Annotated in this window: 51 protein-coding genes, 1 pseudogene and 1 riboswitch (1 of these 53 running past the window's edge); of the genes and pseudogenes, 3 read left to right on the top strand and 49 right to left on the bottom strand. The window is 69.2% G+C overall.

Annotation, left to right across the window (positions count from 1 at the left end; all coding sequences use genetic code 11):
• The 6 genes and pseudogenes from thiD to thiE all read right to left on the bottom strand — a co-directional run.
• Positions 1 to 334 carry the start of a bifunctional hydroxymethylpyrimidine kinase/phosphomethylpyrimidine kinase gene (gene thiD / locus AB0877_RS26135; protein WP_366612159.1) on the bottom strand. It extends 452 nt beyond the left edge of the window, so only the first 334 of its 786 coding nucleotides appear in the window; its start codon is at positions 332 to 334; its stop codon lies beyond the left edge, outside the window.
• 221 nt (positions 335 to 555) lie between these two features.
• Positions 556 to 1,098 (bottom strand): annotated as a pseudogene (locus AB0877_RS26140) (thiamine phosphate synthase); the annotation flags it as partial.
• Positions 1,095 to 1,874 carry a thiazole synthase gene (locus tag AB0877_RS26145; protein ID WP_366612160.1) on the bottom strand — a complete coding sequence of 260 codons (780 nt, stop codon included), beginning with the start codon at positions 1,872 to 1,874 and terminating at the stop codon, positions 1,095 to 1,097. The gene AB0877_RS26145 and the pseudogene AB0877_RS26140, both read right to left, overlap by 4 nt.
• Positions 1,871 to 2,071: a sulfur carrier protein ThiS gene (gene thiS / locus AB0877_RS26150; RefSeq protein WP_366612162.1), complete on the bottom strand. Its 201-nt coding sequence runs from the start codon at positions 2,069 to 2,071 to the stop codon at positions 1,871 to 1,873. Before thiS ends, AB0877_RS26145 begins: the two co-directional genes overlap by 4 nt.
• Positions 2,062 to 3,225, bottom strand: coding sequence for a glycine oxidase ThiO (thiO, locus tag AB0877_RS26155; protein WP_366612202.1), 1,164 nt, complete (start codon positions 3,223 to 3,225; stop codon positions 2,062 to 2,064). The genes thiS and thiO overlap by 10 nt, the downstream gene beginning before the upstream one ends.
• Positions 3,222 to 3,848, bottom strand: a complete 627-nt coding sequence (thiE, locus tag AB0877_RS26160) for a thiamine phosphate synthase (RefSeq protein WP_366612164.1) — start codon at positions 3,846 to 3,848, stop codon at positions 3,222 to 3,224. Before thiE ends, thiO begins: the two co-directional genes overlap by 4 nt.
• Positions 3,843 to 3,952: riboswitch (TPP riboswitch) on the bottom strand. Its footprint overlaps the gene before it by 6 nt.
• 312 nt (positions 3,953 to 4,264) lie before the next feature.
• On the opposite strand from thiE, the gene AB0877_RS26165 reads away from it, so the two are divergent.
• Together AB0877_RS26165 and AB0877_RS26170 are read left to right on the top strand one after the other, a co-directional pair.
• Entirely contained in the window at positions 4,265 to 10,093 is a 5,829-nt protein-coding gene (locus AB0877_RS26165) for a ThuA domain-containing protein (protein WP_366612166.1), read from the top strand.
• 72 nt (positions 10,094 to 10,165) lie between these two features.
• Complete coding sequence (locus tag AB0877_RS26170) at positions 10,166 to 10,738, top strand: hypothetical protein (protein WP_366612168.1); 573 nt, start codon at positions 10,166 to 10,168, stop codon at positions 10,736 to 10,738.
• A gap of 173 nt (positions 10,739 to 10,911) precedes the next feature.
• Here the strand turns inward: AB0877_RS26170 and AB0877_RS26175 are convergent, their stop codons facing one another.
• From AB0877_RS26175 to AB0877_RS26185, 3 genes are read right to left on the bottom strand one after another with little or no spacing between them, the layout of a single operon-like run.
• The gene (locus AB0877_RS26175; RefSeq protein ID WP_366612170.1) at positions 10,912 to 11,874 is read right to left on the bottom strand and encodes an aldo/keto reductase; all 963 of its coding nucleotides are present in this window, start codon (positions 11,872 to 11,874) and stop codon (positions 10,912 to 10,914) included.
• Between the two features lie 36 nt (positions 11,875 to 11,910).
• A complete protein-coding gene (locus AB0877_RS26180; RefSeq protein WP_366612172.1) occupies positions 11,911 to 13,590 on the bottom strand; it encodes an ATP-binding cassette domain-containing protein in 1,680 nt (559 codons plus the stop codon).
• Positions 13,591 to 13,631: 41 nt separating this feature from the next.
• Complete coding sequence (locus tag AB0877_RS26185) at positions 13,632 to 14,237, bottom strand: methyltransferase (protein ID WP_366612174.1); 606 nt, start codon at positions 14,235 to 14,237, stop codon at positions 13,632 to 13,634.
• 102 nt (positions 14,238 to 14,339) lie between these two features.
• On the opposite strand from AB0877_RS26185, the gene AB0877_RS26190 reads away from it, so the two are divergent.
• Positions 14,340 to 15,449 (top strand): hypothetical protein, encoded by a 1,110-nt coding sequence (locus tag AB0877_RS26190; protein WP_366612176.1) that lies wholly within the window; start codon positions 14,340 to 14,342, stop codon positions 15,447 to 15,449.
• 12 nt (positions 15,450 to 15,461) lie between these two features.
• Here the strand turns inward: AB0877_RS26190 and truA are convergent, their stop codons facing one another.
• The 40 genes from truA to AB0877_RS26390 all read right to left on the bottom strand — a co-directional run bounded on the left by truA (position 15,462) and on the right by AB0877_RS26390 (position 44,754).
• Positions 15,462 to 16,292, bottom strand: coding sequence for a tRNA pseudouridine(38-40) synthase TruA (gene truA, locus AB0877_RS26195; protein ID WP_366612177.1), 831 nt, complete (start codon positions 16,290 to 16,292; stop codon positions 15,462 to 15,464).
• 67 nt (positions 16,293 to 16,359) lie between these two features.
• Complete coding sequence (gene rplQ, locus AB0877_RS26200; protein WP_210820368.1) at positions 16,360 to 16,917, bottom strand: 50S ribosomal protein L17; 558 nt, start codon at positions 16,915 to 16,917, stop codon at positions 16,360 to 16,362.
• 34 nt (positions 16,918 to 16,951) lie between these two features.
• A complete protein-coding gene (locus AB0877_RS26205; RefSeq protein ID WP_007465227.1) occupies positions 16,952 to 17,974 on the bottom strand; it encodes a DNA-directed RNA polymerase subunit alpha in 1,023 nt (340 codons plus the stop codon).
• A gap of 98 nt (positions 17,975 to 18,072) precedes the next feature.
• The gene (rpsD, locus tag AB0877_RS26210; protein ID WP_030329921.1) at positions 18,073 to 18,699 is read right to left on the bottom strand and encodes a 30S ribosomal protein S4; all 627 of its coding nucleotides are present in this window, start codon (positions 18,697 to 18,699) and stop codon (positions 18,073 to 18,075) included.
• 13 nt (positions 18,700 to 18,712) lie between these two features.
• The gene (gene rpsK / locus AB0877_RS26215) at positions 18,713 to 19,120 is read right to left on the bottom strand and encodes a 30S ribosomal protein S11 (protein ID WP_030329919.1); all 408 of its coding nucleotides are present in this window, start codon (positions 19,118 to 19,120) and stop codon (positions 18,713 to 18,715) included.
• A gap of 87 nt (positions 19,121 to 19,207) precedes the next feature.
• A complete protein-coding gene (rpsM, locus tag AB0877_RS26220; protein WP_030329917.1) occupies positions 19,208 to 19,588 on the bottom strand; it encodes a 30S ribosomal protein S13 in 381 nt (126 codons plus the stop codon).
• Positions 19,589 to 19,854: 266 nt separating this feature from the next.
• A complete protein-coding gene (rpmJ, locus tag AB0877_RS26225) occupies positions 19,855 to 19,968 on the bottom strand; it encodes a 50S ribosomal protein L36 (protein ID WP_043965539.1) in 114 nt (37 codons plus the stop codon).
• A gap of 91 nt (positions 19,969 to 20,059) precedes the next feature.
• Positions 20,060 to 20,281, bottom strand: a complete 222-nt coding sequence (gene infA / locus AB0877_RS26230; protein WP_007073013.1) for a translation initiation factor IF-1 — start codon at positions 20,279 to 20,281, stop codon at positions 20,060 to 20,062.
• Between the two features lie 338 nt (positions 20,282 to 20,619).
• Positions 20,620 to 21,159, bottom strand: a complete 540-nt coding sequence (locus tag AB0877_RS26235) for a DUF1707 domain-containing protein (protein WP_366612181.1) — start codon at positions 21,157 to 21,159, stop codon at positions 20,620 to 20,622.
• Positions 21,160 to 21,278: 119 nt separating this feature from the next.
• Positions 21,279 to 22,130, bottom strand: coding sequence for a type I methionyl aminopeptidase (gene map / locus AB0877_RS26240; protein ID WP_366612183.1), 852 nt, complete (start codon positions 22,128 to 22,130; stop codon positions 21,279 to 21,281).
• 88 nt (positions 22,131 to 22,218) lie between these two features.
• The gene (locus AB0877_RS26245; RefSeq protein ID WP_088950228.1) at positions 22,219 to 22,872 is read right to left on the bottom strand and encodes an adenylate kinase; all 654 of its coding nucleotides are present in this window, start codon (positions 22,870 to 22,872) and stop codon (positions 22,219 to 22,221) included.
• A complete protein-coding gene (gene secY / locus AB0877_RS26250) occupies positions 22,873 to 24,201 on the bottom strand; it encodes a preprotein translocase subunit SecY (protein WP_366612185.1) in 1,329 nt (442 codons plus the stop codon).
• Between the two features lie 232 nt (positions 24,202 to 24,433).
• Positions 24,434 to 24,877 carry a 50S ribosomal protein L15 gene (gene rplO, locus AB0877_RS26255; protein WP_030329906.1) on the bottom strand — a complete coding sequence of 148 codons (444 nt, stop codon included), beginning with the start codon at positions 24,875 to 24,877 and terminating at the stop codon, positions 24,434 to 24,436.
• The gene (rpmD, locus tag AB0877_RS26260) at positions 24,877 to 25,059 is read right to left on the bottom strand and encodes a 50S ribosomal protein L30 (protein WP_007465262.1); all 183 of its coding nucleotides are present in this window, start codon (positions 25,057 to 25,059) and stop codon (positions 24,877 to 24,879) included. The genes rplO and rpmD overlap by 1 nt, the downstream gene beginning before the upstream one ends.
• Positions 25,059 to 25,673, bottom strand: coding sequence for a 30S ribosomal protein S5 (gene rpsE, locus AB0877_RS26265; RefSeq protein WP_013288621.1), 615 nt, complete (start codon positions 25,671 to 25,673; stop codon positions 25,059 to 25,061). Before rpsE ends, rpmD begins: the two co-directional genes overlap by 1 nt.
• A 33-nt stretch (positions 25,674 to 25,706) precedes the next feature.
• Complete coding sequence (gene rplR / locus AB0877_RS26270; protein ID WP_181518401.1) at positions 25,707 to 26,084, bottom strand: 50S ribosomal protein L18; 378 nt, start codon at positions 26,082 to 26,084, stop codon at positions 25,707 to 25,709.
• A gap of 8 nt (positions 26,085 to 26,092) precedes the next feature.
• Positions 26,093 to 26,635 (bottom strand): 50S ribosomal protein L6, encoded by a 543-nt coding sequence (gene rplF, locus AB0877_RS26275; RefSeq protein ID WP_357355002.1) that lies wholly within the window; start codon positions 26,633 to 26,635, stop codon positions 26,093 to 26,095.
• A gap of 16 nt (positions 26,636 to 26,651) precedes the next feature.
• Positions 26,652 to 27,059: a 30S ribosomal protein S8 gene (gene rpsH, locus AB0877_RS26280; RefSeq protein WP_007465270.1), complete on the bottom strand. Its 408-nt coding sequence runs from the start codon at positions 27,057 to 27,059 to the stop codon at positions 26,652 to 26,654.
• A gap of 116 nt (positions 27,060 to 27,175) precedes the next feature.
• Positions 27,176 to 27,361 carry a type Z 30S ribosomal protein S14 gene (locus tag AB0877_RS26285; protein WP_007465272.1) on the bottom strand — a complete coding sequence of 62 codons (186 nt, stop codon included), beginning with the start codon at positions 27,359 to 27,361 and terminating at the stop codon, positions 27,176 to 27,178.
• Position 27,362: 1 nt separating this feature from the next.
• On the bottom strand, positions 27,363 to 27,929 hold the full coding sequence (rplE, locus tag AB0877_RS26290) for a 50S ribosomal protein L5 (RefSeq protein ID WP_196919809.1): 567 nt from the start codon (positions 27,927 to 27,929) through the stop codon (positions 27,363 to 27,365).
• A complete protein-coding gene (rplX, locus tag AB0877_RS26295) occupies positions 27,929 to 28,249 on the bottom strand; it encodes a 50S ribosomal protein L24 (protein ID WP_172899047.1) in 321 nt (106 codons plus the stop codon). The genes rplE and rplX overlap by 1 nt, the downstream gene beginning before the upstream one ends.
• Positions 28,246 to 28,614: a 50S ribosomal protein L14 gene (gene rplN, locus AB0877_RS26300; protein ID WP_007073026.1), complete on the bottom strand. Its 369-nt coding sequence runs from the start codon at positions 28,612 to 28,614 to the stop codon at positions 28,246 to 28,248. The genes rplX and rplN overlap by 4 nt, the downstream gene beginning before the upstream one ends.
• Before the next feature lie 97 nt (positions 28,615 to 28,711).
• Complete coding sequence (gene rpsQ, locus AB0877_RS26305) at positions 28,712 to 28,990, bottom strand: 30S ribosomal protein S17 (protein WP_112584814.1); 279 nt, start codon at positions 28,988 to 28,990, stop codon at positions 28,712 to 28,714.
• Positions 28,987 to 29,223 (bottom strand): 50S ribosomal protein L29, encoded by a 237-nt coding sequence (rpmC, locus tag AB0877_RS26310; RefSeq protein WP_007465283.1) that lies wholly within the window; start codon positions 29,221 to 29,223, stop codon positions 28,987 to 28,989. Before rpmC ends, rpsQ begins: the two co-directional genes overlap by 4 nt.
• The gene (gene rplP, locus AB0877_RS26315; RefSeq protein ID WP_053653940.1) at positions 29,223 to 29,648 is read right to left on the bottom strand and encodes a 50S ribosomal protein L16; all 426 of its coding nucleotides are present in this window, start codon (positions 29,646 to 29,648) and stop codon (positions 29,223 to 29,225) included. The genes rpmC and rplP overlap by 1 nt, the downstream gene beginning before the upstream one ends.
• Before the next feature lie 3 nt (positions 29,649 to 29,651).
• Positions 29,652 to 30,521: a 30S ribosomal protein S3 gene (rpsC, locus tag AB0877_RS26320; protein WP_366612188.1), complete on the bottom strand. Its 870-nt coding sequence runs from the start codon at positions 30,519 to 30,521 to the stop codon at positions 29,652 to 29,654.
• Complete coding sequence (gene rplV, locus AB0877_RS26325; RefSeq protein WP_007465297.1) at positions 30,521 to 30,979, bottom strand: 50S ribosomal protein L22; 459 nt, start codon at positions 30,977 to 30,979, stop codon at positions 30,521 to 30,523. Before rplV ends, rpsC begins: the two co-directional genes overlap by 1 nt.
• Positions 30,980 to 31,021: 42 nt before the next feature.
• Complete coding sequence (rpsS, locus tag AB0877_RS26330; protein ID WP_007465299.1) at positions 31,022 to 31,303, bottom strand: 30S ribosomal protein S19; 282 nt, start codon at positions 31,301 to 31,303, stop codon at positions 31,022 to 31,024.
• A gap of 12 nt (positions 31,304 to 31,315) precedes the next feature.
• On the bottom strand, positions 31,316 to 32,155 hold the full coding sequence (gene rplB, locus AB0877_RS26335; RefSeq protein ID WP_053653944.1) for a 50S ribosomal protein L2: 840 nt from the start codon (positions 32,153 to 32,155) through the stop codon (positions 31,316 to 31,318).
• Between the two features lie 12 nt (positions 32,156 to 32,167).
• Positions 32,168 to 32,470, bottom strand: coding sequence for a 50S ribosomal protein L23 (gene rplW / locus AB0877_RS26340; RefSeq protein ID WP_007465304.1), 303 nt, complete (start codon positions 32,468 to 32,470; stop codon positions 32,168 to 32,170).
• Positions 32,467 to 33,117 carry a 50S ribosomal protein L4 gene (gene rplD, locus AB0877_RS26345; RefSeq protein WP_030489587.1) on the bottom strand — a complete coding sequence of 217 codons (651 nt, stop codon included), beginning with the start codon at positions 33,115 to 33,117 and terminating at the stop codon, positions 32,467 to 32,469. The genes rplW and rplD overlap by 4 nt, the downstream gene beginning before the upstream one ends.
• Positions 33,114 to 33,779: a 50S ribosomal protein L3 gene (gene rplC / locus AB0877_RS26350; RefSeq protein ID WP_366612191.1), complete on the bottom strand. Its 666-nt coding sequence runs from the start codon at positions 33,777 to 33,779 to the stop codon at positions 33,114 to 33,116. The genes rplD and rplC overlap by 4 nt, the downstream gene beginning before the upstream one ends.
• Before the next feature lie 11 nt (positions 33,780 to 33,790).
• Positions 33,791 to 34,099: a 30S ribosomal protein S10 gene (rpsJ, locus tag AB0877_RS26355; RefSeq protein WP_007073037.1), complete on the bottom strand. Its 309-nt coding sequence runs from the start codon at positions 34,097 to 34,099 to the stop codon at positions 33,791 to 33,793.
• Between the two features lie 350 nt (positions 34,100 to 34,449).
• Positions 34,450 to 35,643: an elongation factor Tu gene (gene tuf, locus AB0877_RS26360; protein ID WP_030489585.1), complete on the bottom strand. Its 1,194-nt coding sequence runs from the start codon at positions 35,641 to 35,643 to the stop codon at positions 34,450 to 34,452.
• Between the two features lie 212 nt (positions 35,644 to 35,855).
• A complete protein-coding gene (fusA, locus tag AB0877_RS26365) occupies positions 35,856 to 37,952 on the bottom strand; it encodes an elongation factor G (protein ID WP_363611581.1) in 2,097 nt (698 codons plus the stop codon).
• A gap of 74 nt (positions 37,953 to 38,026) precedes the next feature.
• The gene (gene rpsG, locus AB0877_RS26370; protein ID WP_007465317.1) at positions 38,027 to 38,497 is read right to left on the bottom strand and encodes a 30S ribosomal protein S7; all 471 of its coding nucleotides are present in this window, start codon (positions 38,495 to 38,497) and stop codon (positions 38,027 to 38,029) included.
• Between the two features lies 1 nt (position 38,498).
• Positions 38,499 to 38,873 (bottom strand): 30S ribosomal protein S12, encoded by a 375-nt coding sequence (gene rpsL / locus AB0877_RS26375; protein WP_007465318.1) that lies wholly within the window; start codon positions 38,871 to 38,873, stop codon positions 38,499 to 38,501.
• Between the two features lie 508 nt (positions 38,874 to 39,381).
• Positions 39,382 to 39,762: a hypothetical protein gene (locus AB0877_RS26380; protein WP_366612194.1), complete on the bottom strand. Its 381-nt coding sequence runs from the start codon at positions 39,760 to 39,762 to the stop codon at positions 39,382 to 39,384.
• A 640-nt stretch (positions 39,763 to 40,402) separates the two neighbouring features.
• A complete protein-coding gene (locus tag AB0877_RS26385; RefSeq protein WP_210784125.1) occupies positions 40,403 to 40,771 on the bottom strand; it encodes a hypothetical protein in 369 nt (122 codons plus the stop codon).
• Positions 40,772 to 40,866: 95 nt separating this feature from the next.
• Positions 40,867 to 44,754 carry a DNA-directed RNA polymerase subunit beta' gene (locus AB0877_RS26390; RefSeq protein WP_366612195.1) on the bottom strand — a complete coding sequence of 1,296 codons (3,888 nt, stop codon included), beginning with the start codon at positions 44,752 to 44,754 and terminating at the stop codon, positions 40,867 to 40,869.
• Between the last annotated feature and the right edge of the window lie 68 nt (positions 44,755 to 44,822).

The raw sequence follows: 44,822 nt of genomic DNA on the forward strand, positions 1-44,822 counted from the left end.
TCGTGGCGACCAGCACCGGGTCGACGACGAGTTGGGGCAGCCGGCCGTCCCGGGCGGCCTCGGCCACCACGTCCGCGATGGCCGGGGTGCCGAGCATTCCCGTCTTCACGGCGCAGACGGTGAAATCGGTGAGCACGCTGTCCAACTGCTCGGTGACGGTGCGCGGCGGCAGCGGCAGCACCGCGTCGACACCCCGGGTGTTCTGTGCGGTGACCGCCGTGAGGACGCTGGTGCCGTACGCGCCCAGCGCGGCGAAGACCTTGAGGTCGGCCTGGATGCCCGCGCCACCGCCGGAGTCGGAGCCGGCGATTGTCAGTAGTGTTCGCGGGGTCATTTTCTTTCCCTGGTTGGGGGCTGGGGCGGGCCGTTTCTGGTTGCGGTTTGGGGCTGCGGCCGACAGTGCCCACTCCGGGCGGTCAGGCTTGATCCCTGCGTGGGCACGGTCGGCCGCAGCCCCCGCCATGCGGACCTGGGTGACCCCGCGGCGGGTTGTGAGAGCTTGGGGGTGACCGCCTCTTGGAAAGCGCTGGTGAGGGTGGCGGCTGTTTCGGTGGTGTTCTCTGCTCGCATGAGGGCCCCTAGTACTGCTACTCCGGTGGCTCCTGATCGGACGCAGGCGGATACTTGGTCTGGTGTTCCGATTCCGCCTAAGGCCAGGACGGGGACCGGGCTGACCTCGACAAGCTTGCGGAGGCCGTCCGGTCCCAGGGGTGGGCCGTAGCCCGGTTTTGTCCTTGTGGGGTTGACCGGGGAGACGGTGGCGTAGTGCTCGGTGGTCAGGCGGTTCAGCTCGGCTCGGTTGTGGCAGGAACGGCCGACCAGGTTGTGGGTTGGCGGGGGGTACGGGCCGGCGGCGGGCAGGTGCACGGCGTCGCCGCCGAGCGGGTCGGGCCCGGCCACGATGAGGGTCCCGCCGACGTCGGCGAGGATCGCGCGCAGCTCGACGGCGAGGGCGGCGCGTTCGGCGCGGGGCAGGTCCTTCTCCCGCAGCACCACCCAGCGCACTCCCCCGGCCACGGCTTTCGCGACGACCCGGTCCAGCCCTTCCCGCGCGACGAGTCGATCGGTCAACACGACAACCCCGGACGGCGGGGTCACAGCTCGGGTCTTCCCTCGTCGGGAGTGGAGGCGAGCGCGTGGAAGCGACGCTCGATCCGGCCGGCCTGGGCCGCCAGCCGGCCCGCGTCGACGGCGTACCGCATCGCGGTGGCCATCGCCACCGGGTCGGCCGCCCGGGTGACGGCGCTCGCCAGCAGCACCCCGTCACAGCCCAGCTCCATGGCCAGCGCCGCGTCGGACGCGGTGCCGATGCCGGCATCGAGGATCACCGGCACGTCCACACCCTGGCGGATGAGTCGAATGTGGTGCGGGTTGCCGACGCCGAGCCCCGAGCCGATCGGGGAGCCGGCCGGCATCACCGCGGCGCAGCCCACGTCGGCGAGGCGACGGGCGAGCACCGGGTCGTCGCTGGTGTACGGCAGCACTGTGAAACCGTCGGCGACCAACTCCTCGGCGGCGCGGAGCAGCTCCACCCCGTCGGGCAGGAGCGTCCGCTCGTCGCCGATCACCTCCAGCTTGACCCAGTCGGTGCCGAACGCGTCCCGGGCCAACCGGGCCACCTTCACCGCCTCGGTCGCGGTGTGGCAGCCGGCGGTGTTCGGCAACAGGCGTACGCCGCACCGGTCCAGCAGCTCCAGCAGCCCACCCGCGGAGCCCGGTGCCGTGCCCACCCGGCGCAGCGCCACTGTGACCAGCTCGGTGCCGGACGCCCGGACCGCCTGCTCCAGCACGTGCAGGTTCGCGGCACCGCCGGTGCCGAGGATCAGCCGTGAGGTGAAGGTCTCCCCACCCAGCTCGAACGGCATGCCGCTCACCCGCCCTGCGCCGCGGTCAGCACCTCGACCCGGTCACCGTCGCGCAGTGTCCGGGCCGGCCAGCCGGCCCGGGGCACCACCTCGCCGTTGACCGCGACCGCCACCCCGCGTGGGTGCGCCACGATGTCGCGGACCAGGTCCGCCACCGACGCGCCGGCGGCGACGCTGCGCCCGGCCCCGTTCACCGTCAACTCCACAGGTCCCCCTCCACACTCGGGTCAGGTCCGACCGACGCGGCCACCGTGGCACCGCCGAAGCGGTCGGCCCGGAAGGGCGCGAGCATCGGGTCGGGTACGCCGCCGAGCACCAGGTCGGCGATCAGGTCGGCGGTGATCGGGGTGAGCACGATGCCGTGCCGGTGGTGCCCGGTGGCGGCCAGGACGCCCGGTCGATCGGGCAGCGGCCCGAGGATCGGCGCGTTGTCCGGGGTGCCCGGGCGCAGCCCGGCGACCGCCTCGACCAGGTCGTACTCGGCCAGCTCGGGCAGCAGGTCGACCCCGGCGCGCAGCAGCCGTTGCACGACACCGGCGGTGACAGTGGTGTCCGAGCGCTCCTCGACCGTCGCGCCGAGCACGACCTCACCGTCGGCGCGGGGCACCAGGTAGACGTGCTCGCCGTCGGCGTACCCCCGGATCACGTGCCGGAAGCCCGGCGCGACGCCGTCGGGCGCGCGGAGCCGGAGGATCTGACCTTTCACCGGCCGTACCGGCAGGCCGGTGAGCGCGGCGGCCCCACAGCCGGCGGCGACCACGGTGACCGGCGCGTCCACATCGGACAGCGATCGGACCGGCTGCGGCACGAGCACCGCGCCGGCCCGCTGCGCGGCCGTGCGCAGCGCCGGCACCAGCAGCCGGGGGTCGACCTGATGGTCGGTGGGCGCGAGCGCGCCGCCGCGTACCCGTGGCGCGAGCGCCGGTTCGCTGTCGCGCAGCTGGCTGGGGCGCAGCGGCGTCACAGGCAGGCCCAACCCCTGCTGGTACGCCCACAGCCGGCGCGCCTCGGCCAGGTCGTCGCCGGTGAGCCCGACCATCAGGGTGCCCTCGGTGCGGTAGCCGATCCCGACCCCGGTCGTCTCGGTCAACTCGGCGGCGAACGCCGGCCAGCGGGCGGCGGATGCCAACAGCAACCCGGTCAGTTGCCGCTCACCGAAGTACGCCTCGGCGACCGGGGAGAGCATGCCGGCGGCCACCGCCGACGCCCCCGAGCCGGGTGCCGGATCGTGCACCACCACCCGCAGCCCGCGCGCGGCGCAACGCCAGGCGATGGCCAGCCCGATCGGCCCCGCACCCACCACTGCCACGTCCGGCCGGACCCGGTCGCTCGACGGCGGTGACGGGGACCGGCCGGTCAGCACGTCAGGGCCTCGATCAGCTCGGCGGTCGCCCGTGCCGGATCGGCGGCGGCGGAGACGGCGCCGACCACCGCCACCCCGTACGCCCCGGCGGCCCGCAGCGCCGGCACCCGGGCCGCGGTCACTCCGCCGATCGCGATCACCGGGACGTCGACGGCATCGACGACGGCGCGTACTCCGGCGGGCCCGATGGGGTCCGGCAGGCCGGTCTTGGTGCTGGTGGCGTGACACGGACCGACGCCCAGGTAACTGGCGCCCGCCGCGACGGCCTCGGCCGCCGGGCCCGGCGCGCGAGCGGTCGCGCCCAGCACACCGGTCGGGCCGAGCACCCGGCGGGCGGCGGCGACCGGCAGGTCGTCGGCACCGACGTGCCCACCTGCCGCACCAACCGCCAGCGCCACGTGCAACCGGTCGTTGACCAGGCAGGTCGCCCGGTACGGCGCGCAGAGCGCCACCACCCGCGCGGTCAGGTCGTACGCCTCGCGGTCAGTGGCGGAATCCTCGACCCGGACCTGCACCACCAGGTCGTCGTGGGCCACGGTGAGGGCGGCGCGGACCACGGCGAGTGGGTCGCGACCGGGTCGGGTGTCGGTGATGAGATGCAATCGCCCCAGGGACGGCACGGCAACGCTCCTCCCTGCGCCGGCATTATCCGGATCAGGTTCGACGGTCGGGGGCTGTCAGCCCCCCTCTCAGCCCGGTACACCGGGCTCCCGTGGGTTACTTGCGTGTCACCGTACGACAGATCCGTCGGCCTGCCAAGGCGCGGGGTCGGCGGGGTCGGCCGGGCCGGCGGCGTCAAAACGACCGAGATCCAATGGGGCACTTCATACAGTCCTGTTCGGAATGTCGCCCCCCGTTGCAGAACCGTTACCCGTCCGCATCTTGCCCGACATCGAGCCAGCCGAATTAATTTGTTCAGCGATTCGACAAAATGTCGGTGGGGGCACCCTGGCACGGTGCGACCACCGGCTCCATCAGGGACGGCCTTCGGCGAGCCGACTCCCGCGAGCTCTGTCACTACGACACAGGAGGCGGCGTGTCCCGTTCTCGTCGTGCCCGCGTACCCATCACCGCAACCCTGATCTCCCTGGCCATGGCCTCGACCACCCTGTTCGGCGCGCCCGCGCAGGCGGCCGCCCAGGTTCCCCCACGGGATGCGCAAGCCGCAGCCCCGGTCAGCCAGGTGGTGCCGAAGGCGCCAAAGGCCGCGGCCGATCCCTTCTCCGTCCTGATCTTCTCCAAGACCGCCGGCTTCCGGCACGACTCGATCCCCACCGGCATCGCGGCCATCCAGCAGCTCGGCGCTGCCAACGGATTCACCGTGGACAACTCGGAGGACGGCGCAGCATTCAACGACGCCAACCTGGCGAAGTACAAGGCGGTGATCTGGCTCTCCACCACCGGTGACGTGCTCAACGCCGACCAGCAGGCGGCATTCGAGCGCTACGTGAAGGCCGGCGGCGGCTACGTCGGCATCCACGCCGCGTCGGACACCGAGTACAGCTGGGCCTGGTACGGCGACCTGGTCGGCGCGTACTTCGCCAACCACCCGCAGAACCAGACGGCCACCGTCAAGGTGGAGGACCACGCCCACCCGTCCACGGCCGGGTTGCCGGACCGGTGGTCCCGGTTCGACGAGTGGTACAACTACCAGAGCAACCCTCGGCCGGACGTGCACGTGCTGGCCAGCCTGGACGAGAAGAGCTACACCCCGGGCGCCGGCGCCATGGGTGCGGACCACCCGGTCGCCTGGTGTCAGGACTACGACGGTGGCCGCTCCTGGTACACCGGCCTCGGGCACACCCGGGAGTCGTACGCCGAGCCCGAGTTCCTGTCCCACCTGCTCGGCGGCATCCGCACCGCGGCCGGCGTCGAGAACGCCGACTGCGGCGCCTCGAAGACCTCGAACTTCGAGAAGGTCACGCTGGACAGCAACACCAGCAACCCGATGGAGCTGGACATCGCCCCCGACGGGCGGGTCTTCTACATCGAGCGTGACGGTCGCGTGCAGATCGTGAAGCCGGACACCGGCAACACCGTCACCGCCGTCGACCTGGACGTCTTCACCGGCAACGAGGACGGTCTCATCGGCATCCGGCTCGACCCGGACTTCGCCACGAACAACTGGGTGTACCTGTACTACGCCCCGAACGACGGGGTCACCCGCAACCTGCTGTCCCGCTTCACGGTCACCGGCGACACCATCAGCCTGGCCAGCGAGAAGCAGGTGCTCCGGGTCGACACCCAACGCAACACCTGTTGCCACGCCGGCGGCAGCATGACCTTCGACGGCGACGGCAACCTCTACCTGGCCACCGGTGACAACACCAACCCGTTCGAGTCGAACTCGTACTCGCCGCTCGACGAGCGGGCGGGCCGCCAGGACTACGACGCGCAGCGCACCTCCGCGAACACCAACGACCTGCGCGGCAAGGTGATCCGGATCCACCCGGAGGACGACGGCACGTACACGGTCCCGTCGGGCAACCTCTTCCCGGCGGGCACCGAGAAGACCCGTCCCGAGATCTACGCGATGGGCTTCCGCAACCCGTTCCGGATCGGCACCGACCCGAAGACCAACACGCTGTACGTCGGCGACTACGGGCCGGACGCCAACACCGACAACCCGAACCGTGGCCCCCGCGGTCTGGTCGAGTGGAACATCGTCACCCCGGGCAACTACGGCTGGCCGTACTGCACGGGCACGAACGAGGCCTACAACGACTACACGTTCCCGTCCGGTCCGAGTGGCCCGAAGTTCGACTGCGCCGCACCGGTGAACAACTCGCCGAACAACACCGGCCTGACCAACCTCCCGCCGGTGGTCCCGGCGACCGTCGACTACGGGTACGCCGGTGACGCGCGCTACCCGGAGATCGGCGGCGGCGGCGCCCCGATGGGTGGCCCGGTCTACCGCTACGACGCCGACCTGAACTCGAACCGCAAGTGGCCGGCGTACTACGACGGCAAGGCTCTGCTCGGTGAGTGGAACCAGAACAAGATGTACACCATGCAGGTGACCCCCGACGGCAAGTCGTTGGTGGACATCAACCAGTTGCTCACCGGCATGAGCATGATCCGGCCGATGGACTTCGAGTTCGGCCCGGACGGCGCGCTGTACCTGATCGAGTGGGGCAGCGGCTTCGGCGGCAACAACGACAACTCCGGCGTCTACCGGATCGACTACACCGCCGGTGACCGTGCGCCGATCGCGGCGGCGTCCGCCAACCCGACCTCGGGTCCGGCGCCGTTGGCTGTCACCTTCTCCAGCGCCGGCTCCCGGGACCCGGACGGTGGCACGCTCACCTACGCGTGGACGTTCGGCGACGGGCAGACCTCGACCGAGGCCAACCCGACCCACACGTACACCACGGCGGGCAACTACACCGCCCAGCTCACCGTCACCAACCCCAAGGGCCGGACCGCGGTGGCGAACGTGCCGGTGACGGTCGGCAACACCGCGCCGACGGTCACCATCGAGTTCCCGCCGGACGGCGGGTTCTTCAACTGGGGTGACCAGGTCCGGTACACCATCAAGGTGACCGACCCCGAGGACGGGGAGATCGACTGCGACCGGGTCGGGCTGCAGGTGCTGCTCGGTCACGACGAGCACGCCCACCCGCTGGAGCAGCACACCGGCTGCACCGGCACCGTCCAGACGTCGCTCGCCTCCGGGCACGGCGCCGAGGCGAACGTGTTCGCGGTCTTCGAGGCCACCTACACCGACGAGGGTGGTGCCGGTGGCTCCGGTGCCCTCACCGGCCGGCAGATCGAGGTCCTGCAGCCGAAGCAGAAGCAGGCCGAGTACTTCACCGCCACCGGGCGTGCCCCGGTGAGCACCGGCGGTGGAGACCCCGGCGTGCAGCGCGAGAACGCCACCGACACCGCCGGTGGCGGCCAGAGCATCGCCTTCATCGAGGACGGTGACTGGTGGTCGGTCGCCCCGGCGAACCTGACCAACATCACCGAGATCCGGTTCCGGGCCGCTTCCGCCGCCGCTGGCGGTCGGATCGAGGTGCGCGCCGGTGCCGTCGACGGACCGGTGGTCGCCACGGCCGTCGTACCGTCGACCGGGGCGTGGCAGACGTACACGGACGTGAGCGCGCCGGTCACCGGTGCCGCGAGCGGCTCGCTGTACTTCGTGGCACGCGATCCGAACGGTGGAAGTGGTTCGCTGTTCAACGTCAACTGGATGGACTTCGTCGGCCGCGGTGTCACCGAGAACGGGCCGCCGGTGGTCAGCGCCACGGCCACCCCGGGCACCGGCACCGCACCGGTCACCGTCGCCTTCGACGGCACGGCCACCGACGCCGAGGGCGACACCCCGCTGACGTACGCCTGGGACTTCGGTGACGGAGGCACGGCGACCACCCTGGACGCCAGCCACACCTACACCACCGCGGGCACCTTCACGGCCACCCTCACGGTGACCGACAGCAAGGGCGCCAAGTCGTACGCCACGGTGCCGGTGCGGGTCGACGCTCCGGACACGTCCTGCTTCGGGGCGCGTTCGGACGACTTCAACGGCAACAGCCTCGACAAGGAGCGCTGGAGCGTCGTCCGGGAGAACCAGCTCTACTCGCTCAGTGGCGGCGCGCTCCAGCTGCCCACCGCGGTGGGTGACCTCTACGGCGCTCGCAACGACGCCACGAACCTGGTGCTCCAGCCTGCGCCGACCGGCGCCTGGGAGATGACCACCAAGGTCACCCTCCCGGTGACGGCCAACTACCAGCAGGCAGGTCTGCTGGTGTACGGCGACGACGACAACTACGCCAAGGTGGACCTGCTGTACAACAGCAGCCGTCGGGTGGAGTTCATCCGAGAGACGGCCGGCACGCCTCGCAACGAGGGCGCCGACGCCACCAACGCACCGGCGGGTGACACCGTGTACCTGCGGGTCACCAGCGACGGGACGAACCTGACCGCGGCCTTCTCGGCCGACGGGCAGACCTTCACCCCGGTCGGCCGTTCGGCCGCGCTCGCCGGCATCACCAACCCGCGCATCGGGGTCTTCGCTCTCAACGGCGGCACCGAGGCGCCGGTCGTCAACGCGGCCTTCGACTCGTTCCAGGTGACGCCGGACGCCCCGGCCGGGCCGGTCGACCCGTCGGACGAGTTCACCGGCAGCACGCTGGACAAGTGCCGCTGGGACGCGATCCTGCGGGAGGACCCGAACGGTTACCGGGTGACCGGTGGCGCGCTGCGCATCGACGTGCCCAACGGTGACATCTACGGCACCGACAACACCGGGCCGAAGAACTTCATCCTCCAGACCGCGCCCTCGGGCGCTTGGACCCTGGAGACGAAGGTCGACGGCAGTCTGCTGAACGAGCAGTACCAGCAGGCCGGTCTGCTCGTGCAGGCCGACGACGACAACTACCTGAAGTTCGACTTCATCGCGGACAACCAGGCCGGCTCGGCGGTGACGCGGCGGATCGAGTTCCGCAGCGAGATCGCCGGGGTGGTCCAGAACCCGCAGCCCGAGGCGGGCAACCTGACCTCGGCGGTGTGGCACCTGCGGCTGGCCCGCACGGGCGACACGTTCACCGCGTCGTACTCGGCCGACGGCACGACCTGGACCGCGTTGACGGCGCTGACCAACAGCGCGGTCGGGGCGACCCCGAAGGTCGGACTGTTCACCCTCGGCGCCAACCAGACGGCGTCGAAGACCGCCTCGTTCGACTACTTCCGGCTCAGCACGAAGGTGGCCGACGAGACGGCACCGGTGACCACCGCGGCGGTTTCCGGCACCCCGACCGACGGGTGGCACACCGGGCCGGTGACGATCACGCTCACCGGTGCGGACGAGGCCGGCGGTAGCGGGCTCGCCAGCACCGAGTACCAGCTGGACGGGTCCACCACCTGGACGGCGTACACCGCTCCGGTGGCGGTCACCGGGGACGGCGAGCACGAGCTGCGGTTCCGCTCGACGGACAAGGCCGGCAACGTGGAGGCGACCAAGACCGTCTCGGTCAAGATCGACGCCACCGCGCCGGTGACCTCGGCGACGTTCGCTCCGGCGAACGACGCCGGTTGGCACAACGGGACCACCCCGGTCGTGCTGGCCGCCACCGACGCCGGTTCCGGCGTCAAGACGGTGGAGTGGTCGCTCGACGGTGGCGCGTGGGCGGCGTACTCGACGCCGATCGAGGTGACCGGCGACGGGGAGCACGAGCTGCTGTTCCGCTCGGCGGACAAGGCGGGCAACGTCGAGACGCTGAAGTCGGCGGTGCTGCGCATCGACGGCACCAAGCCGACGCTGCTGGTGTCGGGGCTGGCCGACGGCCAGCTCTACGGCGACAGCCAGGACGTCCGGGTGTCCTGGCAGGCCGTCGACCCGAGTTCGGGCATCGCGAGCGTGGTCGGTCAGCTCGACGGCCAGGCGTACACCAGCGGCACCCTGCAGGCCATGTACGACCTGTCGCTCGGCCTGCACGAGCTGACCGTGACCGCGACCGACAAGGCGGGCAACAAGACCACCTCGACGGTCCGGTTCTTCGTCACCACCTCGTTCCGGGACATGCAGAGTCTGCTGGACCGGTTCAAGGCGACGGGGCGGCTCTCGACCAAGGCGCACAAGCAGCTGTCGAACAAGCTCGACGCTGTCCGTGCGTCCGAGGCGGCCGGCGACGACAAGGCGGCTGTCCGGCAGCTGACCGCATTCCGGACGCTCGCCTCCGACACCGCGCTGGTGGCCGAGGCGGAGGTCCGGGACGTCCTGGTCCGGGACGCCGATGCCATGATCGTTCGGCTCGGCGGCGCGGCCAGCAAGGCCGGGGTCAAGGCGAACGACGGTGACTCGGTCAAGGGCACCGGGCGGCTTGGTGGCGACGCCACCCGGCTGGCACCCGGTCGCCAGCTCTGATCCGACGAGGCCCCTCCCCGACGCTACGGCGTCGGGGAGGGGCCTCCCTCATTCGTTAGGGAGGGGATGTCCGTGACGGGTATCCGCAAGGTGTTTGCCGCCGTCCTCGTCGGACTGGCAGTGACCCTGTCCGCCGCCCCGGCGGCGGCCCAGGCCGCTCTGGCCGTTCCCGCGGCTCAGACCGCTCTGGCCGCCCCGGCGGCGCAGACCGACAAGCTCAAGCTCGCTGTGGCCGGCGACGGGGCTCAGGGTGTCACCATCCAGGCCACCTACGCCGATGGTCGCCGGCTGGAGCAGGTGGTGCGGCTGATCCTCACCGCCACCGGCCCGGACGGGCAGCAGGTCGGGCCGGTGCAGCTCGAACCGCAACCCGAGGGGCAGGGTTTCTACAGCAGCGGCCCGGTGCTCTCCACCGGCACCTGGAAGGTGTCGGTGAACTCCCCCGCTCCGCTGGCGGGCAAGGCCACCGCCACGGTGCAGGCGAACGCGGCGCAGTCGCCGCCTGCGCCCGCGCCGGTCGCGGTGACCACGCCGACGGACGACGCCGGCAGCGCCGCCTGGTGGCCGTTCGCGGCGGCCGGTCTCGTGCTCGTCGCCGTCGCGATGGGGGTGGCCATGCTGTTCGGCCGCCGACGCACCACCTGACCGAACCAGCAGTGCAGGACAGGGCCGGGCCGCGACGAGCGGCCCGGCCCGTTGTCGTCTGACCCGGGCGTGATCGACTCGACATTCATGAAGCCGCGCCCTCCCGGCCCGCGGGTCGCCCCGACTTTCGGAAACACGAGTGGATCAAGGCGTCGAGGCCCGTCCCGCCGCGCTCAGAGGATGGCGCGCAGCGCCGCCAGATCGTCATCGCTGGGCTCCCAGACGCCGGCCGCGGCGTTGGCGCGCACCTGCTCGGGCGTGGTGGCACCGGCGATCACCGAGGTCACCGCCGGCTGGGCGGCCAGTCCGCCGATCGCCACCTGGAGCATCGTCAGACCCCGCTCGGCCGCGTACGCCTCGATCGCCTCGATGGTGTCCCAGTCGGCAGCGGCGAGCCGCTCCGCGTACCGGCCGCCGCCGGAGAGCCGGCTGCCGGCCGGCGGCTGAGCCTCCCGCCTGTACTTGCCGGTGAGCAGGCCGTTGGCGAGCGGGAAGAACGGCAGCATGCCGAGGCCGAACCGCTCACACGCCGGGATCACCTCGGCCTCCACGGACCGCTCCACCAGGCTGTAATGGTTCTGCGCGCTGATGAAGCGGGACCGGCCGTTGGACGAGGCGACCCAGTCCGCGTCGGCGATCTGCCACCCGGCGAAGTTGGAGTTGCCCAGGTAGCGCACCTTGCCATCGCGGACCAGGTCGTCCAGGGCGGCGAGGGTCTCGTCGATCGGGGTGCCCGGGTCGGGCTCGTGCATCTGGTAGAGGTCGATGTGGTCGGTGCCGAGCCGGCGCAGCGACGCCTCCACCGCGCGGGCGATGTAGCGCCGCGCACCCCGCGCGCCGTAGTCCGGCCCGTTGAGACCGAACATGTCCATGCCGAACTTGGTGGCCACCACCACGTCGTCCCGGCGACCCTTGAGCGCCTGCCCGAGCAGCTCCTCGGAGCCGCCCTGCGGCTCGCCGTAGATGTCGGCGGTGTCGAACAGGGTGATCCCGGCGTCGAGGGCCGCGTCCACCACCGCCCGGGTGCCATCGAGGTCGAGCTTGCGGCCGAAGTTGTTGCAGCCGATGCCGACCACGGACACCACGAGCCCGGAGTCGCCCAGCCGGCGATAGGTCATGTCAGTCACGCGATCCACCCTATGCCGGCCGGACGCGTCACCGTCGGGGACCGGTCAGCCCACGTCCCAGACCGGTTCCGGGGTCTCCACCACCTCGCTGTCGCCCCGGAACAGCACGAACCTGTCGAAGGAACGGGTGAACCACCGGTCGTGGGTGACAGCGATCACCGTCCCCTCGAAGGCGTTCAGGCCCGTTTCGAGAGCTTCCGCGCTGGCCAGGTCGAGGTTGTCGGTGGGCTCGTCGAGCAGCAGCAGGGTCGCCCCGGACAGCTCCAACAGCAGCACCAGGAACCGGGCCTGCTGCCCGCCGGAGAGCGTGCCGAAGCGCTGGTCGCCCTGCGCGGCCAGTTCGTAGCGACTGAGCACACCCATCGCCGCGTGCCGGTCCATCCCGGTGCGGTGCTCGTCGCCCCGCCAGAGGATCTCGACAAGCGTCTTCGACATCAGCTCCGGCCGGTCGTGAGTCTGGGAGAAGTGCCCGGGGCGGACCCGGGCACCGAGGCGGGCCGACCCCTCGTGCGTCACCGGAGCGAGCGCGCCGGCACCGTCGACCGGGCCGTTCGCCGGGTCCGGGTCGGTGCCACCGCGGGCCAGCAGCCGCAGGAAGTGCGACTTGCCGGTGCCGTTGGCACCGAGCACCGCCACCCGGTCGCCGTACCAGATCTCCAGGTCGAAGGGGAATGTCAGGCCGTCGAGCTCCAGCTGCTCGCAGACGACCGCGCGCTTGCCGGTCCGCCCGCCGGCCAGGCGCATCCGGATGTCCTGGTCCTTCGGCGGTACGGGCGGCGGCCCGGCCTCCTCGAACTTGCGCAACCGGGTCTGCGCGGCCTGGTAACGCGAGGCCAACCCGTCGTTGTACGCGGCCTTCTGCTTGTACATCAGCATCAGCTCGCGCAGCTTCTGGTGCTCCTCGTCCCAGCGCCGGCGCAGCTCGTCGAGGCGGGCGTGCCGGGCCACCCGAGCCTCGTACCAGCTGGCGAAGCCGCCCGGGTGCACCCAGGCACTGCCCCCCTCGACGGCGACCACCCGGTCGGCGCTCTGGGCCAACAGCTCGCGGTCGTGCGAGACGTAGAGGACCGACTTCGTCGACTCGCGCAGTCGCGCCTCCAGCCAGCGCTTGCCGGGCACGTCGAGGAAGTTGTCCGGTTCGTCGAGCAGCAGCACCTCGTCCGGGCCGCGCAGCAGCAACTCCAGGGCGAAGCGCTTCTGCTGGCCGCCGGAGAGGGTACGCACCGGACGGTCCCGTACGGCGTCCCACGGTTTTCCGAGCACGATGGTCGCGACGGTGTCGAAGAGCACCTCGGCGTCGTACCCGCCGGCCTCGCCCCAGGCGCCGAGCGCGTCGGCGTACGCCAGCTGGGCCTTGCCCGCGGCGTTGCTGAACTTGCCGTGGGCCTCGGCCGCCCGCATGGCCGCCTCGGTCTCGCCGAGCCGCCGGCCGGCGTCGCGAAGCGCCGGCGGGGCCAGCGACAACGCCAGGTCGGCGAGGGTCGACTCGTCACCGATCATGCCGATGAACTGGCGCATCACACCCAGCCCGCCGGCCCGCGCGACGACGCCGCTGCGCACCGGCAGGTCGCCGGCGACCATCCGCAGCAGCGTCGTCTTTCCCGCGCCGTTCGGCCCGACCAGGGCGACCTTGCTGCCCTCCCCGACCCGGAACGACACGTCGGCGAAGAGTTCCCGACCGTCGGGCAGGATGTGCCCGACCGCTGCCACGTCCACGTATCCCACGCCGGGATCCTGCCCCAGTGAGGGGCGGGGGGTACATCCAATTACCGGGTGACGCGCAGCACCCGGAAGCCTTTCTGGCTGGCGTACCGCTCGACCTGCCAGCTCTGCTCGGTGAGCCAGCGTTGCAGCGAGTCGCCACCGAGGTGTCGGGCGACGACCAACCAGCCGACGCCGTCCGGGGCGAGTCGGGGCAGCCAGCGCAGCAACAGGTCGTGCAGCCCGTCCTTGCCGATACGGATGGGTGGGTTCGACCAGATCTGGGTGAAGCGGACCCCGTCCGGAACATCGTCCGGCGCGCTGACCCGGACCCGGTCGGCGGCACCGACCCGAGCCGCGTTTGCGGCGGTCAGTTCGCGGGCCCGGGCGTTGACGTCGACGGCCCAGATGGTGCTGGTGGGCGCGAGGTCGGCCAGCACGCAGCTGATCGGCCCGAACCCGCAGCCGAGGTCGAGCAGGTCACCAGTGGTGTCGTCGGCGGGCAGCTCGGCCTTGCGCAGCAGCACCGCGGTGCCCGGGTCGAGCCGGCTGGCGGAGAACACCCCGCCGGCCGAGGTGAGCCGGTAGTCGCGGTCGGCGACGGTGAACTCGACCTCGCGCGCCGGGGCGTCGCTGGCGGGCTGAGCGGTGAAGTAGTGGTCGCCGGTCACCCGGCAATTCTCGCACCGGTCCGGGGCGGACCTGACGCGGCCCGCACGTACATTTCCCCGAAATTACCACCTAAAGGGACAATCGCTCCTACTCTGGGCGACATGGTGTATCGGTACCAGTCCGATGAGGACGCTTTCGAGGAGTACCCGGAGCCCGGGTCCGACCTGTCGGTGCTCGGCGCCGGTCCGCCCCCGGCGGCCGGGCCCTCTCCGTCACGCTTCCCCACGCCGTCGCTGCCACGACCGAACCAGCTCTCGCTACCCTCGTCGCAGCCGGCACCGGCTCGTGCCGAGGTGCCGCAGCTCGGGCCGGCCGCCCAGACCGATGCGCCGCAGGCAGTGCCGTCCCGCGCCGACATCCCACCCGCACCACCGCGCAGCCAGATCTACACCTCGGCGACGTCGGCGGAGCCGCCCACCCGGCGCGGCGGCGGCCGACTGTGGCAGGCACTGATCGGCGGCGCAGCCGTCCTGGTACTGCTCGCCCTCTGCGGCCTCGGCGCCGCCGCGCTGCTCATCGACCGCGGCGAGCAGCCGCAGAGCGACCCGACGTACCAGCCGAACGCCGCCCCGACCTCGGCGTCGGCGGAACGGCTGGCCCTCGACTCCCGGGACACCGACCAGGCCCCGCTCACCGCCAAGGAACTCTTCCCCGGCAAGGAGCTGAAGCTCACCGACGGCCAGCCGAGCTACCAGGTGCTCAAGACACAGTCCAGCGGCAGTTGCGCCGTCGCCGCCACCGACGAGGTCGCCGACCTGCTGGTCCGGCTCGGCTGCAACCAGATCGTCCGGGCCACCCTCAGTACGCCCGACGACAACCACCTGGTCACCGCCGGCCTGTTCAACCTCACCGACAAGGTCAGCGCGGAACGCGTCCGAGACCGGCTCCGGCAACTTCTCGACGAGCGGCAGGGCCGTTTCCGTGGCCTCACCGCGAACGACGGCGACGGTACCGATGTCCTGGCCAACGCGCCGGCACGCGTCGGCTGGCAGGTCCGGGGCCACTACTTGGCGTACGCGCTGGTGGTCCGCAAGGACGGCACGGCGGTCAAGGCGGGTGACGCCAAGGTCCGCGAGATCCTGTTCGACATGATCGAGCTGCACCTCAGCCGGGGCGTGCTGCAGAGCCGGGCCGACGGTGGCACCGCCTCGCAACCGACGGCGGCACCTACCGGCAGCAGCGCCAACCAGGGCGACCTGCCCGGCGACTGACGGTGCGGACGGTCAGCCCTCGATCGGAACTCGCAGCCGGCGGGTAAAGGTCGCCCGTTGGGCGTACTCGGCCGGATCCGCCGGGTAGCCGACGGCGACCAGGGTCAGCCCGCGCGCGGGGGCCACCGTCACCTCGCTGGACCGCTCCCGCTGGCTGAGCAGGGTTCCCGGCCACTCGACCGGACGGCGGCCGTCCCCGGCCACCAGCATGGCTCCCACCAGGCTGCGCACCATCGCCTGACAGAACGCGTCAGCCTGCACCGTGGCGACCAGGAGGCCGTCCGGGTCGCGACGCCAGTCCAGCCGGGTCACCTCGCGCAGCGTGGTGGCGTGCTCCTTGCGCCGGCAGTACGCGGCGAAGTCGTGCTCCCCCACCAGCCCGGTGGCGGCGGCGTTCAGCGCGGCCAGGTCCAACGGCTTCGGCCAGGCCAGCACCTCGTGGCGGCGCAACGGCTCGGCACCGAAGGGCGCGTCGGTGACGCGGTACTCGTAGCGCCGGAAGGTGGCCGAGAACCGCGCGTCGAAGTCGGCCGGCACCTCGGTCATCGCCCGTACCCGCACGTCGGTGGGGAGCAGCCGGGCCAGCCGACGCAACAGCCGCCCCTCGTGCTGACGCCACACGTCCACGGGCAGGTCCACGTGGCACACCTGACCGGTGGCGTGCACTCCCGCGTCGGTCCGCCCGGCCACCGTCAGCCCGGTGGCGGTGCCGACGCCGAGGATCAGGTCCAGGGTCTCGACCAGCACCCCCGCGACGGTGCGTCGGGTCGGCTGGGCGGCCCAGCCGGAGAAGTCGGTGCCGTCGTACGAGACGTCCAGCCGCAGCCGTATCCGCTCGTCCACCTCGTACCTCCTGTTACGGGTCGGGCCCGGCACCCCGATGGGGTGCCGGGCCCGACGATGCCCTTGATCAGGCCTTGTTCTCGGTGGCCTCGTCGCTGTCCTCGCGGGCGGCGTCGGTGTCACCGGACGCCGACACCGGCGCCTCCGAGTCCTGGTCGGCCGGAGCCGACTGCGGGGCCTCGTCGGCCGGGGCGAGCGCCTCGACCTTGTCCTGCTGCGCGGCCTTGCGGGCGGCGGTCTTCTTGTTCACCTTCGGCTCGGCGACCTGAAGCTCCTCCACCAGCTCGATGATGGCCATCGGCGCGTTGTCACCCTTGCGCGGACCGGTCTTCACGATCCGGGTGTAACCGCCGGGGCGGTTGGAGTACCGGGGTGCGATCTGGTCGAACAGGGCGTAGACCACGTCCTTGTCCTTGACGACACCCAGCACCCGACGCCGCGAGGCGAGGTCACCGCGCTTGGCCTTGGTGATGAGCTGCTCGGCCAGCGGGCGCAGCCGCCGGGCCTTCGTCTCGGTGGTCTGGATCTTCCCGTGCTGGAACAGCGCGGTCGCCAGGTTGGCCAGCATCAGCCGCTCGTGCGAGGGGCTGCCGCCGAGGCGGGGGCCCTTGGTGGGCGTGGGCATTTTTGGTGCTCCTCAGTTGTGGCGGCAGCGCGGACTAGAGCTGCTCGGTCTCGCGGTAGTCGTCGGTGTCGTAGTCGGCCTCGCCGAAGGTGTCCACGACGTGCGCCGGGTCGAAGTTCGGAGCCGAGTCCTTCAGCCCGAGACCCATCCCGGCGAGCTTCATCTTGACCTCGTCGATCGACTTCTGACCGAAGTTGCGAATGTCGAGGAGGTCGGCCTCGGTACGCCCGATGAGCTCACCAACGGAGTTGATGCCCTCGCGCTTGAGGCAGTTGTAGGAGCGGACGGTGAGGTCCAGCTCCTCGATCGGCAGAGCGAGGTCCGCCGCCAGCTGGGCGTCCTGCGGGGACGGCCCGATGTCGATGCCCTCGGCGGTCTCGTCCAGCTCCCGGGCGAGCCCGAACAGCTCCACCAGCGTCGAGCCGGCGGAGGCCAGCGCGGTACGCGGACCCATCGACGGCTTGGTCTCGACGTCGATGATCAGCCGGTCGAAGTCGGTGCGCTGCTCGACACGGGTCGCCTCGACGCGGTAGGTCACCTTCAGCACCGGCGAGTAGATCGAGTCGACCGGGATCCGGCCGATCTCGGCGCCGGACTGCTTGTTCTGCGCCGCCGTCACGTAGCCCCGGCCCCGCTCGACGGTCAGCTCCATGTCGAGCCGGCCCTTGCCGTTCAGGGTGGCGAGCTTGAGGTCCGGGTTGTGCACCGAGACGCCGGCCGGGGGCTGGATGTCGCCCGCGGTCACGTCGCCCGGGCCCTGCTTACGCAGGTACATGCTGACCGGCTCGTCGTGCTCGGAGCTGACGCACAGCTCCTTGATGTTCATGACGAGCTCGACCACGTCCTCCTTGACACCGGGGATCGTGGTGAACTCGTGCAGCACACCGTCGATCTTGATCGAGGTGACGGCCGCGCCCGGGATCGACGACAGCAGCGTACGCCGCAGCGAGTTGCCCAGGGTGTAGCCGAAGCCCGGCTCCAGCGGCTCGATGGCGAACCGGGACCGGGTCTCGTTGATCGACTCCTCGGAGAGGGAGGGTCGCTGGCTGATGAGCATCTTTTCTCTTCTCTTCCGGGACGCCCGCTATTTGACGCCCACGACACAAACTGTTCCGGTGGCCCGCCCCGAAGGGCGGGCCACCGAACGAGCTCGGACTACTTGGAGTAGAGCTCGACGATCAACTGCTCCTGGACCTGCGTGTCGATGACCTGCCGGGCCGGGAGGGAGTGCACGAGCACCTTCATCTGGCTCGGGATGGCCTCAAGCCACGCCGGAACCGTCTTCGAGCCGGCCTGAGCCTGCGCGACGATGAACGGGGTGAGCTCCTTGCTCTTGCCCCGAACCTCGATGATGTCGTGCTCCTTGACGCGGTACGACGGGATGTCGACCTTCTTGCCGTTCACCGTGAAGTGACCGTGCTTGACCAGCTGGCGGGCCATGTCCCGCGAGTGGGCGAAGCCGGCCCGGTAAACGACGTTGTCCAGCCGCGACTCGAGGATCTGCAGGAGGACCTCACCGGTCTTGGCCTGCTTGCCAACGGCTTCCTCGTAGTAACCGCGGAACTGCTTCTCCAGCACGCCGTAAACGCGACGGGCCTTCTGCTTCTCGCGGAGCTGGAGCAGGTACTCCGTCTCCTTCGTGCGGCCGCGGCCGTGCTGCCCGGGCGGGAACGGCCGGGACTCGAACGGGCACTTCGGCCCATCGCACTTGCTGCCCTTGAGGAACAGCTTCATCTTCTCCCGCCGGCAACGGCGGCAGTCTGCACCGGTGTAACGAGCCATCTCTCTCTACCTCTCAGACCCGGCGACGCTTCGGCGGACGGCACCCGTTGTGCGGCTGCGGGGTGACGTCGGCGATCTGCCCGACCTCGAGGCCCACTGCCTGCAGCGAACGGATGGCGGTTTCCCGGCCGGAGCCGGGGCCCTTGACGAACACGTCGACCTTGCGCATGCCGTGCTCCATGGCGCGACGCGCGGCAGCCTCGGCGGCCAGCTGCGCAGCGAACGGAGTCGACTTGCGGGAGCCCTTGAAGCCGACCTGGCCAGCGGAGGCCCAGGAGATGACCGCACCGGTCGGGTCCGTGATGGACACGATGGTGTTGTTGAACGTGCTCTTGATGTGCGCCTGCCCGTGGGCGACGTTCTTGCGTTCCTTGCGCCGGACCTTCTTTACAGCGGCTCCGGCACGAGCCTTCGGTGGCATAAGTCTGTGCGCTCCTAGTTGACTTTCCGGACTGGGTTGCGGCCCGATCCGCCTCGGCGGCTGCCGACCCCGTCATCCGGTTAAGAACTACTTCTTGCCGGGCTTCTTCTTGCCGGCGACGGTCCGCTTCGGGCCCTTGCGGGTCCGGGCGTTGGTCTTGGTCCGCTGGCCACGCACGGGCAGGCCCCGGCGGTGCCGGATGCCGGCGTAGCAGCCGATCTCGACCTTGCGGCGGATGTCAGCGGCGACCTCGCGGCGCAGGTCGCCTTCAACCTTGTAGTTGCCCTCGATGTGGTCGCGGAGCTGCACGAGCTCCTCGTCCGTGAGGTCCCGAGCGCGCTTGTCCGGCGAGATGCCGGTGGCGGCGAGTGTCTCCAGGGCGCGGGTGCGACCGACCCCGAAGATGTAGGTGAGCGCGATCTCCAACCGCTTTTCGCGGGGGAGGTCCACGCCGACTAGACGTGCCATGTGCGGGCGTACTCCTCGTGATGTGTGGCGGAGGTGTGGACCCGTCCCACCCCGCTACCGGCCGTCCCGTCCTTCCGACGCGGTGAGCGCCGGCGACCGGGATCGGTCGCTGCCCGAGCGGGCCCCGGCCTCCGACCGGGGGTCAGCCACGCAGAGGTACGTCTGGCGTACCGCTCGCGGCTGGGACGAGCATGTGTGATGTGTGTGTCGCTGGGGATCTGCCTGGACCAACGCCACCCGGCCGTGCTCCGGCCGGACGGGCTGAGTCAGCCCTGGCGCTGCTTGTGGCGCGGGTCGCTGCAGATGACCATGACCCGGCCGTGCCGGCGGATAACCCGGCACTTGTTGCAGATCCTCTTGACGCTCGGCTTGACCTTCACGGTTGCCTTACTTCCCATCTGGCCCGGTCACGCGCTCTGCGCGGTACCGGACGTCGAAGACGGACACGGGACTTCCCGGCCGTCGTCAGGACTACTTGTAGCGGTAGACGATGCGCCCGCGGGTCAGGTCGTACGGCGAAAGTTCGACGACGACCCGGTCCTCCGGAAGGATACGGATGTAGTGCTGCCGCATCTTCCCGCTGATGTGAGCCAACACCTTGTGGCCGTTCGCGAGCTCCACCCGGAACATGGCGTTCGGCAGGGGCTCGATGACCCGACCCTCGATCTCAATGGCTCCGTCTTTTTTCGGCATGTCCTCCGCTGTCCTGACGTCGATTGCTCCGGGCGGCCCACAACGTCTTACACGGAAATCTGATGAGAATCAGAGCCCGCGCCAGCCGCGGCTCCCGCTTCCACCGAAGCGCAGGGTGGACATGCAGGAGTGGACGCTGTGCGCCGATCTGAAAGTGTACGCCGGCCTGCAGTCCCCCGCCAAACCGACCACCCACCAACCCGCGTGAGTCTCTCCGAACCCCACCCTCAGCCCCGTTGATCATGAAGTTGTTGTCACGACACGCCGTCCTCGGTGGCAACAACTTCATGATCAACCGAATCGCGGTGGGTCCGGTCGCGCGTTGGGGTTGGGCGGGTTCAGGGGGTTGATTGGTCGTTGTCGGGTTTGAGGGCGCGCTTCGCCCGCTTGCGCTCCCGGCGGCGTTGACGCTTGACGGCCTGGCGCTGAGGCTCCTTCGCAGCCAGCCCGCTGACCGTGCGGACCACCAGCACCGCGCCCCACGGCCCGGCCACCCAGGCCGGCCAGAAGTAGAGCAGATCCTGGCTGAGCACCGACGTCACCGCCCAGATGGTCACCACGAGGGGGATCACCCACAGGTACGGGAACCACACCTCGGCCAACCAGCGCGCGGTCACGCCCCTGCTGACGGCCGGATCGAGCTGGCTCACCGTCGACCCGGCGACCGGCGCCAGGCCCGACCGCTGCGCCGGCGTCGCCGGCGGCAGATCGGTCAGCAGGGCCTCGAGGTCGGCGTACGTGCGTGCCGCGTAAGCCTGCTGCAACCGCTCGTCGTACTCGTGCAGATCCAGTCGGCCCTCGTCGAGGGCGACCCGCAACCGGTCAGCCACCGCCGCACGGTCCGAGTCCGCGGCTCGCATCCCGTCGCGCCCGTCCATGCCGGCAAGCATGCCACCGTCGCGCCACTCCCGCCCGCCCCCCGCCAGCGGTCGATCATGAAGTTGTTGCCCGCCCCACCGGTGTGTCGGGGCAATAACTTCATGATCAACAGAGGAGATTAGAGAATTTTTGTGGCCGCTGGTTGGCGGGCGGTCACCAGGTCGCCCAGGCGGGCCCGGCCACCGTCGAACGCGGTGAGCACCCAGACGCCGTCGGGCAACAGCGCCATCGAGTGCTCGACGTGCGCGGCCACCGAGCCGTCCCGGGTGACGACCGTCCACCCGTCGGCCAACTCGACGGTACGCGGAGACGCCATGGTGATCATCGGCTCGATGGCCAGGGCCATGCCGGTGACCAGTCGAGGACCCTTACCCGGCCGACCGTGGTTGAGCACGTGCGGGTCCTGGTGCATCTCGGTGCCGATGCCGTGCCCGCCATAGCCGTCGACGATGCCGTACCGGCCGCCCTTGCGGACAGCGGTCTCCACGGCGTGCGAGATGTCGGTGAGGCGGCCCTTGCCGCTGGCCGCACCACGCGCAGCGGCGGCGATACCGGCCCACATGGCGTCCTCGGCGACCTCGGCCATCTTCAGCAGCGCCGGGTCGACGTCACCGACCCCGACCGTGATGGCGGAGTCGCCGTGCCACCCGTCCAGCACCGCGCCGCAGTCGATGGAGATCAGGTCACCCGCCTGGAGCACCTGCTTCGGCGACGGGATGGCGTGCACGATCTGCTCGTTGACCGAGGAGCAGATCGACGCCGGAAAACCGTGGTAGCCCTTGAACGACGGAACGCCGCCCGCCTCGCGGATGGTCGCCTCCGCGATGGCGTCCAGATCGGCGGTGCTCACACCGGGGGCGACAGCCTGCCGCATCCGACGCAACGCCTCGGCCACCACCAGCCCGGCGGCCCGCATCTTCTCGATCTGGTCAGGGGTCTTCAGCTGGATGTCCAGCTGGGGACGACGCATGGAGCGGTTACCTTTCGTGGCCGTTCAGCGGGGCACATACCGCGTACCCCGCTGTTCGCACTCTATCCCCCGTGGCCCGGGGAGGACCTCAGCCGCCGTACGACCGCAGCGCGTCGATGGCCCGGGTGGTGACGTCCTCCACCGGCCCGGTGGCGTCGATCCCGACCAGCTTGCCCTGAGCGCCGTAGTAGTCGACCAGGGGTGCGGTCTTCTCGCTGTACTCGCGGAGCCGCGTGGCGATCGTCTCCGGCTTGTCGTCGTCGCGCTGGAACAGCTCGGCGCCACACCGGTCACAGATGCCGGGCCGGGTGGTGGCGTCGAACTCGACGTGCCAGATCTTGCCGCAGCCCCGGCAGGTACGCCTGCCGGAGAGCCGCCGGATCACCTCGTCGTCGTCGACGACCAGCTCCAGGACCAGATCCAGGGCGGTGCCCAGATCGGCCAGGAGCTTGTCCAGGGCGGCAGCCTGCGGAGTCGTCCGCGGGAAGCCGTCGAGCAGGAAACCCTCGCTGGCGTCGGGCTCGGCCAGCCGGTCCCGGACCATGTTGATGGTGACCTCGTCCGGAACCAGCTCGCCCGCATCCATGTACCGCTTCGCCTCGACACCGAGCGGCGTGCCCTGGGTGACGTTCGACCGGAAGATGTCTCCGGTCGAAATCTTCGGCACCGAGAGGTGCGCGGCGATGAACTCGGCCTGCGTGCCCTTGCCCGCGCCCGGCGGGCCAACCAGAACGAGTCTCATCTACCGCAGGAACCCTTCGTAGTTCCGCTGCATGAGTTGGCTCTCGATCTGCTTCACGGTCTCTAGACCGACGCCGACCATGATGAGCACAGCGGTGCCGCCGAACGGGAAGTTCTGGTACTGCTGGTTGTCCAGCCAGATGAAGAAGAAGTTCGGCAGGATCGAGATGATGCCGAGGTAGAGCGCACCCGGCAGGGTGATCCGGCTGAGGATGAAGTCCAGGTAGTCGGCGGTCGGCTTGCCCGGCCGGATACCCGGCACGAACCCGCCGTACTTCTTCATGTTGTCCGCGACCTCGGTCGGGTTGAACGTGATCGAGACGTAGAAGTACGTGAAGAAGATGATCAGCAGGAAGTAGACCGAGATGTAGATCGGGCTGCTCGGGTTGACCAGGTTGTTCTGGATCCACGACTGGGTCTTGCCCGGGTCGGTCTGGTCGAAGAACTGCAGCGCCAACTGCGGCAGGTAGAGCAGCGACGAACCGAAGATGACCGGGATCACACCCGCCTGGTTGACCTTGAGCGGGATGTAGGTCGAGGTGCCGCCGTACATCCGCCGGCCGATCATCCGCTTGGCGTACTGCACCGGGATCCGGCGCTGCGACTGCTCGATGAAGGTGACAGCGGTGATGACCACCAGAACCAGCGCGATGACCAGGGCGAACATGTCCCAGCCCTTGCTGGTCTTGATCTGCCAGCCCTCGCTGGGCAGCCGCGCCGCGATCGAGGTGAAGATCAGGACGGACATGCCGTTGCCGACGCCGCGGTCGGTGATCAGCTCGCCGAGCCACATGACCATGCCGGTACCGGCGGTCATCGTCATCACCAGGATGCTCAGGGTCAGCCAGTCCGGGATGCCGGTGCCGGTGGGGATGATCGGGAACTGGTCGCAGCGGTTCTGGAACAGCTGGCCCGAGCGGGCCAGCGCCACGAACGCCGAAGCCTGCAGCACACCGAGACCGAGGGTCAGGTAGCGGGTGTACTGGGTGATCTTCGCCTGCCCGGCCTGGCCCTCCTTGCGGAGCTGCTCGAGGCGGGGAATCACGACGGTCAGCAGCTGCAGGATGATCGACGCGGTGATGTAGGGCATGATGCCCAGCGCGAAGACCGAGAGCTGAAGCAGCGCTCCGCCGGAGAAGAGGTTGAGAAGGTTCACCACCCCGGTGGTGTCACCCTGGATGGTGTCGAGGCACTTCTGCACGTTGCCGTACGAGACGCCCGGGCTGGGCAGCGTTGCGCCCAGCCGGTAGACCGCAATGATGCCTACTGTGAACAGCAGCTTCTTGCGCAGGTCAGGCGTACGGAACGCACTGAGAAAGGCGGACAGCAACTTCTTCCTCCTGCGCGAGGCGGGCCGCCGGTGATCCCTGGCGGGTCGGGGTGGATCACGGGCGAGTGCCCGCAATCCATGGCTGGGATGGGACTCTAACAGCCTCACCCCGGTCCGGGCAGATGTGCCCGACTACATAAATCGGTTCCGATGTTACCGGGCGCTCACGCCCCAGGCAGACCATGGCGCCCGCCAGTTGCTCTCAACTGGACGGGCGCCATGGTCGTAAGCCTTACAGCTCGGTGACTGAGCCACCGGCGGCAGCGATCTTCTCCTTGGCCGACGCACTGAACGCGTGCGCGGACACCTGGAGCGCCACACCGCCGAGATCCCCGGTGCCGAGGACCTTGACCGGGTGGCCCTTGCGAACCGCGCCGGACTCAACGAGCTCCAGCGGGCCGACCTGACCACCATTCGGGAACAGCTCAGCGAGTCGGTCCAGGTTGACAACCTGGAAGACCACCTTGAACTTGTTCTTGAAGCCCTTCATCTTCGGCAGGCGCATGTGGATGGGCATCTGCCCACCCTCGAACGCCGCCGAGATGTTCTTGCGGGCCTTGGAGCCCTTGGTACCGCGACCGGCGGTCTTGCCCTTGGAACCCTCACCGCGACCCACACGGGTCTTCGCGGTCTTGGAACCGGGCGCCGGGCGCAGGTGATGCACCTTGATCGTCATTACTCGACCTCCTCGACCTTCACGAGGTGGCTCACAGTGAAGATCATGCCGCGGATCTCGGGCCGGTCCTCCTTGACCACCACGTCGTTGATCCGCTTGAGACCGAGCGAACGCAGCGACTCACGCTGGTTGTGCTTGGTCCCGATACCGGACCGGAGCTGGGTGACCTTCAGGCGTGCCATCAGCTCGCCACCCCCGCACGCGACGCCAGCATGGCGGCCGGCGCGACGTCCTCCACCGGCAGGCCACGACGCGCCGCGACCTGCTCGGGGGACTCAAGCCCCTTCAGGGCCGCCACGGTGGCGTGCACGATGTTGATCGGGTTCGACGAACCGAGGCTCTTGGAGAGCACGTCGTGGATCCCAGCGCACTCCAGCACGGCACGCACCGGTCCACCGGCGATGACACCCGTACCGGCCGAGGCCGGCTTGAGCAGCACCACACCAGCGGCGTCCTCACCCGTCACCGGGTGCGGGATCGACTGACCGATCCGCGGGACCTTGAAGAAGTGCTTCTTGGCCTCCTCGACACCCTTGGCGATGGCCGCGGGCACCTCCTTGGCCTTTCCGTAGCCCACGCCGACCGTGCCGTCGCCGTCGCCCACGATCACCAGGGCGGTGAAGCTGAAGCGACGACCACCCTTCACGACCTTGGCGACGCGGTTGATCGCGACGACCCGCTCAAGGTGCGGGGTCTTCTCGACGGGCGCGTTTCCGCGGCCGCCCTCACGGCGGTTGTCGCGGCGACCACCCTCGTTGCCACCGGACCCGCCGCCACGGCGCTGTTGACCTGGCATCAGCAGCCTTCCTTCTCTCTCGTGACGGGGTTGTTAGAACTCGAGCCCGGCTTCGCGGGCGGCGTCGGCAAGCGCGGCGACTCGCCCCGCGTACCGGTTGCCGCCGCGGTCGAAGACGACCTTGGAGACGCCGGCGGCCTTGGCCCGCTCGGCGAGCAGCGCGCCCACCTTGCCAGCCAGGGCGCTCTTGTCGCCCTCCGCACCGCGCAGCGAGGCGTCCAGGGTCGAGGCCGACGCCAGGGTGTGACCCTTGGTGTCGTCGACGACCTGGGCGACCATGTGCCGCAGCGAGCGGGTGACGACCAGGCGCGGACGCTCGGCCGTACCGCTGACGTTCTTGCGGACGCGGAAGTGTCGACGCGCACGCCCGACGGCGCGCTTGGCGGCGACACCGCGGCGGCGCTTGAGCAGCGTGGCGCTCACTTCTTACCTGCCTTTCCAGCCTTGCGGCGGATGACCTCGCCCTGGTACTTGACGCCCTTGCCCTTGTAGGGCTCCGGCGGGCGGATCTTCCGGATGTTGGCGGCGACCTCACCGACCTGCTGCTTGTCGATGCCAGCCACGTGGAACAGCGTCGGCCGCTCCACCGTGAAGGTGATGCCCGCCGGGGCGGAGACGACCACCGGGTGCGAGAACCCGAGCGCGAACTCGAGGTCCGAACCCTTGGCGGTGACCCGGTAACCGGTGCCGGCGATCTCCAGGCTCTTGCGGTAGCCCTCGGTGACCCCGACGATCATGTTGGCAACCAGCGTACGGCTCAGGCCGTGGAGCTCCTTGGCCTTGCGCTCGTCGTTCGGCCGGTTGACGCTCAGCTGGCCGTCCTCGGCCCGCTCGATCGTGATCGGCTCGGCGAGGATGTGCTCAAGCTGGCCCTTGGGCCCCTTGACCTTGACGGTCTGTCCGTCGATCGTGATGTCGACGCCGGCTGGCACCGGGATCGACTTACGTCCAATTCGCGACATTTCTACCTGTCTCCCGTTACCAGACGAAGGCGAGGACTTCCCCGCCAACACTCCGCTTGCGGGCCTGCCGGTCGGTCAGCAGCCCCTGGGACGTCGAAATGATCGCCACGCCCAGCCCACCGAGCACCCGCGGGAGCCCGTCCGACTTGGCGTACACCCGGAGACCGGGCTTGGACACGCGCTTGATGCCGGCCAGGCTCCGCTCGCGGTTCTGGCCGTACTTCAGCTCGACGACCAGTCGCTTGCCGACGGCGCCCTCCTCGGGCTCCTCGACCGACCAGGTGGCGATGTAACCCTCGGCCTTCAAGACCTCGGCGATGTTCGCCTTGATCTTGGAGTAGGGCATCTTCACCTGATCGTGGTACGCCTGGTTGGCGTTACGCAGACGCGTGAGCATGTCTGCGATCGGGTCGGTCATCGTCATGGATTTCGTCAGCCTTTCTCGCCGGGGTTCCCGGGGCATCAGCCCCGGGCCTACGGCGAAGAGCAATACCTAATCGGTGCAGGAGTTCCCGGCCGACGGCCGGGACGCGGTCGCCCTTACCAGGAAGCCTTGGACACGCCCGGCAGCTCACCGCGGTGAGCCATCTCCCGGATGCAGACCCGGCAGAGCCCGAACTTGCGGTAGACCGCCTTCGGACGCCCGCACCGCTGGCAGCGGGTGTACGCGCGAACCGAGAACTTCGGCTTCGCGGCCGCCTTGATGATCAGCGCCTTCTTGGCCATCTCAGTTCTCCTTGAACGGGAAGCCCAGGAGCTTGAGCAGCGCCCGGCCCTCGTCGTCGGTCGTGGCGGTCGTGACCACCGTGATGTCCATGCCCCGCTGGCGATCGATCCGGTCCTGGTCGATCTCGTGGAACACCGACTGCTCGGTCAGACCGAACGTGTAGTTGCCGTGCCCGTCCAGCTTGCGCCCGTCCAGGCCGCGGAAGTCGCGGATACGCGGCAGCGCGATGGAGAGCAGCCGGTCCATGAACTCCCACATCCGGTCGCCGCGAAGGGTGACCTTCGCGCCGATCGGCATGCCCTCGCGGAGCTTGAACTGCGCGATGGACTTGGTCGCCCGCCGCACCTGCGGCTTCTGGCCGGTGATCGTGGCGAGGTCGCGGACCGCGCCGTCGATCAGCTTGGCGTCGCGAGCAGCCTCGCCGACACCCATGTTGACGACGATCTTGACCAGCCGCGGCACCTGCATGGGGTTGCCGTAGCTGTGCTGCTCACGCAGCTGGGCCACGATCTCGTTGCGGTACCGCTCCTTGAGGCGCGGCAGGGTCTTTTCGGTAGCCGTGGTCATCACAGGTCCTTACCGGTGCTACGCGCGATGCGGACCTTCTGGCCGTTGTCGTCGATCCGGTAACCGACGCGGGTCGGCTTGCCGTCGGAGTCCAGGACCTGCACGTTCGAGACGTGGATCGGGGCCTCCTGGGTGACGATGCCACCGGTCTTGGCGCCACGCTGGGTGGTGCTGATGCGGGTGTGCTTCTTGACCCGGTTCACGCCCTCGACCAGGACCTTGTCCTGCCGCGGGTAGGCCTGAATGACCTTGCCCTTGGCACCCTTGTCCTTGCCGGCGATGACGACGACCGTGTCGCCCTTCTTGACCTTCACGGTCACAACACCTCCGGCGCGAGGGAAATAATCTTCATGAACCGCTTGTCCCGCAGCTCCCGGCCCACCGGGCCGAAGATACGGGTTCCACGCGGGTCCCCGCCGTCCTTGATGATGACGGCGGCGTTCTCGTCGAAGCGGATGTACGAGCCGTCCGGACGCCGCTTCTCCTTGGCGGTGCGAACGACGACAGCCTTGACGACGTCGCCCTTCTTCACACCGGCACCCGGGATCGCGTCCTTGACCGTGGCCACGATGACGTCGCCGATACTCGCGTAGCGCCGACCCGAGCCACCGAGAACCCGGATGCACAGGATCTCCCGAGCACCCGTGTTGTCGGCGACGCGCAGTCGCGACTCCTGCTGAATCACGTCTATCTCCTATGTCTGCCGGTTCTCCGGCCGCCGTAGCGGCCGGAGCCTGGCGGAACCTACGCCCGACGCAACGCCGGGCGAGCTCGAGCCTTCGCTACTTGGCCTTTTCCAGGATCTCCACGATCCGCCAACGCTTGGTGGCGCTCAGCGGCCGGGTCTCCATGATGAGAACCCGGTCACCGGTGCCAGCGGCGTTCTGCTCGTCGTGCACCTTCAGCTTGCTCGTACGGCGCATGATCTTGCCGTACAGAGCGTGCCGAACCCGGTCCTCGACCTCGACCACGACGGTCTTGTCCATCTTGTCGCTGACCACCAGGCCCTCACGGACCTTGCGGCGGGACCGCGCGGTGGCGGTGGCGGTGTCTTCGGTCATGATGCAGTCACCTCAGTCGGCGCGGCCGAGAGCCCCAGCTCGCGCTCGCGCATGATCGTGTAGATCCGGGCGATCTCCCGACGGATGACCTGCAGCCGCCGGTTGTTGTCCAGCTGCCCGGTTGCGGCCTGCACGCGGAGGTTGAACAGCTCCGCCTTGGCCTCCCGCAGCTTCGTGACCAGCTCCTCTTCGGAGAGCTCACGCAGCTCGGTCGCCTTAACGCCCGCTGCCATCAGGATTCACCCACTTCGCGCGTAACAATGCGGCACTTCATCGGGAGCTTGTGGATCGCGCGACGCATGGCCTCTCGCGCGGTCTGCTCGTTGGGGAAGGACATCTCGAAGAGAACCCGCCCCGGCTTGACGTTGGCAACCCACCACTCGGGCGAGCCCTTACCGGAACCCATCCGGGTCTCGGCAGGCTTCTTGGTGAGGGCCTGGTCCGGGAAGATCGTGATCCAGACCTTGCCACCACGCTTGATGTGGCGAGTCATCGCGATACGTGCCGACTCGATCTGCCGGTTCGTCACGTACGCCGGCTCGAGAGCCTGAATCCCGAACTCGCCGAACACCACCCGGTTACCACCCTTGGACGCGCCACTGCGGTCCGGGTGGTGCGGCTTGCGGAAGCCCTTCGGGGGCTTGCGCGGCATCAGCATCTGTCAGCCCTCCTGCTGCGTTTCTGCCGGAGCAGCAGCGGCGGCGACAGCTGCGCTGTCGACCGGCTCGCCGCTCGGCGTCTCGGCCTGCTGCGCGATGGTGGTCGCAGCAGCCCGACCGGCCTCGGTGCCACCAGCCGTGGTGCCGGACGAACCCGACCGGCCACGGCGCGGACGCTCGGGACGGTCGCCGCGCTCACCACGACGCGGGCGGGACGGACCGGCCTCGGCCGGAGCTTCCCGGCCCGGGACGGCGTCGCCCTTGTAGATCCAGACCTTCACACCGATCCGACCGAACGTGGTACGGGCCTCGAAGAAGCCGTACTCGATGTTGGCCCGCAGCGTGTGCAGCGGAACCCGGCCCTCACGGTAGAACTCGGTCCGGCTCATCTCGGCGCCGCCGAGGCGACCCGAGACCTGAACCCGGATGCCCTTGCAGGCCGGGTTCTTCATCGCCGACTGCATGGCCTTGCGCATCGCCCGACGGAAGCTGACCCGGCTGGACAGCTGCTCGGCCACGCCCTGCGCGACCAGCTGAGCGTCCGACTCGGGGTTCTTCACCTCGATGATGTTCAGCTGAACCTGCTTGCCGGTGAGCTTCTCAAGCTCGCCGCGGATCCGGTCGGCCTCCGCACCCTTACGGCCGATGACGATGCCCGGCCGGGCGGTGTGGATGTCGACCCGAACCCGGTCGCGGGTGCGCTCGATGTCGACCTTGGAAATCCCGGCACGCTCGAGGCCCTTGGACATCATGCGGCGGATCTTGACATCCTCGCCGATGTAGTCCTTGTAGAGCTTGTCCGCGAACCAGCGGGACTTCCAGTCGGTCGAGATGCCGAGCCGGAACCCAGTGGGGTGAACCTTCTGACCCATTACTCGGCGTCCTCCGTCTTGCTCTGCGCTTCGGCCGGTGCGGCCTCCGTGGCCGGGGCGGCCTTCTTCGCCGCGGCCTTCCTCGGCGCTGCCGGCGCGACCGCTTCGACCGCCACGGTGATGTGGCAGGTGCGCTTGCGGATCCGGTACGCCCGACCCTGCGCCCGCGGCTGGAACCGCTTCATCGTCGGGCCCTCGTCCACGAAGGCCTCGCTGACGAGCAGCGCGTCGGGGTCCAGCCGCTCGTTGTTCTCCGCGTTGGCGATCGCGCTAGCGAGCACCTTGTACACCTGCTCGCTCGCAGCCTGCGGCGCGAACTGCAGCACCGTGAGCGCCTCCTTCGCGGGCAGGCCGCGGACGAGGTTGACCACCCGGCGCGCCTTCATCGGCGAGATGCGCACGTGCCGCGCAACCGCCCGCGCGCCCGGAAGCACCGGAGCGTCGCCCTTTCCTGGCATCGCTGTAACCCCTTGTTCCCTCTATCCGTATGCCTGGCGGCGTCAGCGCCGACGGCTCTTCCGGTCGTCCTTCTCGTGACCCTTGAACGTGCGGGTCAGCGCGAACTCGCCGAGCTTGTGCCCGACCATCGCCTCGGTCACGAACACCGGGACGTGCTTGCGTCCGTCATGCACGGCGATCGTGTGCCCCAGCATCTCGGGGATGATCGTCGAGCGCCGCGACCAGGTCTTGATCACGTTCTTGGAGCCCTTGTCGTTCTGAACTTCCACCTTCTTGAGCAGGTGGTCGTCTACGAACGGGCCCTTCTTCAGGCTGCGAGGCATGTCTTATCTCCCTCAGCCGCGCTTACGCGTGGCGTAGCGACGGCGGACGATCAGCCGGTCACTCGGCTGGCCCTTACGGCGGGTGCGGCCCTCGGGCTTACCCTGCGGGTTGACCGGGTGGCGACCACCGGAGGTCTTACCCTCACCACCACCGTGCGGGTGGTCGACCGGGTTCATGGCGACACCACGGACGGTCGGGCGCTTGCCCTTCCACCGCATCCGGCCGGCCTTACCCCAGTTGATGTTCGACTGGTCGGCGTTGCCGATCTCGCCGACGCTGGCGCGGCAGCGCACGTCCACCCGCCGGATCTCGCCGGACGGCATACGCAGGGTCGCGTACGCGCCCTCACGGCCGAGCAGCTGGATGCCGACGCCGGCGGAACGGGCCAGCTTGGCCCCGCCACCCGGACGCAGCTCCACGTTGTGGATCGTGGTACCGACCGGGATGTTGCGCAGCGGCAGGTTGTTACCCGGCTTGATGTCGGCGCCCGGACCGGACTCGACGCGGTCGCCCTGCTTCATGTCCTTCGGCGCGAGGATGTAGCGCTTCTCGCCGTCGGCGTAGTGCAGCAGCGCGATGCGCGCCGTGCGGTTCGGGTCGTACTCGATGTGAGCGACCTTCGCCGGCACGCCGTCCTTGTCGACCCGCTTGAAGTCGATCAGACGGTACTGGCGCTTGTGACCGCCACCGTGGTGCCGCGTGGTGATCCGGCCGTGGGCGTTACGCCCGCCCTTCTTCGGCAGCGGAGCCAGCAGCGACTTCTCCGGCGTGGACCGGGTGATCTCGGCGAAGTCAGCGACACTCGAGCCACGTCGGCCCGGCGTCGTCGGCTTGTACTTACGGATAGCCATTGTCTACACCCCTCAGCTGACCGGGCCGCCGAAGGCCTCGATGCGGTCACCGTCAGCCAGCTTCACGATCGCCCGCTTGGTCGCCTTGCGCTGACCGAAGCCGGTCTTGGTGCGCTTGCGCTTACCCTGGCGGTTGAGCGTGTTGACCGTCAGGACGCGGACGTTGAAGATCTGCTGGATAGCGATCTTGATCTCGGTCTTGTTCGCGTCCGGGTGCACCAGGAAGGTGTACCAGTTCCGGTTCAGCTCGCTGTAGCTCTTCTCCGAGACGACCGGCGCCACGATGATGTCGCGCGGGTCGGCGATCGTGCTCACTTGCCACCCTCCTCGGTGGTCTCGGCGGGCACGCCCAGGAACTCGTCCAGGGCGTCCTTGGTGAAGACCACGTCGTCGGCCACGAGCACGTCGTACGTGTTCAGCTGGCCGGACTCGATCAGGTGCACCCGCGGCTCGTTGCGCAGCGACACCCAGTTCAGCTCGTCGGTGCTGCTCAGCACGACCAGGACCCGACGGGCCTCGGTGAGCTTGGTCAGCGTGGCCAGGGCCGCCTTGGTCGACGGCTTCTCGCCCGAGACGAACGCCTCGACGACGTGCACCTGCCCGGCGCGGGCCCGGTCGGAGAGGGCACCCCGCAGAGCGGCGGCCTTCATCTTCTTCGGGGTCCGCTGGCTGTAGTCGCGCGGCACGGGACCGTGCACGACGCCACCGCCGGCGAACTGCGGCGCGCGGATCGAGCCCTGCCGGGCGCGACCGGTGCCCTTCTGCTTGTACGGCTTCTTGCCGCCACCGGCGACCTCGCCGCGGGTCTTGGCCTTGTGCGTGCCCTGTCGGGCCGCCGCGAGCTGGGCCACCACGACCTGGTGCATCAGCGCGACGTTGGCCTGCACGTCGAAGATGTCCTCCGGCAGCTCCACGGAGCCGCTGGTGGTGCCTTCGACGGTGCGCACGTCAACGGTGGTCACTTGGCCGCACCGCCCTTCTTCACCTTGCTCTTGGCCGCGGTACGGACCAGAACGAGCGCGCCCTTGGGACCAGGAATGGCACCCCGGACGAGCAGCAGGTTGTTCTCGGTGTCGACCGCCTGGACGGTGAGGTTCTGCACGGTGTACCGAACGCCACCCATACGGCCGGCCATCCGGGTGCCCTTGAAGACACGCCCCGGAGTGGCGCAGGCGCCGATCGAGCCGGGCGAGCGGTGCTTGCGCTCGACGCCGTGCCCGGCGCCCAGGCCGTGGAAGCCGTGCCGCTTCATCGGGCCGGCGTAGCCCTTGCCCTTGGTCTTGCCGGTGACGTCGATGGTGACGCCGGCCGGGAACTCCTCGACAGTGACTTCCTGCCCGAGCGAGTATTCCCCGGCGTCAGTGGTGCGCAGCTCGACGATGTGCCGGCGCGGCGCCACGTCCGCCTTGGCGTAGTGCCCGCTGACCGGCTTCTTGACCTTGCGCGGGTCGATGGTGCCGTACGCGAGCTGGACCGCGGAGTAACCGTCCTTCTCGGCGCTACGAACCTGGCTGATGACGCACGGGCCGGCCTCGACCACGGTCACGGGAACAACGCGGTTGTTCTCCCAGACCTGGGTCATGCCGAGCTTGGCGCCCAGGATCCCCTTGACTTGCCTGTCCATTTGTCCGGTCCCTACAGCTTGATCTCGATGTCGACGCCAGCCGGCAGGTCGAGGCGCATGAGCGAGTCGACCGTCTTCGGGGTCGGGTCGATGATGTCGATCAGCCGCTTGTGAGTGCGCATCTCGAAGTGCTCGCGCGAGTCCTTGTACTTGTGCGGCGAGCGGATAACGCAGAAACGGTTGATCTCCGTGGGCAGCGGCACCGGGCCCGCGACCTGCGCCCCGGTGCGCGTCACCGTCTCGACGATCTTCCGAGCCGAGGAGTCGACGACCTCGTGGTCATAGGCCTTGAGCCGGATGCGGATCTTCTGTCCCGCCATGGTGGCTTCTGTTCCTTCTCTCGATGCCGCTGTGTTGCGGGCGCCTGTACCGGCTGGTACAGGCCCACTTCGCCGACCCCCGCGGTCGGGCGTGTCGCGCCCTCGGGCCGAGCTCCGCCCCTAGGTACCGGAGTGGTGCTGACCGCACTGGGGGTCAAGGCGCCGATCGCATTACCGCGACCTGAACGCCGTGCGAGGGTGGTTGGCGACTGGGTCGCCAACCACCCTACGCTCGACTGCCTCGCCACCCGGAGGTTCAGCGAAAGCCGAACACAGGCGACGAACTGTCGTTACGCAACCTGACTAGTATGCCGCACGACCGGCGGCGGGTCTAATCGGGGTTACCTAGTTCACTTGTTAATCTTGGTGACGAACCCGGCGCCGACGGTGCGGCCACCCTCGCGGATCGCGAACTTGAGGTTCTCCTCCATGGCGATGGGCTGGATCAGCTTCACCGACATCGAGGTGTTGTCACCCGGCATGACCATCTCGGTGCCCTCGGGGAGGGTGACGACACCGGTGACGTCCGTGGTCCGGAAGTAGAACTGGGGACGGTAGTTCTGGAAGAACGGGGTGTGACGGCCACCCTCCTCCTTGGAGAGGATGTAGACCGTCGCCTCGAACTCCGTGTGCGGGGTGTTCGAGCCCGGCTTCACGACGACCATGCCGCGCTCGACCTCGTCGCGCTTGGTACCACGCAGCAGCAGGCCGACGTTCTCGCCTGCGCGGGCGTCGTCCAGGGTCTTCCGGAACATCTCGATCGCGGTGACCTTGGTCTTGAAGCTCTTCTCCTTGATACCGACGAGCTCAACATCCTCGTTCGGCAGGAGAACGCCGCGCTCCACGCGACCGGTGACGACGGTGCCACGACCGGTGATCGTGAAGACGTCCTCAACGGGCATCAGGAACGGCTTGTCAACCTCGCGCTCCGGCTGCGGGATCGAGGTGTCGACAGCGGTCATCAGGTCCAGCAGCTTGCCGGTCCACTCGGGGTCACCCTCGAGGGCCTTCAGCGCCGAAACCCGAACGACCGGCAGGTCGTCACCCGGGTACTCCTGCGAGGAGAGCAGCTCGCGGACCTCGAGCTCGACGAGCTCCAGGAGCTCCTCGTCGTCGACCATGTCGCTCTTGTTGAGCGCCACGACGATGTACGGCACACCGACCTGACGGGCCAGCAGCACGTGCTCGCGGGTCTGCGGCATCGGACCGTCGGTCGCCGCGACCACCAGGATCGCGCCGTCCATCTGCGCGGCACCGGTGATCATGTTCTTGATGTAGTCGGCGTGCCCAGGGCAGTCGACGTGCGCGTAGTGCCGCGACTCGGTCTGGTACTCGACGTGCGCGATCGAGATCGTGATACCGCGGGCCTTCTCCTCCGGCGCCTTGTCGATCTCGTCGAACGGCGTGTAGGGGTTCAGGTCCGGGTACTGGTCGTGCAGGACCTTGGTGATGGCCGCCGTCAGCGTCGTCTTACCGTGGTCGATGTGACCAATGGTGCCGATGTTGACGTGCGGCTTAGTCCGCTCGAACTTAGCCTTCGCCACTGGTGTCCTCCTGTGGACTTCTTGGTTCGTACGCCCGGCGCGCCGGTCGGCGCTTAGGACTCTGTCGACAGCCTTTCCGGCCCGAGGGCCGGAGAGCCTTTGTGGGTTCTGCGGCGATGAAGCCTACAGGCCCGGTCTCACGCGATCCGATCGTGGTGGCCGCGGGCGGGTGAAACCTCCCGCGACCAACCACGAATCACCTGCTCAGAGCGCTACTCGCCCGTTGCCTTGGCGATGATCTCCTTCGCGACGCTCTGCGGAACCTCGGCGTAGGAGTCGAACTGCATGCTGTAGCTAGCCCGGCCCTGGGTCTTCGACCGCAGGTCGCCGACGTAGCCGAACATCTCCGACAACGGCACCAGGGCCCGGACGATGCGGGCGCCGCTGCGCTCCTCCATCGCCTGGATGATGCCGCGGCGGGAGTTGAGGTCACCGATGACGTCACCCATGTTCTCCTCAGGAGTGGTGACTTCAACGGCCATCATCGGCTCGAGCAGTGCCGGATCGGCCTTGCGGGCCGCGTCCTTCATCACCATCGAGCCGGCGATCTTGAATGCCATTTCCGACGAGTCGACCTCGTGGTACTGACCGTCCAGCAGGGTCAGCTTGACGCCGACCAGCGGGAAGCCCGCCAGGATGCCGTACTGCAGCGCGTCCTGCGCACCGGCGTCCACCGAGGGGATGAACTCCCGGGGGATGCGGCCGCCGCTGACGGCGTTGGCGAACTCGTAGGTCGGCGAGTCGTTGTCCAGCGGAAGCGGCTCGACGCTCACGATCACGCGGGCGTACTGGCCGGAACCACCGGTCTGCTTCTTGTGGGTGTACTCGACCTTCTCCACCTTGCGGCGGATGGTCTCGCGGTACGCCACCTGCGGCTTGCCGACGTTGGCCTCGACGTTGAACTCGCGGCGCATCCGGTCGACCAGGATGTCCAGGTGCAGCTCACCCATGCCGGAGATGACCGTCTGACCGGTCTCCTCGTCCAGCTGGACGCGGAAGGTCGGGTCCTCCTCGGCCAGGCGCTGGATGGCGGTGCCCAGCTTCTCCTGGTCGGACTTGGTCTTCGGCTCGATCGCCACCGAGATGACCGGCTCCGGGAAGGTCATCGACTCCAGGATGACCGGGTTCGCCGGGTCGGAGAGAGTGTCGCCGGTGGTGGTCTGCTTGAGACCCTGCACGGCGATGATGTCGCCGGCCTGCGCCGACGGACGCTCTTCCCGCTTGTTGGCGTGCATCTGGTAGATCTTGCCGATGCGCTCCTTGCGGTCCTTGGTGGAGTTGACCACCTGGGAACCGGAATCGAGCGTGCCGGAGTAGACCCGCACGTAGGTGAGCTTGCCCAGGTGCTTGTCCGTCTGGATCTTGAAGGCCAGGCCGGAGAAGGGCTCCGAGTTGGACGGCTTACGCAGCAGCGGGGTCTCGCCGTCGGTGGCCGTACCCTCGATCGCCGGAACGTCCAGCGGCGACGGCAGGAAGTCGACCACGGCGTCGAGCATGGGCTGAACGCCCTTGTTCTTGAACGCCGAGCCGCACAGCACCGGGTTGGCCTTGCCGGCGATGGTGGCACGCCGGATGGCGGCCTTGATCTCCTCGACGGAGACCTCCTCGCCTTCCAGGTACTTCTCCATCACCGAGTCGTCGACGTCGGCGAGGGTCTCCATCAGCTTCTCGCGCCACTCGGCCGCGGAGTCGGCCAGGTCGGCCGGGATCTCCTCGACCGCGTAGTCCTCACCCTTCTGGGTCTCCCCGCGCCAGGTGAGGGCGCGCATGCCGATCAGGTCGACGACACCGATGTGGTCGCCCTCGAGCCCGATCGGGATCTGGAGCACCAGCGGCGTGGCGTTCAGCCGGTCGATCATCATCTGCACGCAGCGGAAGAAGTCGGCGCCGGTCCGGTCGAGCTTGTTGACGAAGCACATGCGCGGGACGTTGTACTTGTCGGCCTGCCGCCAGACGTTCTCCGTCTGGGGCTCAACGCCGGCGACACCGTCGTAAACCGCTACCGCACCATCCAGAACCCGCAGCGACCGCTCGACCTCGACCGTGAAGTCGACGTGGCCGGGCGTGTCGATGATCTGGATCGTGTGGCCCTTCCACTCACACTTGGTGGCAGCGGAGGTGATGGTGATGCCACGCTCCTGCTCCTGCTCCATCCAGTCCATGACGGCAGCGCCCTCGTGGACCTCACCGATCTTGTACGTGATGCCGGTGTAGAACAGGATTCGCTCGGTGGTGGTGGTCTTACCGGCATCGATGTGCGCCATGATGCCGATGTTGCGTACGTTGGCGAGCGCGTCTGCGGCGGCCACTTCAATCCCTACTTATCGTCGTCTCGACACAACTGGTGGCGGTTCCGGCGCCCGGAGGCGCCGGAACCAGGGTGTTACCAGCGGTAGTGCGCGAAGGCCTTGTTCGACTCGGCCATCTTGTGCGTGTCCTCGCGCCGCTTGACGGCGGCACCGAGGCCGTTGCTCGCGTCCAGCAGCTCGTTCATCAGCCGCTCGACCATGGTCTTCTCGCGCCGGGCGCGGGAGTACGTGACCAGCCAGCGCAGGCCCAGGGTGGTCGCCCGGGTCGGGCGGACCTCGACCGGAACCTGGTAGGTGGCGCCACCGACACGACGGCTGCGCACCTCGAGGGTCGGCTTGACGTTGTCCATCGCCCGCTTGAGGGTGACGACCGGGTCCGTGCCGGACTTCTCGCGGCAGCCCTCGAGGGCCGCGTACACGATGGACTCGGCGAGCTGACGCTTGCCGCGGAGCAGGATCTTGTTCACCAGCTGGGTGACCAGCGGCGAGTTGTACACCGGGTCAGCGACCAGTGGCCGCCGCGGAGCGGGTCCCTTACGCGGCATGTCAGCTCTTCTCCTTCTTCGCGCCGTAACGGCTGCGCGCCTGCTTGCGGTTGCGGACACCCTGGGTGTCCAGCGAGCCGCGAACGATCTTGTAACGCACGCCGGGGAGGTCCTTCACCCGGCCGCCGCGAACGAGCACGATCGAGTGCTCCTGCAGGTTGTGACCGACGCCGGGGATGTAGGCGGTCACCTCGATCTGGCTGCTGAGCTTCACGCGAGCGACCTTGCGCAGCGCCGAGTTCGGCTTCTTCGGGGTGGTGGTGTACACGCGGGTGCACACGCCGCGCCGCTGAGGGGAACCCTTCAGCGCCGGGGTCTTGGTCTTGGTCGTCTTCGCCTGGCGGCCCTTTCGGACCAGCTGCTGGATCGTGGGCACCGGGTTTCTCCGCTCCCTTCGGCCGCATCCGCGGCCGCGCCGTCTGCTCGTTAGCCGGCCTGCTGACCGGCTCTCCTACATTCCGACCAGGGTCGCCTTGCGGAGACCCCGGCACCCGCGGTCGGGCGTGTCGCCCTCGTCACGGCCCCGTTGCGACGCTCTCGCGTTCGTACCGGGTTGTGTCACCGGCGCGCGGGTCGCCCCGCCCCGGATCTTTGGCTTGTCATGCCGCCGTCCGTAAGCCGGAAACAGCGCACGCACGAGTTGCCCGGGCAGGCCCGGGCACAAGGGGAAAGAGTACCTACCACAACCGCCCAGGTCAAAACGGAATGGCCCGGCGACTGTCTCACACCCGCCGGCCGGATCTCGTCCTGCCCCGTCGCCCGCGATGGGCACCTACAAAGACAAGTGTACCGGCTTCCCCGCAGAAGCACCCATCGCCCCCGGGGTGACCGGAAGCCTTCCGCGGAAAACCCCCGTCAGGTGCCGGATCTGTCGGTGATCATCCTCACGTCAGTGTGAGAAGCAGGGCAAGACCCAGACCCAGCAGGCTGAGCAGGGCACCCGCCGCGCCACAGCTGATCCCGGCCATCGCCAGCCCACGGCCGGTGAACCGGACCGCGGAGGGAGCGATCGCCCGCCGGATCTGCCGCCGCCCGAGCAACCCGATGACGACCGCCGCCCCGCCGGCCAGCACTCCCAGCGCGGCGAACGCCCCGGAGGCCCAGGCCCCGCCGTCGTTCTTGAAAGCCACTCCGAGGCAGATCACCAGCAGTGAGACCAGAAGTGCGGCGATCCCCGCCACCAGCGCCCCGATGGCCAGCCCGGAGGTGACCGGTGCCACGTCCAGGTGCACGACGCCGAACGGCGTACCCGAAACCGGCTCCACCCGCTTCGGGGGCCGGCGTTGGTCGTCGGTGGGCGGCGGTACGGAACGCCCCGCCGGGCCACCCCACCCGGGGCCGTGCCCCGGCGGCGGTCCCCACCCGTACGGCGCAACCGGCCCGGACGGGGACGGACCCCACCCGGGCGGCGCAGACGGCGACCGACCCCACCCGGGCGGCGCAGACGGCGCAGACGGGGACGGACCCCAGCCGTACGGCACTCCCGAACCAGCCGGCGGCGGGCCGCCCCAGCCGGGCGGCAGGCCCGGCCCGGAGGTGGGTGGGCCCCAGCCCTGCGGCGTCGAGGTCGGCGCGCTGGAGACCGGGTACGGCTGGTCGGAGCCGGGCGACGCGGTAGCGCCCCAGCCGTTCGGGCCCCAACCAGGGGGCGCTGCCACCGGGGGCGGCGGGCCCGGGGTGGACACCGGTTGGTGGGTCTCGCCGCTCGGGGCGGGTCGCGCCCAGTCGCTCCGCTCGGGTGGCGGAGCCGGCACGTCCGGCGGGCCGGCCGGTTCGTCCGCAGGGGGCCGCGCCGGTTCCGTCACGAGGTCCTCCTGTCGAAAGGCCGCCACCGTCACCCGGCGGACACCGGCCAGGCTACCGCCGCGAGCACCGCCGCCCGCGCCGGGCGCGGCCACCGGTGGCTCAGTCCATGTTCGCGGGGTAGTCATGGCCGAACGGGGCGCCGGCCAACCGGACCACCCCGATGACCACAGCGGCCACGACGCTGACCGCGACCAGCACCAGGCCGGTCCAGGCCATCCACTCCCCCCGCCGCAGCCAGACGCCGCCGGTCAGGAAACCCCCCGAGGCGTACGCCTCCCGGCGCGCCTGCCGGGCCAGTTGCAGGGCCACGGTGGCCGGCACCACGCCACCGATGAACAGCCCGGTCAGCATGCCGAGCAGGCCCAGCGCGAAGACCGCCCGTGCCTTCGTGGCGCGGGCCGGGTCCGGGTCGAGCGGGTGGCGCACGCCCTGCTGGGCGACGGACACCTGCCCGGGTGCGGTCGTCATCCCCCCATCATGCCGAACCCGGCACAAGCGGTGGGTTGGCACGGACACGACGAGGCCCCCGGCTTTCACCGGGGGCCTCGTCGTGTGACTGGTGCTTAGCGGTACGACCCGAAGTCGAAGTCGTCCAGCGGCACTGCCTGCCCGCTGGCCGGCCCGAACCCGTAGTCGGTCTCCGGGTAACCGGTCATCGAGTAGACCTTGGCCTTGGCCTCCTCGGTCGGCTCGACCCGGACGTTGCGGTACTTGCTGATGCCGGTACCGGCCGGGATGAGCTTTCCGATGATCACGTTCTCCTTGAGGCCGACCAGCGAGTCGCTGCGCGAGTTGATCGCAGCGTCGGTCAGCACCCGGGTGGTCTCCTGGAAGGAGGCCGCCGAGAGCCAGGAGTCGGTGGCCAGCGAGGCCTTGGTGATACCCATCAGCACCGGACGACCAGCGGCGGGCTCGCCGCCCTCCGAGACGAGCCGGCGGTTCTCCGACTCGAACAGCGCCCGGTCGACGAGCACACCCGGCAGGAACTCGGTCGAGCCGGAGTCGATGACCGTCACCCGCTTGAGCATCTGGCGGATGATGATCTCGATGTGCTTGTCGTGGATGAGCACACCCTGCGAGCGGTAGACCTCCTGGACCTCACTGGTCAGGTGGACCTGGACCGCCCGCGGACCCATGATCCGCAGCAACTCGTGCGGGTCGATGGTGCCCTCGGTCAGCTTCTCGCCGACCGCGACGTGACCGCCGTCGTGGGTACGGAGCTTGACCCGCTTCGAGATCTTGTCGTAGACGATCTCGTCGCTGCCGTCGTCCGGCACCACGATGATCTTGCGCGAGCGCTCGCCGTCCTCGATCCGGATCCGACCGGGGGTGTCGGCGATGGGCGCCTTACCCTTCGGGACCCGAGCCTCGAAGATCTCCTGAACACGCGGCAGACCCTGGGTGATGTCCTCACCCGCGACACCACCGGTGTGGAAGGTACGCATCGTCAGCTGCGTACCGGGCTCACCGATGGACTGGGCGGCGATGATGCCGACCGCCTCGCCGATGTCGACCGACTTACCGGTCGGCAGCGACCGGCCGTAGCAGGCCGCGCAGACGCCCAGCTTCGACTCACAGGTGAGCACGCTGCGCACCCGGACCGTCTCCACACCAGCGGCGACGATCTTGTCGACCCCGATGGAGTTGATGTCCTGACCGCGCTCGGCCACCACGGTGCCGTCCGGCCCCTTGATGTCGTCGGCCAGGGTCCGGGCGTGCACGCTGGTCTCGGCGTGGGTGTGGACGACGAGCTTGCCGTCCAGCCTCTCGCCGATCTGCATCGGGATCGCCCGGTCGGTGCCGCAGTCTTCCTCGCGGATGATGACGTCCTGCGAGACGTCCACCAGACGACGGGTCAGGTAACCCGAGTCGGCGGTCCGCAGCGCGGTGTCGGCGAGACCCTTACGAGCACCGTGCGTGGAGATGAAGTACTCCAGCACGGACAGACCCTCCCGGTAGCTGGCCTTGATCGGCCGCGGGATGATCTCGCCCTTGGGGTTGGCCACCAGACCACGGATCGCCGCGATCTGCCGGAGCTGGAGCAGGTTACCGCGAGCACCCGAGTTGATCATCTTCCACAGTGGGTTCTCCTGCGGCAGCGCGGTGTCCATCTCCTTGGCGACCTCGTTGGTCGCCTTGGTCCAGATCTCGATGAGCTCGCCGCGACGCTCCTCGGCGGTCATCAGACCACGCTGGTACTGCTTGTCGATCTGGTCGGCGTCCTTCTCGTACCGCGCCAGGATCTCCGCCTTGCGCGGAGGAGCGATGACGTCCTCCATGCCGATCGTCACGCCGGACCAGGTGGCCCAGTGGAAACCGGCCTCCTTGAGCCCGTCCAGGGTGGCCGCGAGGGCCACCTTGGGGAAGCGCTCGGCGAGGTCGTTGACGATCGCGGAGAGCTGACCCTTGCGGATCTCGTAGTTCACGAAGCGGTAGCCCTGCGGCAGCGTCTCGTTGAACAGCACCCGACCCAGGGTGGTCTCCACGGTCAGCGGGTCACCCTCGACCCAGCCCTCCGGGGCGGTCCACGCCTCGGCACCGGAGCCGTTGTCGACCCCGATCACGTCGTGCAGACGGATCTTCACCGGCGCCTGCAGGTGCAACTCGCCGTTGTCGAAGGCCATCCGCGCCTCGGCGTCCGAGCTGAACGCCCGGCCCTCGCCCTTCTCACCGGCGGTGAGGTGGGTGAGGTGGTACAGACCGATGACCATGTCCTGGGTGGGCATGGTGACCGGCTTACCGTCGGCCGGCTTGAGGATGTTGTTCGACGACAGCATCAGGATCCGGGCCTCGGCCTGAGCCTCGGCGGACAGCGGCACGTGCACCGCCATCTGGTCACCGTCGAAGTCGGCGTTGAACGCGGTGCAGACCAGCGGGTGGATCTGGATCGCCTTGCCCTCGACCAGCTGCGGCTCGAAGGCCTGGATGCCCAGGCGGTGCAGGGTCGGCGCCCGGTTGAGCAGCACCGGGTGCTCGCCGATGACCTCTTCCAGCACGTCCCACACGACCGGGCGCTGACGCTCGACCATCCGCTTGGCGGACTTGATGTTCTGTGCGTGGTTGAGGTCGACCAGCCGCTTCATCACGAAGGGCTTGAACAGCTCCAGCGCCATCTGCTTGGGCAGACCGCACTGGTGCAGCTTGAGCTTCGGGCCGACCACGATGACCGAACGGCCGGAGTAGTCGACGCGCTTGCCCAGCAGGTTCTGGCGGAACCGGCCCTGCTTGCCCTTGAGCATGTCGGACAGCGACTTGAGCGGGCGGTTACCCGGGCCGGTGACCGGCCGGCCGCGACGGCCGTTGTCGAACAGCGCGTCGACGGCCTCCTGGAGCATCCGCTTCTCGTTGTTGACGATGATCTCGGGCGCGCCGAGGTCGATCAGCCGCTTGAGGCGGTTGTTCCGGTTGATCACGCGGCGGTACAGGTCGTTCAGGTCGGAGGTCGCGAAGCGACCACCGTCGAGCTGCACCATCGGGCGCAGGTCCGGCGGGATGACCGGGACGCAGTCCAGCACCATGCCGAGCGGCGAGTTGCGGGTGTTCAGGAACGCCGCGACGACCTTGAGTCGCTTGAGCGCCCGGATCTTCCGCTGACCCTTGCCGGACCGGATGGTCTCCCGCAGGCTCTCGGCCTCGGCGTCGAGGTCCATGTTCTGGACCAGCGCCTTGATCGCCTCGGCGCCCATGGAACCGGTGAAGTACTCACCGAACCGGTCGCGCAGCTCGCGGTAGAGCAGCTCGTCGGTGACCAGCTGCTTCGGCTCCAGCTTGCGGAAGGTGTCCAGCACCTCGTCCAGGCGGTCGATCTCGCGCTGGGCCCGGTCGCGGATCTGGCGCATCTCGCGCTCTCCGCCCTCCTTGACCTTGCGCCGGACGTCCGCCTTGGCACCCTCGGCCTCCAGCTCGGCCAGGTCGGCCTCGAGCTTGGCGGCCCGCTTCTCGATCTCCGAGTCGCGGCTGTTCTCGGACTGCCGCTTCTCCGCCAGGATCTCGTTCTCGATCGTCGAGAGGTCGCGGTGACGCGACTCCGCGTCCACGCTCGTCACGACGTACGAGGCGAAGTAGATGATCTTCTCGAGGTCCTTCGGAGCGAGGTCCAGCAGGTAACCCAGCCGGCTCGGCACGCCCTTGAAGTACCAGATGTGGGTCACCGGAGCGGCGAGCTCGATGTGCCCCATCCGCTCACGGCGGACCTTGGAGCGAGTCACCTCGACGCCGCAGCGCTCACAGATGATGCCCTTGAACCGGACGCGCTTGTACTTACCGCAGTAGCACTCCCAGTCCCGCTGAGGACCGAAGATCTTCTCGCAGAAGAGCCCGTCCTTTTCCGGCTTCAGGGTGCGGTAGTTGATCGTCTCAGGCTTCTTGACCTCGCCGTGCGACCACTGACGGATGTCGTCGGCGGTGGCGAGGCCAATGCGCAGCTCGTCGAAGAAGTTGACGTCGAGCACTATGTCCCCTATGTCGTCGTCTGTACTGCTAATTCTCGGGTGGGGTCGGGGGCCGGCGAGCCGGCCCC

The sequence above is a fragment of the Micromonospora sp. NPDC047644 genome (assembly GCF_040704315.1).
Lineage (GTDB): Bacteria > Actinomycetota > Actinomycetes > Mycobacteriales > Micromonosporaceae > Micromonospora.

Bases quoted from the DNA above. Each gene is read 5' to 3' on its own strand.
- AB0877_RS26190 (WP_366612176.1), top strand. From the start codon at position 14,340: ATGGTGTATCGGTACCAGTCCGATGAGGACGCTTTCGAGGAGTACCCG.
- rplQ (WP_210820368.1), bottom strand. From the start codon at position 16,917: ATGCCCACGCCCACCAAGGGCCCCCGCCTCGGCGGCAGCCCCTCGCAC.
- AB0877_RS26205 (WP_007465227.1), bottom strand. From the start codon at position 17,974: ATGCTCATCAGCCAGCGACCCTCCCTCTCCGAGGAGTCGATCAACGAG.
- rpsD (WP_030329921.1), bottom strand. From the start codon at position 18,699: ATGGCTCGTTACACCGGTGCAGACTGCCGCCGTTGCCGGCGGGAGAAG.
- rpsK (WP_030329919.1), bottom strand. From the start codon at position 19,120: ATGCCACCGAAGGCTCGTGCCGGAGCCGCTGTAAAGAAGGTCCGGCGC.
- rpsM (WP_030329917.1), bottom strand. From the start codon at position 19,588: ATGGCACGTCTAGTCGGCGTGGACCTCCCCCGCGAAAAGCGGTTGGAG.
- infA (WP_007073013.1), bottom strand. From the start codon at position 20,281: ATGCCGAAAAAAGACGGAGCCATTGAGATCGAGGGTCGGGTCATCGAG.
- AB0877_RS26235 (WP_366612181.1), bottom strand. From the start codon at position 21,159: ATGGACGGGCGCGACGGGATGCGAGCCGCGGACTCGGACCGTGCGGCG.
- map (WP_366612183.1), bottom strand. From the start codon at position 22,130: ATGCGTCGTCCCCAGCTGGACATCCAGCTGAAGACCCCTGACCAGATC.
- AB0877_RS26245 (WP_088950228.1), bottom strand. From the start codon at position 22,872: ATGAGACTCGTTCTGGTTGGCCCGCCGGGCGCGGGCAAGGGCACGCAG.
- rplO (WP_030329906.1), bottom strand. From the start codon at position 24,877: ATGACGATCAAGGTGCATCACCTGCGCCCGGCGCCCGGTTCCAAGACC.
- rpmD (WP_007465262.1), bottom strand. From the start codon at position 25,059: ATGGCACGCCTGAAGGTCACCCAGCTCCGGTCCGGTATCGGGACCAAG.
- rpsE (WP_013288621.1), bottom strand. From the start codon at position 25,673: ATGCCAGGTCAACAGCGCCGTGGCGGCGGGTCCGGTGGCAACGAGGGT.
- rplF (WP_357355002.1), bottom strand. From the start codon at position 26,635: ATGTCGCGAATTGGACGTAAGTCGATCCCGGTGCCAGCCGGCGTCGAC.
- rpsH (WP_007465270.1), bottom strand. From the start codon at position 27,059: ATGACGATGACCGACCCGATCGCAGACATGCTCACGCGTCTGCGTAAC.
- AB0877_RS26285 (WP_007465272.1), bottom strand. From the start codon at position 27,361: ATGGCCAAGAAGGCGCTGATCATCAAGGCGGCCGCGAAGCCGAAGTTC.
- rplE (WP_196919809.1), bottom strand. From the start codon at position 27,929: ATGACCACGGCTACCGAAAAGACCCTGCCGCGCCTCAAGGAGCGGTAC.
- rpsQ (WP_112584814.1), bottom strand. From the start codon at position 28,990: ATGACCGAAGACACCGCCACCGCCACCGCGCGGTCCCGCCGCAAGGTC.
- rpmC (WP_007465283.1), bottom strand. From the start codon at position 29,223: ATGGCAGCGGGCGTTAAGGCGACCGAGCTGCGTGAGCTCTCCGAAGAG.
- rplP (WP_053653940.1), bottom strand. From the start codon at position 29,648: ATGCTGATGCCGCGCAAGCCCCCGAAGGGCTTCCGCAAGCCGCACCAC.
- rpsC (WP_366612188.1), bottom strand. From the start codon at position 30,521: ATGGGTCAGAAGGTTCACCCCACTGGGTTCCGGCTCGGCATCTCGACC.
- rplV (WP_007465297.1), bottom strand. From the start codon at position 30,979: ATGCCAGGAAAGGGCGACGCTCCGGTGCTTCCGGGCGCGCGGGCGGTT.
- rpsS (WP_007465299.1), bottom strand. From the start codon at position 31,303: ATGCCTCGCAGCCTGAAGAAGGGCCCGTTCGTAGACGACCACCTGCTC.
- rplB (WP_053653944.1), bottom strand. From the start codon at position 32,155: ATGGCTATCCGTAAGTACAAGCCGACGACGCCGGGCCGACGTGGCTCG.
- rplC (WP_366612191.1), bottom strand. From the start codon at position 33,779: ATGGACAGGCAAGTCAAGGGGATCCTGGGCGCCAAGCTCGGCATGACC.
- rpsJ (WP_007073037.1), bottom strand. From the start codon at position 34,099: ATGGCGGGACAGAAGATCCGCATCCGGCTCAAGGCCTATGACCACGAG.
- rpsG (WP_007465317.1), bottom strand. From the start codon at position 38,497: ATGCCGCGTAAGGGACCCGCTCCGCGGCGGCCACTGGTCGCTGACCCG.
- AB0877_RS26385 (WP_210784125.1), bottom strand. From the start codon at position 40,771: ATGACGACCGCACCCGGGCAGGTGTCCGTCGCCCAGCAGGGCGTGCGC.